55 protein-coding genes and 1 pseudogene (2 of these 56 running past the window's edge) are annotated in these 55,533 nt (G+C 60.3%); 32 read left to right on the forward strand and 24 right to left on the reverse strand.

Annotated elements, in window-relative coordinates; translation table 11 throughout:
* Nucleotides 1-1,083, reverse strand: partial view of an SrfA family protein gene (locus AC1RS8_RS04060; protein WP_489339445.1) — the 5' portion only. Its footprint begins 306 nt before the window's first position; the window shows 1,083 of its 1,389 coding nt (coding positions 1-1,083); its start codon is at nt 1,081-1,083; its stop codon lies off the left edge, out of view.
* A gap of 267 nt (nt 1,084-1,350) precedes the next feature.
* On the opposite strand from AC1RS8_RS04060, the gene AC1RS8_RS04065 reads away from it, so the two are divergent.
* Complete coding sequence (locus AC1RS8_RS04065) at nt 1,351-2,562, forward strand: aldose 1-epimerase family protein (protein ID WP_489339444.1); 1,212 nt, start codon at nt 1,351-1,353, stop codon at nt 2,560-2,562.
* Between the two features lie 6 nt (nt 2,563-2,568).
* Here AC1RS8_RS04065 and AC1RS8_RS04070 read toward each other — a convergent pair whose 3' ends face one another.
* The 4 genes from AC1RS8_RS04070 to AC1RS8_RS04085 form a co-directional block, all read right to left on the reverse strand.
* Nucleotides 2,569-4,062: a YifB family Mg chelatase-like AAA ATPase gene (locus AC1RS8_RS04070; RefSeq protein WP_057712774.1), complete on the reverse strand. Its 1,494-nt coding sequence runs from the start codon at nt 4,060-4,062 to the stop codon at nt 2,569-2,571.
* A gap of 220 nt (nt 4,063-4,282) precedes the next feature.
* Nucleotides 4,283-5,083, reverse strand: coding sequence for a hypothetical protein (locus AC1RS8_RS04075; RefSeq protein ID WP_489339443.1), 801 nt, complete (start codon nt 5,081-5,083; stop codon nt 4,283-4,285).
* Between the two features lie 100 nt (nt 5,084-5,183).
* Entirely contained in the window at nt 5,184-5,630 is a 447-nt protein-coding gene (locus tag AC1RS8_RS04080; RefSeq protein ID WP_489339442.1) for a hypothetical protein, read from the reverse strand.
* Between the two features lie 461 nt (nt 5,631-6,091).
* Complete coding sequence (locus AC1RS8_RS04085) at nt 6,092-6,352, reverse strand: accessory factor UbiK family protein (protein WP_046038993.1); 261 nt, start codon at nt 6,350-6,352, stop codon at nt 6,092-6,094.
* 421 nt (nt 6,353-6,773) lie between these two features.
* Between AC1RS8_RS04085 and glnK the strand changes: the two genes are divergently transcribed.
* The 4 genes from glnK (at nt 6,774) to sutA (ending at nt 9,549) form a co-directional block, all read left to right on the forward strand.
* Nucleotides 6,774-7,112: a P-II family nitrogen regulator gene (glnK, locus tag AC1RS8_RS04090; RefSeq protein ID WP_002555808.1), complete on the forward strand. Its 339-nt coding sequence runs from the start codon at nt 6,774-6,776 to the stop codon at nt 7,110-7,112.
* Nucleotides 7,113-7,147: 35 nt separating this feature from the next.
* Entirely contained in the window at nt 7,148-8,485 is a 1,338-nt protein-coding gene (locus tag AC1RS8_RS04095; RefSeq protein ID WP_057712776.1) for an ammonium transporter, read from the forward strand.
* A 213-nt stretch (nt 8,486-8,698) separates the two neighbouring features.
* The gene (locus AC1RS8_RS04100; protein WP_057712777.1) at nt 8,699-9,124 is read left to right on the forward strand and encodes a secondary thiamine-phosphate synthase enzyme YjbQ; all 426 of its coding nucleotides are present in this window, start codon (nt 8,699-8,701) and stop codon (nt 9,122-9,124) included.
* A gap of 101 nt (nt 9,125-9,225) precedes the next feature.
* Nucleotides 9,226-9,549: a dormancy-specific transcriptional regulator SutA gene (gene sutA / locus AC1RS8_RS04105; RefSeq protein ID WP_008050867.1), complete on the forward strand. Its 324-nt coding sequence runs from the start codon at nt 9,226-9,228 to the stop codon at nt 9,547-9,549.
* A 186-nt stretch (nt 9,550-9,735) separates the two neighbouring features.
* Here the strand turns inward: sutA and AC1RS8_RS04110 are convergent, their stop codons facing one another.
* The 6 genes from AC1RS8_RS04110 to lptM are packed head-to-tail and all read right to left on the reverse strand — an operon-like array spanning nt 9,736 to nt 14,352.
* Entirely contained in the window at nt 9,736-10,443 is a 708-nt protein-coding gene (locus tag AC1RS8_RS04110; RefSeq protein ID WP_090452118.1) for an HAD family hydrolase, read from the reverse strand.
* Nucleotides 10,440-11,339, reverse strand: coding sequence for a tyrosine recombinase XerC (gene xerC / locus AC1RS8_RS04115; protein WP_489339441.1), 900 nt, complete (start codon nt 11,337-11,339; stop codon nt 10,440-10,442). The genes AC1RS8_RS04110 and xerC overlap by 4 nt, the downstream gene beginning before the upstream one ends.
* 2 nt (nt 11,340-11,341) lie before the next feature.
* Entirely contained in the window at nt 11,342-12,067 is a 726-nt protein-coding gene (locus AC1RS8_RS04120) for a DUF484 family protein (protein WP_489339440.1), read from the reverse strand.
* 13 nt (nt 12,068-12,080) lie between these two features.
* Complete coding sequence (gene dapF / locus AC1RS8_RS04125; RefSeq protein WP_057712780.1) at nt 12,081-12,911, reverse strand: diaminopimelate epimerase; 831 nt, start codon at nt 12,909-12,911, stop codon at nt 12,081-12,083.
* Between the two features lie 4 nt (nt 12,912-12,915).
* Nucleotides 12,916-14,163 carry a diaminopimelate decarboxylase gene (lysA, locus tag AC1RS8_RS04130; protein WP_057712781.1) on the reverse strand — a complete coding sequence of 416 codons (1,248 nt, stop codon included), beginning with the start codon at nt 14,161-14,163 and terminating at the stop codon, nt 12,916-12,918.
* A gap of 12 nt (nt 14,164-14,175) precedes the next feature.
* Nucleotides 14,176-14,352, reverse strand: coding sequence for an LPS translocon maturation chaperone LptM (gene lptM / locus AC1RS8_RS04135; protein WP_007980804.1), 177 nt, complete (start codon nt 14,350-14,352; stop codon nt 14,176-14,178).
* A gap of 209 nt (nt 14,353-14,561) precedes the next feature.
* On the opposite strand from lptM, the gene cyaY reads away from it, so the two are divergent.
* From cyaY to rnk, 3 genes are all read left to right on the forward strand, one after another.
* Nucleotides 14,562-14,894, forward strand: coding sequence for an iron donor protein CyaY (cyaY, locus tag AC1RS8_RS04140; RefSeq protein ID WP_057712782.1), 333 nt, complete (start codon nt 14,562-14,564; stop codon nt 14,892-14,894).
* Nucleotides 14,895-14,898: 4 nt separating this feature from the next.
* Entirely contained in the window at nt 14,899-15,117 is a 219-nt protein-coding gene (locus AC1RS8_RS04145; RefSeq protein ID WP_079246817.1) for a DUF1289 domain-containing protein, read from the forward strand.
* A gap of 267 nt (nt 15,118-15,384) precedes the next feature.
* On the forward strand, nt 15,385-15,795 hold the full coding sequence (gene rnk / locus AC1RS8_RS04150; RefSeq protein ID WP_057712783.1) for a nucleoside diphosphate kinase regulator: 411 nt from the start codon (nt 15,385-15,387) through the stop codon (nt 15,793-15,795).
* Nucleotides 15,796-15,802: 7 nt separating this feature from the next.
* Here rnk and AC1RS8_RS04155 read toward each other — a convergent pair whose 3' ends face one another.
* The 3 genes from AC1RS8_RS04155 to AC1RS8_RS04165 form a co-directional block, all read right to left on the reverse strand.
* On the reverse strand, nt 15,803-18,646 hold the full coding sequence (locus AC1RS8_RS04155; protein ID WP_489339439.1) for a class I adenylate cyclase: 2,844 nt from the start codon (nt 18,644-18,646) through the stop codon (nt 15,803-15,805).
* Nucleotides 18,647-18,841: 195 nt separating this feature from the next.
* The gene (locus AC1RS8_RS04160) at nt 18,842-19,087 is read right to left on the reverse strand and encodes a TIGR02647 family protein (protein ID WP_090452110.1); all 246 of its coding nucleotides are present in this window, start codon (nt 19,085-19,087) and stop codon (nt 18,842-18,844) included.
* Between the two features lie 209 nt (nt 19,088-19,296).
* Complete coding sequence (locus AC1RS8_RS04165) at nt 19,297-19,581, reverse strand: hypothetical protein (RefSeq protein ID WP_057712786.1); 285 nt, start codon at nt 19,579-19,581, stop codon at nt 19,297-19,299.
* Between the two features lie 124 nt (nt 19,582-19,705).
* Between AC1RS8_RS04165 and AC1RS8_RS04170 the strand changes: the two genes are divergently transcribed.
* Nucleotides 19,706-20,365, forward strand: a complete 660-nt coding sequence (locus AC1RS8_RS04170) for a glutathione S-transferase family protein (RefSeq protein ID WP_150814549.1) — start codon at nt 19,706-19,708, stop codon at nt 20,363-20,365.
* Nucleotides 20,366-20,484: 119 nt separating this feature from the next.
* On the opposite strand, the gene argH is transcribed toward AC1RS8_RS04170, so the two are convergent.
* Complete coding sequence (gene argH, locus AC1RS8_RS04175; RefSeq protein WP_489339438.1) at nt 20,485-21,879, reverse strand: argininosuccinate lyase; 1,395 nt, start codon at nt 21,877-21,879, stop codon at nt 20,485-20,487.
* A 342-nt stretch (nt 21,880-22,221) separates the two neighbouring features.
* Here argH and AC1RS8_RS04180 point away from each other — a divergent pair.
* The 8 genes and pseudogenes from AC1RS8_RS04180 to rsd form a co-directional block, all read left to right on the forward strand.
* Nucleotides 22,222-22,344: pseudogene (locus AC1RS8_RS04180) on the forward strand (sensor histidine kinase); the annotation flags it as partial.
* The gene (locus AC1RS8_RS04185; RefSeq protein WP_057712788.1) at nt 22,341-23,087 is read left to right on the forward strand and encodes a LytR/AlgR family response regulator transcription factor; all 747 of its coding nucleotides are present in this window, start codon (nt 22,341-22,343) and stop codon (nt 23,085-23,087) included. The pseudogene AC1RS8_RS04180 and the gene AC1RS8_RS04185, both read left to right, overlap by 4 nt.
* 138 nt (nt 23,088-23,225) lie before the next feature.
* Complete coding sequence (hemC, locus tag AC1RS8_RS04190; protein WP_057712789.1) at nt 23,226-24,167, forward strand: hydroxymethylbilane synthase; 942 nt, start codon at nt 23,226-23,228, stop codon at nt 24,165-24,167.
* Nucleotides 24,164-24,931, forward strand: a complete 768-nt coding sequence (locus tag AC1RS8_RS04195) for a uroporphyrinogen-III synthase (RefSeq protein ID WP_489339437.1) — start codon at nt 24,164-24,166, stop codon at nt 24,929-24,931. Before hemC ends, AC1RS8_RS04195 begins: the two co-directional genes overlap by 4 nt.
* 16 nt (nt 24,932-24,947) lie before the next feature.
* Nucleotides 24,948-26,111, forward strand: coding sequence for a uroporphyrinogen-III C-methyltransferase (locus tag AC1RS8_RS04200; RefSeq protein WP_489339436.1), 1,164 nt, complete (start codon nt 24,948-24,950; stop codon nt 26,109-26,111).
* A complete protein-coding gene (locus tag AC1RS8_RS04205; RefSeq protein ID WP_090452105.1) occupies nt 26,108-27,346 on the forward strand; it encodes a heme biosynthesis protein HemY in 1,239 nt (412 codons plus the stop codon). The genes AC1RS8_RS04200 and AC1RS8_RS04205 overlap by 4 nt, the downstream gene beginning before the upstream one ends.
* Before the next feature lie 263 nt (nt 27,347-27,609).
* Nucleotides 27,610-28,161, forward strand: coding sequence for a disulfide bond formation protein B (locus tag AC1RS8_RS04210; protein WP_057712793.1), 552 nt, complete (start codon nt 27,610-27,612; stop codon nt 28,159-28,161).
* 177 nt (nt 28,162-28,338) lie between these two features.
* Nucleotides 28,339-28,797 carry a sigma D regulator gene (gene rsd, locus AC1RS8_RS04215; protein WP_489339435.1) on the forward strand — a complete coding sequence of 153 codons (459 nt, stop codon included), beginning with the start codon at nt 28,339-28,341 and terminating at the stop codon, nt 28,795-28,797.
* A 61-nt stretch (nt 28,798-28,858) separates the two neighbouring features.
* Here rsd and AC1RS8_RS04220 read toward each other — a convergent pair whose 3' ends face one another.
* Nucleotides 28,859-29,524: an FKBP-type peptidyl-prolyl cis-trans isomerase gene (locus AC1RS8_RS04220; RefSeq protein ID WP_102669349.1), complete on the reverse strand. Its 666-nt coding sequence runs from the start codon at nt 29,522-29,524 to the stop codon at nt 28,859-28,861.
* A gap of 192 nt (nt 29,525-29,716) precedes the next feature.
* Here AC1RS8_RS04220 and AC1RS8_RS04225 point away from each other — a divergent pair, with 192 nt between their 5' ends.
* A complete protein-coding gene (locus AC1RS8_RS04225) occupies nt 29,717-30,889 on the forward strand; it encodes an AlgP family protein (protein WP_489339434.1) in 1,173 nt (390 codons plus the stop codon).
* Here the strand turns inward: AC1RS8_RS04225 and AC1RS8_RS04230 are convergent.
* Nucleotides 30,886-31,350 (reverse strand): TIGR02444 family protein, encoded by a 465-nt coding sequence (locus tag AC1RS8_RS04230; RefSeq protein ID WP_150814553.1) that lies wholly within the window; start codon nt 31,348-31,350, stop codon nt 30,886-30,888. The genes AC1RS8_RS04225 and AC1RS8_RS04230 overlap by 4 nt on opposite strands.
* Nucleotides 31,351-31,400: 50 nt before the next feature.
* Here AC1RS8_RS04230 and AC1RS8_RS04235 point away from each other — a divergent pair, with 50 nt between their 5' ends.
* From AC1RS8_RS04235 to AC1RS8_RS04255, 5 genes are all read left to right on the forward strand, one after another.
* Nucleotides 31,401-33,311: an ATP-binding cassette domain-containing protein gene (locus AC1RS8_RS04235; protein ID WP_340312826.1), complete on the forward strand. Its 1,911-nt coding sequence runs from the start codon at nt 31,401-31,403 to the stop codon at nt 33,309-33,311.
* Complete coding sequence (locus AC1RS8_RS04240) at nt 33,311-33,892, forward strand: mechanosensitive ion channel family protein (RefSeq protein ID WP_223500601.1); 582 nt, start codon at nt 33,311-33,313, stop codon at nt 33,890-33,892. Before AC1RS8_RS04235 ends, AC1RS8_RS04240 begins: the two co-directional genes overlap by 1 nt.
* Nucleotides 33,893-34,130: 238 nt before the next feature.
* Nucleotides 34,131-34,763 carry a homoserine/homoserine lactone efflux protein gene (rhtB, locus tag AC1RS8_RS04245; RefSeq protein WP_057712801.1) on the forward strand — a complete coding sequence of 211 codons (633 nt, stop codon included), beginning with the start codon at nt 34,131-34,133 and terminating at the stop codon, nt 34,761-34,763.
* Nucleotides 34,764-34,924: 161 nt separating this feature from the next.
* Nucleotides 34,925-36,823, forward strand: a complete 1,899-nt coding sequence (locus tag AC1RS8_RS04250; protein ID WP_489339433.1) for an FTR1 family protein — start codon at nt 34,925-34,927, stop codon at nt 36,821-36,823.
* Between the two features lie 109 nt (nt 36,824-36,932).
* Nucleotides 36,933-37,388: a YaiI/YqxD family protein gene (locus AC1RS8_RS04255; RefSeq protein WP_057712803.1), complete on the forward strand. Its 456-nt coding sequence runs from the start codon at nt 36,933-36,935 to the stop codon at nt 37,386-37,388.
* Nucleotides 37,389-37,507: 119 nt separating this feature from the next.
* Here the strand turns inward: AC1RS8_RS04255 and elbB are convergent, their stop codons facing one another.
* Nucleotides 37,508-38,176, reverse strand: coding sequence for an isoprenoid biosynthesis glyoxalase ElbB (gene elbB, locus AC1RS8_RS04260; protein WP_057712804.1), 669 nt, complete (start codon nt 38,174-38,176; stop codon nt 37,508-37,510).
* 115 nt (nt 38,177-38,291) lie between these two features.
* On the opposite strand from elbB, the gene AC1RS8_RS04265 reads away from it, so the two are divergent.
* Complete coding sequence (locus AC1RS8_RS04265) at nt 38,292-39,524, forward strand: sterol desaturase family protein (protein WP_489339432.1); 1,233 nt, start codon at nt 38,292-38,294, stop codon at nt 39,522-39,524.
* Here the strand turns inward: AC1RS8_RS04265 and AC1RS8_RS04270 are convergent.
* Nucleotides 39,508-40,140 (reverse strand): DedA family protein, encoded by a 633-nt coding sequence (locus AC1RS8_RS04270; protein WP_057712806.1) that lies wholly within the window; start codon nt 40,138-40,140, stop codon nt 39,508-39,510. The genes AC1RS8_RS04265 and AC1RS8_RS04270 overlap by 17 nt on opposite strands.
* A gap of 206 nt (nt 40,141-40,346) precedes the next feature.
* On the opposite strand from AC1RS8_RS04270, the gene hemB reads away from it, so the two are divergent.
* Together hemB and ppk1 are read left to right on the forward strand one after the other, a co-directional pair.
* Entirely contained in the window at nt 40,347-41,360 is a 1,014-nt protein-coding gene (gene hemB / locus AC1RS8_RS04275; protein ID WP_102669342.1) for a porphobilinogen synthase, read from the forward strand.
* A gap of 18 nt (nt 41,361-41,378) precedes the next feature.
* Complete coding sequence (ppk1, locus tag AC1RS8_RS04280; protein WP_057712808.1) at nt 41,379-43,607, forward strand: polyphosphate kinase 1; 2,229 nt, start codon at nt 41,379-41,381, stop codon at nt 43,605-43,607.
* Nucleotides 43,608-43,773: 166 nt separating this feature from the next.
* Here ppk1 and ppx read toward each other — a convergent pair whose 3' ends face one another.
* The 5 genes from ppx to AC1RS8_RS04305 all read right to left on the reverse strand — a co-directional run bounded on the left by ppx (nt 43,774) and on the right by AC1RS8_RS04305 (nt 48,358).
* Entirely contained in the window at nt 43,774-45,276 is a 1,503-nt protein-coding gene (gene ppx / locus AC1RS8_RS04285) for an exopolyphosphatase (RefSeq protein WP_489339431.1), read from the reverse strand.
* A gap of 234 nt (nt 45,277-45,510) precedes the next feature.
* On the reverse strand, nt 45,511-46,248 hold the full coding sequence (locus AC1RS8_RS04290; protein ID WP_090452085.1) for an amino acid ABC transporter ATP-binding protein: 738 nt from the start codon (nt 46,246-46,248) through the stop codon (nt 45,511-45,513).
* Complete coding sequence (locus AC1RS8_RS04295; RefSeq protein ID WP_057712811.1) at nt 46,235-46,885, reverse strand: amino acid ABC transporter permease; 651 nt, start codon at nt 46,883-46,885, stop codon at nt 46,235-46,237. The genes AC1RS8_RS04290 and AC1RS8_RS04295 overlap by 14 nt, the downstream gene beginning before the upstream one ends.
* On the reverse strand, nt 46,882-47,550 hold the full coding sequence (locus tag AC1RS8_RS04300) for an amino acid ABC transporter permease (protein WP_057712812.1): 669 nt from the start codon (nt 47,548-47,550) through the stop codon (nt 46,882-46,884). Before AC1RS8_RS04300 ends, AC1RS8_RS04295 begins: the two co-directional genes overlap by 4 nt.
* Before the next feature lie 22 nt (nt 47,551-47,572).
* Nucleotides 47,573-48,358: a transporter substrate-binding domain-containing protein gene (locus AC1RS8_RS04305; RefSeq protein ID WP_057712813.1), complete on the reverse strand. Its 786-nt coding sequence runs from the start codon at nt 48,356-48,358 to the stop codon at nt 47,573-47,575.
* A 255-nt stretch (nt 48,359-48,613) separates the two neighbouring features.
* Here AC1RS8_RS04305 and AC1RS8_RS04310 point away from each other — a divergent pair, with 255 nt between their 5' ends.
* The 6 genes from AC1RS8_RS04310 to AC1RS8_RS04335 form a co-directional block, all read left to right on the forward strand.
* Entirely contained in the window at nt 48,614-49,321 is a 708-nt protein-coding gene (locus tag AC1RS8_RS04310; RefSeq protein ID WP_154909838.1) for a FadR/GntR family transcriptional regulator, read from the forward strand.
* 120 nt (nt 49,322-49,441) lie between these two features.
* Nucleotides 49,442-49,771, forward strand: coding sequence for a thioredoxin TrxA (gene trxA / locus AC1RS8_RS04315; protein ID WP_003206727.1), 330 nt, complete (start codon nt 49,442-49,444; stop codon nt 49,769-49,771).
* Between the two features lie 248 nt (nt 49,772-50,019).
* Entirely contained in the window at nt 50,020-51,279 is a 1,260-nt protein-coding gene (gene rho / locus AC1RS8_RS04320) for a transcription termination factor Rho (RefSeq protein ID WP_057712815.1), read from the forward strand.
* A 182-nt stretch (nt 51,280-51,461) separates the two neighbouring features.
* Nucleotides 51,462-53,459 (forward strand): acyltransferase family protein, encoded by a 1,998-nt coding sequence (locus AC1RS8_RS04325; RefSeq protein ID WP_489339430.1) that lies wholly within the window; start codon nt 51,462-51,464, stop codon nt 53,457-53,459.
* A 69-nt stretch (nt 53,460-53,528) separates the two neighbouring features.
* Nucleotides 53,529-54,995, forward strand: a complete 1,467-nt coding sequence (ubiD, locus tag AC1RS8_RS04330) for a 4-hydroxy-3-polyprenylbenzoate decarboxylase (RefSeq protein ID WP_008048693.1) — start codon at nt 53,529-53,531, stop codon at nt 54,993-54,995.
* Nucleotides 54,995-55,533, forward strand: the 5' portion of a protein-coding gene (locus tag AC1RS8_RS04335; RefSeq protein WP_090452076.1) for a CDP-6-deoxy-delta-3,4-glucoseen reductase. It continues 430 nt past the right edge of the window; only the first 539 of its 969 coding nucleotides appear in the window; it begins with the start codon at nt 54,995-54,997; its stop codon lies off the right edge, out of view. The genes ubiD and AC1RS8_RS04335 overlap by 1 nt, the downstream gene beginning before the upstream one ends.

Raw genomic sequence — 55,533 nt, forward strand, 5'->3', positions numbered from 1 at the left:
GCTGTACTGTCCATCGAGAAACTTGGCGGCACCGTCGGCGGCGTCTGGCGGGATGCTCAGGGGCGGGCCGGGTTTGGCAGCGGCGGGTTTTTCTGCCTCGGGCGATGTGACATCCGGCGGCGCGGTTTTGTTTTCTGGTGGCTCAGTTTTGTTTTCGGGTGGCGCAGTTTTGTTTTCAGCTGCCGGGTCTATGGCCGGGTCTTTGGTCAAGTCGGCGGGTGCCATGTCAGCCTCGTTACCCTCGACGGCCGGCGTTTCCACACCATGCGTTCCAGTCACGGCGGTGCCGGTTCCAGTGGTCGAGCCTATAACGGTGCCTGTCACCGGAACGTTGTTGAGTGTCGTGACATTTCCGGTCAGTGGCGGCTCTTCCAGTTGTTTTTCTACTGGCACAACGCCGTCAGGCAGCAAATCTACCGCCACCAACGGAATCGGTACGCACCCTCGCAGGCCGAGCAACAGCCACAAAAGCAGCAGCAGGAGCGGCAGCAGCAACAGCCACCACCAACGACGCCACCACGGACGAGCAACCACCGGCACAACGGGCGGAACAACAGGCGCTTCGACCTCGGGTGGCAGCGTGAACGCGGGTGGTGCCTGATAGAGGCAGTGCAGGGGATCGCCATTGCCGGTGCCGGCATGCTCGAAACCCCAGAAAGTCAGCACCGGTTTGCCTTGCACCAGGTAGACGAAGTTTTCGTCCGGGAAATGAATCACGCGCTTGAGCAGCTTACCGAACACGGCTTTGTCGCCTTGCGGCTGTTCGGCGGAGTCCGTACCCAGGAAACGCTGGCTCAATTCTTCGAGCGCGGTCTTCAGCGCTTCAAGCTGGCGGCGGGCAGGGGCACGTTCTTCTTCGGTCGCGCTGCTCCACGGAATCACATCGCCGTCGAGAGCGCTGTACCAATCGATCTGGTTCCCGAGTTCATCGCTTTGAGGGATGGCCAGATGATCGACCAACTCGGGGTTCTTGCGGCGAATGGCTTCGCGCAATTGCAGGGCTGCTCGGTAGACCGGTTGACCTGTTTCGCCGAGGGCAGTGAATGACCCGCTCTTACCGCTGCGTAATAGTGCCCCGCGCATTCAAACTCCATACGATCCGTTGCGCAAAAATGACAGACAAATGTGTCTGTACTTGCTCCTGCATTTAGCGGGCGACATTAGTGTCATAATGATATCGCCGTCAATCTGCCGGAGGTTCAAACCTTATGAGACTAACGTAAGCGTGCGGAGGTTGCATAAGGTCAAATTTAATTAGCTTGGGAAGGCTCGGGCGTAAGCTTTTTTATGCTTGCTGAATCGTTTCATCAGCGCTATAAAAAATGCACAACTCCAAGAAAGGCTTTCCCCATGTCCCCGCTCAAACTCCTCGTTGTCCTTGGCGCGCTGTCCGCCTCCCACGCCATGGCCTGGGATTACGTCCTGCTCGACAGCGACAAGGCCGCGCAAAACTGGCAGATCACCAGCCAGCAACTCGGGGTGAAAACCGACAAACCCTTCTCCGTGACCCTGCGCACCTTGCACGGCGGTCGGCAGGAGGGCGTCAGCATCGTCGACATCGATAACGGCACGATGAAACTCTCGGTGGTGCCGACTCGCGGCATGAACGTCTTGCAGGCCTCGGTCGGCAATGTGCGCATGGGCTGGGATTCGCCGGTCAAGGAAGTGGTCAACCCGTCCTTCATCGAACTCAATGGTCGCGGTGGCTTGGGCTGGCTGGAAGGTTTCAATGAGCTGGTCACCCGCTGCGGCTACGAATGGGTCGGCCATCCCGGCATGGACAACGGTGAACTGCTGACCCTGCACGGCCGCGCCGCCAACATTCCGGCCAACAAAGTCACCCTGCACATCGATGAAAAACCGCCATACGCCATCAGCCTGCGTGGCGAGCTGAAAGAGCAGGCGTTCAAGAAAGTCGACTTCTCCGTGGCGACCGAATTGGTCACCGAACCCGGCAGCGTAACGTTCGCCCTCAACGACACCCTGACCAACAACGGTGACTATCCGAAGGAATACCAGGCGCTGTATCACAGCAACTTCAGCACGCCGTTCCTGGAACAGGGCGCCCGCTTCGCCGCGCCGGTGAAACAGGTCTCACCGTTCAACGACAAAGCCAAAGGCGATCTGCCCGACTGGCAAACCTACCGCGCACCGACCAAGGACTACGACGAGACGGTTTATAACGTGGTGCCGTATGCCGATGCCAAGGGCGATACGTTGACCGTGTTACATAACAAGGCCGGCAGCCTGGGGGTTTCGGTCGGCTTCAATACTCAAACACTGCCTGTGTTCTCCCTGTGGAAAAACACCGATACCCAGGGGCAGGGCTATGTCACGGGGCTGGAACCGGGGACGAGTTTTTCCTACAACCGCCGGTATCAGCGCCCATTGAACCTGGTGCCGACGATTGGGCCGAAGGAACACAAGCAGTTCCGCATCAGCTACAGCTTGTTGGCGGATAAGGCGGCTGTGGATAAGGCATTGAAACAGGTGAGCGAGATTCAGGGTGGGCGGGAGACTGAGGTGCGGCAGACGCCGTTGGTTGACCTCAACAAGGGGTGATGCTGACTAGAGTGTTGTCGGCCGATATTGCAGCGCCTCGGCCAAGTGTTCACGGGTGATGCCATCGACTTGCTCAAGGTCCGCCAAGGTGCGAGCAACCTTGAGCAGTCGATGGGCCGCTCGCAGCGACAAGGTCAGCCGTTCACACGCCGTTTCCAGCCAGGTTTCGTCAACTGTGGATAACTTGCAGTGTCTGCGCAGGCCCGGCAAATCGAGGAATGCATTGGCACAGCCTTGGCGCTTTTGTTGCCGTTCTCGTGCATCGGCAACCAACTCGGCGGCGGTGGCAGTATCGTCGCCGGGTTTCAACGCAGGATTCAGCGCCGTGGCTTCGCGAGCAACCGTAAGGTGCAGATCGATACGATCCAGCAGCGGCCCCGACAATTTGTTGCGATAGCGCTGAACCATGTCCGGCGTACAGGAGCAACGGCCGCTCGGCTCGCCAAGATATCCACAGGGGCAGGGATTCATCGCTGCGACCAGTTGAAAGCGCGCCGGGAAGCGTACGCGGTCCTTGGCACGGGAGATCACGATGTGGCCGGATTCCAGTGGCTCCCGGAGCACCTCCAAAACCTTGCGATCAAACTCCGGTAGTTCGTCCAGAAACAGGACGCCGTGGTGGGCGAGGGTGATTTCACCGGGCTGCGGTTTCGAGCCGCCCCCCACCAGCGCGGGGCCGGACGCCGAGTGATGCGGTTGGCGAAACGGCCGCTGCGGCCAATGGCTCAACGGCGAGCAACTGACGACCGACTGAATCGCCGCCACTTCCAACGCTTCATTTTCGGCCAGGGGCGGCAGCAATCCCGGCAAGCGGCTCGCCAACAGGGTTTTTCCCGTTCCCGGCGGACCGCTGAACAGCAGGTTGTGAGCACCAGCGGCAGCGATCAGTAGCGCACGCTTGGCCGCGAGTTGCCCCTGCACTTCATTCAAGTCGGGGTAGGGTTTGCTGGCGTAGAGCAGGCCATTGGAGACATAAGGCTCAATCGGTGTATGCCCATTGAAATGCGCAACGGCCTCAAGCAGATGATCCACCGCAATTACTTTCAGTCCCGAGGCCAGGCACGCTTCCTCGGCGTTCGCTCGCGGCACCATCAACCAGCGCCCGGCCTTGCGCGCTGCCAGCGCCGCTGGCAAGACCCCACGAACCGCCCGCACGGCACCTGATAACGCCAACTCCCCAAGGCATTCCGCATCATCGAGCGTCAACGTAGGCACCTGCACACTGGCCGAGAGAATCCCCAGGGCAATCGCCAGATCGAACCGCCCTCCATCCTTGGGTAAATCCGCCGGCGCCAGATTCAACGTGATCCGCCGCGCCGGAAACTGCAGCCCCGAATTGATGATCGCGCTACGCACCCGGTCCTTGCTTTCCTTAACCGCCGCCTCGGGCAGACCGACCATGGTCAGCGACGGCAAACCATTGGCCAGGTGGACTTCAACGGTGACAGCGGGCGCATCCACGCCAATCTGGGCGCGGCTGTGGACGATGGAGAGGGACATGGTCGTTCCTTGAGATGACGGGAGCCGCTTCCTGCGGGTTTTTGAAGGGTAGTCGTGGAGTCCGGTCGGAGAGGAGGGAAACTTTCGCAGAATGTTGCTGAAGCCACGCTCTGTAACAGCAGCCAAACGCTGAGTTTGGCTGCACAGCTGTCGTAAAACCTGCTGACAAAGCCAGCCTGACACGCCCCTGCGCATTTATTTCGCGTGTAAATCAAGCAACTTATGTTGAGGCAGCTTGTTTGGAAGAAGTTGTGTCGTCAAACAAGCTATTATCGCCGTTCAGGATTTTGCCGGCGAAGCTCTCGGCATCCATCTTCTTTTTACCTTCTGCGACATTCGTAAAATAGTTGAAGTCTAAATCTATCCAGTGCTTAAGTTTGGCTTCGTAGTTGTTTGGATACTGTGCTTGCTGAACTGGGGGCAAGCCCTTGTAATGGTCAAGGACACTTTTGGAGAAGTTTGTGAGTTTTCCAGTGTTGTTGTATTCAAACTCTGCTTCGGCCACCACTTTCTGTCGCCATGCAAATTCTTGTTTGGCTGACTCTTCCAGTGCTGCCCGTCTTTCATTGATGGTAAAGGTGCCGCTGTCATCGTAAGTAATTAAGGCAAGCTGATCCATGGGCATCCCCGAAAACGGATTTTTGCCGAGTCCGTTTGTATACTGTGTCGCACTTTTGGCGCGCGCTAGTAATGTGGCATTATCTGTGTCAGGAACTTCAGAGTCGTATGTTGATTTATTGGCAGTATAATTAGCACTCACTAACTCGTTGAATGTGTTATTAGCCATCGAGCTCAGTTCCGTTCTAGTTAGGCGTGCATCCCGGGCCTGTGCGCGTACTGAGGCTTCGCTCAATTGGCTCGCTAGTGTGGAAACGGTACTGCTATCTCGTGCGTTGCCAAATGGGACTTGGGGTGTGCTTTGGTTGACGCCTGGGTTTTTGCCGGGAGTCGCTGTCAATTTTTTTGTTTCAGCCAGCGCTTGGCCGCTGTTAGCTGCAAAATTGTTTAGTGAGTTAACCATTTTTTGCCACTCCCTGTTCGATGACTAAAATATAATATGTTGCCTAATAAATGTTGATGTTTTGGCAAGATCTTATAAGCCGACTAAGGCGCTACATGCTTTATTTCATGGTGATTACTATTGACCAGACATAGGTGGACGGATTTGCTTTGGTTACCTTGATGGTGCAGGTGGCCCCACCACTAGGCGTGGCCGTATTATTCCATTTTGGAGTTTTACTCGCACCAAAGCCAGGAGTCGTCACAAATGTAGCTAAATAAATACATTTCTTGTTGCCAATTTGATATCGCAAATTAGCATGATTGTAATCAGGTGATATCTGGCTTTGTATGACGTACGTATCTGAGCCATTTGCAATCACGGACGCTTGTGGAGTAGGTGATGCGTTTGCTTTCGTTATAGCTTCGTTGTTTGTTATGGGGGTATACGTAGCAGTCTGTGTTCCAAGGTTCTTGAATGTGACTGTAACAGACGGCCCAGCGACCGCTGAACTTATGTGAAATGCAGTCAATGCGAAAGCGGCAATTAAAGACTTGGATATTTTCATGGATGTTGCTCCTTGTGGTGTTGCTAACAGTATTCCATTTAAAAAGTTGTGCTCATCACAAACTATTATCTAAGCCATGTAACATGGGCTTAAACTTTTTCGAGCGAATTGGCGAACCGAAGCCTGCGGAAATACTGGCAGGCCCGAAGGTCTTCCATGCACGGCCGTAATTCGAGAAAGGAATAAATCTCTGGTTCGAACGTGGTCACGGTGCGTCGGGTGCTGTTCGAGTCGCTAAACCCATTGCTGGCTAATCAGTTGGGAGTGAGCTTAGGAACCGGAGCTTTGCTGCGCAATCGGAAGGGGAGTGAGATCTTCGTAGGAAGTTGCCGGGATTCTTGCGGCCTTGAAGAGCGCAGGTTGCGGCAATTCCTACAGGTGAGTCTGAAGGTCGTGGCGACCATTTCGCGAGCAGGCTCGCTCCCACAGTGGATTGGGTTCCACAGTGAGCATTTGCGGTGTTATTCGGTTGGTGGGTTCAGTTTCGCTTCCAGCTCGGCGACTTTCGCTTCGAGGCTTTCGAGGCGGGCGCGGGTGCGTGCCAGTACGACCATCTGGCTATCGAACTCTTCCCGACTCACCAGATCCAGTTTACTGAAGCCGCTCTGCAGCAACATTTTGAACTGGCTTTCGATTTCAGCTTTCGGCAGTGGCGTGTCACCGCTGAAAAGGCGGGAGGCGGTGCCGGTGAGGGCGTCGAGGAAGTCTTTTGGCGCGAGCATGGGCAATGTCCTGGAAACAATGACGGGCAGTGTATCACGCAGTGTCTATAGTCATTTGCGCGGGCAAGGGATGCACGCTTTTCGCGCATTGGGACAGGCGGCGTTGCACCGTTGTTGTGCGTAACGTGCGGGGTCTTGTCGCGAAGTATCCACCATCCACCTGTAATTGCTTGAAAACAGTCGGTTTTGTGGAGATGGCAAGCTTTCTGCTTAGATGCTGGTGACCCATGCACTGATGCAGTCGCTGTGACGAATGCAGTGCGCCAAACGGAACGCGGGGGAGTGTTTCGTGAGGAGCGGTTAGCTGGCGTCGGACGGGCAGGTAAGGCCGACGATGCGTTACAAAGCCAGGCACTGCGCTTAGACTTGAGACGGGTTTGTTTTCCTGGGGCAAGTCCACCAAATTCGGGAGAGAGTTTTCATGAAGCTAGTCACTGCCATCATCAAGCCGTTCAAGCTGGACGACGTACGCGAGTCGCTGTCCGAGATCGGCGTGCAGGGCATTACCGTCACCGAAGTCAAAGGCTTTGGTCGGCAGAAGGGTCACACCGAGCTGTATCGCGGCGCGGAATACGTGGTCGATTTCCTGCCCAAGGTGAAGATCGACGTCGCCATCGACGACAAGGATCTGGACCGGGTAATCGAGGCCATCACCAAGGCTGCCAACACCGGCAAGATCGGTGACGGCAAGATCTTCGTGGTCAATCTGGAACAGGCGATTCGCATCCGTACCGGCGAAACCGATACCGACGCTATCTAAGCCGCCACAAACCCAACGCCCCAGGAGAAAACAATATGACTCTGCGTAAATTCGCAGGGCTAGGAGCCCTGTTGTCCATCGTAATGCCCAGCCTTGCTCTGGCGGCAGACGAAGTGGCGGCCCCAGTCCTCAACTCCGGCGACACCGCCTGGATGTTGACCTCGACAGCTCTCGTGCTGTTCATGACCATTCCCGGCCTCGCGCTGTTCTACGGCGGCATGGTTCGGTCGAAAAACATTCTTTCCGTGATGATGCAGTGCTTCGCCATTACCGGTCTGATCAGCGTCCTGTGGGTCATTTATGGCTACAGCATCGCGTTCGACACCACGGGCATGGAGCAGGGCGTCGTCAACTTCAACTCGTTCTTCGGCGGCATGGGCAAGGCGTTCCTTGCGGGTGTCACGCCAGCGAGTCTGACCGGCCCGGCAGCGCTGTTCCCCGAGGCGGTGTTCATCACCTTCCAGATGACCTTCGCGATCATCACCCCGGCGCTGATCGTCGGTGCGTTCGCCGAGCGGATGAAGTTCTCCGCGATGCTGATTTTCATGGGTATCTGGTTCACCCTGGTGTATGCGCCGATTGCGCACATGGTCTGGTCCGGCAACGGTGGCCTGATGTGGGACTGGGGCGTGCTCGATTTCGCTGGCGGCACCGTGGTGCACATCAACGCCGGTGTAGCAGGCCTGGTTGCTTGCCTGGTGCTGGGCAAGCGCAAGGGTTTCCCGACCACGCCGATGGCGCCGCACAACCTCGGTTACACCCTGATGGGCGCGGCCATGCTGTGGGTTGGCTGGTTCGGTTTCAACGCCGGTTCCGCCGCTGCGGCCAACGGCACCGCCGGCATGGCGATGCTGGTGACGCAAATCGCTACCGCTGCTGCTGCACTGGGCTGGATGTTTGCCGAGTGGCTCACCCACGGCAAGCCTAGCGCACTGGGCATCGCTTCGGGCGTGGTTGCCGGTCTGGTGGCAATCACCCCGGCTGCCGGCACCGTTGGCCCGATGGGCGCGTTGGTAATCGGTCTGGCGGCTGGCGTGGTGTGCTTCTTCTGCGCTACCACCCTCAAGCGCAAGCTCGGCTATGACGATTCCCTGGACGCCTTCGGCGTGCACGGTATTGGCGGTATCCTCGGCGCAATCCTGACCGGTGTGTTCGCTGCTCCGTCCCTGGGTGGCTTCGGCACCGTGACCGACATCGCCGCACAAGTGTGGATTCAGTGCAAAGGCGTGGGCTTCACGGTGATCTACACCGCGATCGCTACATACATCATCCTCAAGGTGCTGGATGCGGTCATGGGCCTGCGTATCAACGAAGAAGAAGAAGCGGTCGGCATCGATCTGGCGCTTCACAACGAACGCGGCTACAACTTGTAAGCAGGCGCGTAAAAAACTGCCCGGCTTGCCGGGCATTTTTTTGTCTGGAATTTGTCGTTGAAGGCCGAGCTGAAAGGTTTTTTCCTACAGGTTTTATGATGTTTACGTCGGGTGTTTTTGTGCAGCCAAAGGCTTACAGGATTGAAGGAATATTAGGGCCTTTGTTTTTTCACAGAGCGCGCTAGAATGCGCCCCGAACGTGCGGAGAACTGTATGTGGCAACAGACTCTGATTACCTTGCGGGCGAGGCCCCGGGGCTTTCATCTGGTAACGGACGAGTTACTCGCCGGCCTGCCTGAACTCAAGGCGTGTCGGGTCGGTCTGTTGCACTTGTGGCTGCAGCATACCTCGGCGTCGTTGACCATCAACGAGAACGCCGATCCGGCGGTACGTCGCGACTTCGAACGATTTTTCAATCGTCTGATCCCACAAGGAACAGACGGCTATGAGCATAACGACGAAGGCCTGGACGACCTCCCGGCGCACTTCAAGGCCAGCGTGCTTGGCTGTCAGCTCAGTTTGCCGATTGCGGCAGGCCGGTTGGCGTTGGGGACCTGGCAAGGCGTTTATCTGGGCGAGCACCGTGATCATGGCGGTGCCCGTAAAGTCCTCGCCACCGTGCACGGTGAAGGGGCATAACCGCTGGTCAGCAGCGGTTGTTGATTTTTTTCCGGCAGCCTTCGACAGAGGGCAAAGCTGGGCTATAACTAATCTGCTTTTCGCAAGTCATGAGGTAGAACATGAGCGACGATGATCTGGAAAACGACGACCTCGAAGTAGGCGACGACGACGAAACCGAAGAAGGTCTGGAAGCAGCGGCGGAAGACGTCGCTGAAGACGACGGTGGTGATGCGCCGGTTCCGACCGCCAAAGGCAAGGCCAAGGCAGCGGTATCGGTCGATGAGCTGCCGAGTGTCGAAGCCAAGAACAAGGAACGCGATGCTCTCGCGCGGGCCATGGAGGAGTTTTTGGCCAAGGGTGGCAAGGTGCAGGAAGTGGAGGCCAATGTGGTCGCCGATCCGCCCAAGAAGCCGGACAACAAGTACGGCAGCCGGCCTATCTGAGCCTGCTACCCGCTTACTGAAAAAGCCCGCCGTCGCTGCGGGCTTTTTCATGCCTGAAACAAAAAACATGAAACCTGTGGTGATCCCTGTGGGAGCGAGCTTGCTCGCGATGGCGGAGTGTCAGGCAACATTTATTTTGAATGTTAAGCCCTCATCGCGAGCAAGCTCGCTCCCACGGGTTTTTTGTCAGTTCGATACCGAATTCCACCGCGCCAGCAATGCCGGCAAATCGCTCAGGCTGCGAATCTCCGCATCCGGCAACCGTTCGGCTTCCCAGACCTTGCCCGCCGGGTTGAACCAGATCGCCCGCATTCCCGCCTGCTGCGCACCGGCAATGTCATCACCTGGATGATCGCCAATGTGCACCGCCGATTCAGCGGTCACGCCACCGCGTTGCAAGGCCTCCTGGAACAATCGCGCATCGGGTTTGGCAATGCCGATGTCTTCGGCGCAAAGCGCAAACTTGAAGTAATCCGCCAGGCCCAGCCGACGCACATCGGCGTTGCCATTGGTGACCACGCCGAGGGCGTAATGATTGGCGAGGATTTCCAGGGTCGGTTCGACCTCCGGAAACACTTCGATCTGATGCCGGGCATGCAGGAATACTTCAAAACTCTTGTCCGCCAGGTCCGAGGCTTCGTCGTGCCCATAACCGGACTCTTCCAGTGCATGGAACAGTACCCGCCGACGCAGGGCGCTGATGCGGTGCTTGAGGCTGGGCTCGTTGCTCAATACGCGCTCACGAATGGCCCACAAATGTTCCACCGGCACTGCTCCCAGGTTGGGCGCGTGCTCGGTCAGCCATTCACGCAAAACGGCTTCGGCGCTGACGATCACCGGGGCGGTGTCCCACAGGGTGTCGTCGAGGTCGAAGGTGATCAACTGAATACTCATGAATCGTCGCCTTTCATGCGTTTGGCCCGTGGGTGGGCGCTGTCGTAGACGGCTGCCAGATGCTGGAAGTCCAGGTGGGTGTAGATCTGTGTGGTCTTGATGTCCGAGTGTCCGAGCAGTTCCTGCACCGCGCGCAGGTCCTGGGACGATTCCAGCAAATGGCTGGCGAAGGAGTGTCGCAACATGTGCGGATGCAGGTTCTGCCCCAGTTCGCGCTCGCCGGCAGCCTTGACCCGCACCTGGATCGCCCGGGGGCCGAGGCGGCGGCCTTGCTGGCTGATGAACACCGCATCGTCCGCCGGGTTGGCCATGGTTCGCAATGGCAGCCACTGCTCCAGCGCTTCGCGGGCCTTTTTTCCTACCGGCAGCAGGCGGGTCTTGCTGCCTTTGCCGAGCACCTGGACCATGCCGTCAGCCAGATCGAGCTGATCGAGATTAAGCCCCGTCAGCTCCGAAAGCCGCAAGCCGGAGGAATAGAACAGCTCGAGAATCGCTTGGTCCCGACGTGCCAGAAAGTCATCCTCGACCCCGCCTTCCAGCAGCTGCAGGGCGCGGTCGGTGTCGAGGGTTTTCGGCAGGCGGCGTTCGCCTTTGGGCGGTGCGAGGCCATTGGCCGGATCGTGGTCGCACAGGCCTTCGCGGTTCAGGTAGTGATAGAGCCCGCGAACGGCTGACAGTAATCGCGCCAGGCTGCGGGACGATTGGCCTTGGGCGTGCAGACGGGCAACCAGGCTACGCAGGCGCTGGATGTCCAGCGCCGTCCAGCTGCCGATATTCTGTTTGACGCACCAGCCCAGCACTTTATCGAGGTCGCGGCGGTAAGCCGACAGTGTGTGCGGCGACACCTGCCGCTCACTGCGCAGGTGTTCGCAGTAAGCGTCCAGTTGTCGTTCCATGTTCAGCGTACCGAGCGCAGGGAATTGTTGACCCGTGGCAGCACGCGACCCATGACTTCAGCGATGTAGCTCAGGAACAAGGTGTCCACCGAGCTTTTGTAGTGCTGCGGATCACGGCTGGCGATGGCCAGGATGCCGTGGATACCCTGGTGGCTGATGGCGACAACCGCGGTGGAGCCGATCTGCTTGCGCTGTTCTTCGCCGAACAGGAAGTCCAGTTCATGCTCGCGCAGGCTGCCGCTGACGCTTTTGTCTTCCGAGAGCAAACCGCCGATGGCCACTTGAGCTTCGGCGTGGGTGACCCAGCGGCCCACCGGCATGGCGTTGTCGCCGAGCAGGATGAGGCTGACGAAGGGCACCTGGAATTCCTGGCGCAGGCTGTCTTCGACGCACATCACCACGTCTTCCAGGCTGGCAGCATCCATCAATGCCAGGATCAGGCGACGGGTCTTTTCGAACAGGCGGTCGTTGTCCCGGGCCACGTCCATCAAATGCGACAGGCGATGACGCAGTTCAATGTTGCGGTCGCGCAGGATGGTCATCTGACGCTCGACCAGCGACACGGTATCGCCGCGCCGATGGGGGATACGCAGGGACGGGAGCAGTTCTTCGTGCTCGACGAAGAAGTCCGGATGAGCCTCCAGGTACGCGGCTACAGCCGCCGCCTCGAGGCTTTCGGACGGTGATTCGTCAGCTTGTCGTGCGGGTACCTGAGGCTTGTCGGTCATGGATTTCGCTCACTCAAAGACGCACTTGTCCTTCATATACGCGCACTGCCGGGCCGGTCATCATCACCGGTTGGCCAGGGCCTGCCCATTCGATGGACAAGCGCCCGCCAGGCAGGTCGATCAATAGCGGCGAATCCATCCACCCCTGGCTGATCGCGGCCACTGCGGCGGCACAGGCGCCGGTTCCGCAAGCCTGGGTTTCCCCGGCTCCACGTTCCCAGACGCGCAATTGCGCGCGGCTCCGGTCGATGACCTGGAGAAAACCGACATTGACCCGTGCCGGGAAGCGCGGGTGATGTTCTATTTTCGGGCCCAGCTCATGCACCGGCGCGTTGTTGATATCGCTGACCCGCAGCACGGCATGGGGGTTGCCCATGGACACGGCGGCCAGATCGACCGGGGTGCCGTCGACGTCGACCTGATAACTCTTGGCCTGCTCCGGTGCCTGGAACGGAATATCCGCCGGTACCAGGCGCGGGGCGCCCATGTTGACGCTGATCTGGCCGTCGTTACGCACGTCGAGCTCGATGACGCCGCTTTTGGTCTCGACGCGAATCACACGTTTTGCAGTCAGGCGCTTGTCGAGCACGAAACGGGCGAAGCAGCGCGCACCGTTGCCGCACTGTTCCACTTCGGAACCGTCGGAGTTGAAGATCCGATAGCGGAAATCCACGTCCGGGTTGCTCGGCGCTTCAACGATCAGCAACTGGTCGAAACCGATGCCGGTGTGCCGGTCACCCCATTGCTTGGCATGCTTGGGCAGAATGTGCGCGTGCTGGCTGACCAGGTCGAGGACCATGAAATCATTGCCCAGGCCGTGCATCTTGGTAAAACGCAGCAGCATGGTTTTACTCCGGCAGCAGGCTTTCGCCAGCATACAACTCGGCTACCGTTTCACGGCGACGCACTTCAAATGCCTGATCACCGTCCACCAACACTTCTGCGGCACGGCCGCGGGTGTTGTAGTTGGAACTCATGACAAACCCGTAGGCACCGGCCGAATGCACGGCCAGCAGGTCGCCTTCCTCCAGCGCCAGCTGACGATCCTTGGCCAGGAAGTCGCCGGTCTCGCAGATCGGGCCGACGATGTCGTAGGCGCGGGCAGCGGAGGTGCGCGGGCTCACGGCAGTGACGTCCATCCAGGCCTGATACAGCGCTGGGCGGATCAGGTCGTTCATGGCGGCGTCGACGATGGCGAAGTCTTTGTGTTCGGTGTGCTTGAGGTACTCGACCTGAGTCAGCAGCACGCCGGCGTTGGCGACGATGAAGCGGCCCGGCTCGAACACCAGCGCCAGGTCACGACCGTCGAGACGTTCGCGCACGGCCTTGATGTAGTCGGCAGCCAGTGGCGGCTCCTCGTCCTTGTATCGCACGCCCAGGCCACCACCGAGATCGATGTGGCGCAGGTAGATACCGCAATCGCCAAGGCGATCGACCAGGCCCAGCAGGCGGTCGAGAGCGTCGATGAACGGCGGCAGGGTGGTCAGTTGCGAGCCGATGTGGCAATCGACGCCGACCACTTCCAGGTTCGGCAGCTGCGCGGCACGCACGTACACGTCTTCGGCGTCGGCGATGGCGATGCCGAACTTGTTCTCTTTGAGACCGGTGGAAATGTACGGGTGGGTGCCGGCATCGACGTCCGGGTTCACGCGCAGCGAAATCGGCGCGCGAACGCCCAGTTCGGCGGCGACCACCTGCAGGCGTTCCAGCTCGTCGGTGGATTCGACGTTGAAGCAGTGCACGCCGACTTCCAGGGCGCGACGCATGTCGTCACGGGTCTTGCCGACGCCGGAGAACACAATCTTGTCGGCGCTGCCGCCAGCGGCCAGTACGCGTTCCAGCTCGCCACGGGAGACGATGTCGAAACCGGCGCCAAGACGCGCCAGGACATTCAGGACGCCCAGGTTGGAGTTGGCCTTGACCGCGTAGCACACCAGGTGCGGTGTGCCGACCAGCGCATCGGCGTAAGCCAGGTATTGGGCTTCGATGTGCGCGCGCGAGTAAACGTAGGTGGGTGTACCAAAGCGCTCGGCGATGGCAGACAGGGCAACACCTTCCGCGAACAGTTCACCGTCACGGTAGTTAAAAGCGTCCATGAGGTTCCCTTATTATTGGTAGACGTCGTGCTTGTGTGCTTTGGAGGCAGGCTGCTGCTGCGACGACTTGGCTTGCTCCACAGGGTCCTGGTCTTCATCGGGCAGGTACAGCGGGCCTTTTTGACCGCAGGCCGACACAAGGCAGGCAACCGCGAGGAGCGCAGCAAGGGAAGAGATCAGGCGCTTCATGGCGAAATCCTTGAAAATGCATTAATTGCGCCGGAGTATACCGGCCACCCGGCAGCTTGCCTATGCAACGGACCGCCCGTCCGGCGGGGCTCGGCCCGATGCCGGTCGGTATCATGCAATCCCACAGGTCGTTATCCTTTGCAATCGACGGAGCTCGGTCGTATCTTGCGGCGCTTGAGCCTGATCAGACACTTTTTGAGGTTGCCGTAATGAGTTTGTCCGAAGCGCGTTTCCATGACCTGGTCGATGCCACCCAGCAATCCCTGGAGGACATCTTTGACGAGAGCGACCTGGATATCGACCTCGAAAGCTCGGCCGGTGTGCTGACGGTCAAGTTCGAGAACGGCAGCCAGTTGATCTTCAGTCGCCAGGAGCCGCTGCGCCAGCTGTGGCTGGCAGCGGTATCCGGTGGTTTCCACTTCGACTACGACGAAGAAAGCGAGCGCTGGATGTGCGACAAGAGCGAAGAGCAGTTGGGTGAAATGCTTGAGCGTATCGTCCAGCAGCAGGCCGGTGTCGAACTCGATTTCGAAGGCCTGTGAGATCGTGACCCAGCCTGCGCCTGTCCGTGCGCCCAAACCGCTCTACAGCAATGTCAGCCCGGCGGTACCGTCGCCCTGCAGCGGTGTGTGCCGGCTGGACGAGCAGAAAGTGTGTCTGGGCTGCTTCCGCCATGTCGAAGATATTCGTGAGTGGCGCTCGGCTGATGACGAGCGTAGGCGGGTGATTTGTGCGCAGGCTGCCCACCGCAAAGCTTCAGTCTAGTGAGTCATTGTGGCGAGGGGGCTTGCCCCCGTTGGGTCGCGTAGCGGCCCCAAGTTTTTACGGCTGCTGCGCAGCCGAACGGGGGCAAGCCCCCTCGCCACAGGAGTTCTCTACAAGTCCATAGCGTCGGTTTGGCCATGACTTGTATATTTTTTGAGCTGTGATAGTGTCCAGAAACGCCTCAACCCATCGAGGCTTGTGAAAACCCCGCCTTTTTCTGGCGGGGTTTTGCTTTTTTCGTGCAGAAGAAAGGAGTCTGCCCAGATCATGACCTCACCTTCCATCACCCTTACCCGTCTGGACGTCCAGCGTCTGGAGCGTCTGATCGACAGCCTGGACGACACGCTGCCGGGCGTTATTGCGCTGCAAACCGAACTGGATCGCGCCGATACCGTGGTCGGCCACGATGAAGTGCCGGCGGATGTCGTGACCATGAATTCCCGAGTGCATTGCCGCGAAGAAGGCAGTGGCAAGGACTACCACCTGACCCTGGTGTACCCCAAGGATGCGAATGCCGACGAAGGCAAGGTCTCGATCCTGGCGCCGGTGGGCAGTGCGCTGCTCGGCCTGAAGGTTGGCCAGCACATCGATTGGCCGGCTCCGGGCGGCAAGACCCTGAAGCTGACACTGCTGGAAGTCGAATCGCAGCCGGCCAATGGCGGCGCGTTCCCGGAGTGACTCCCCCTCAGACCTGATCGAGCGCCTCGTTCAATGCGTGCTCCAGGTCGGCTTTGTAGCGCAGGTACAGATGGGTGGAACTCTGACCTTCGCCGAGCAGGCCTGACAGGTCGAGGTCGGTGATGTAGCAGCGGTAGCGTTCGGTTTCCCGGCGCTGCCCGACGATTTCCCGGGCGACCACGCGGAACAACTGGTCGCCATGTTCCAGCTCGGAAAACTCCCGTTGATTGCAATACAGCGTCACCTGCACCTGACCCGGTGCGGCTTTGCCGACAATCGCCTGCACGTCGTAGAACGGCTTGTTCACTGGCGTCTGCGGCACCGGCCGGGCTTCGATGCGGCGTGCCCGGCCGGGGCCTGACGGCAGCAACTGGCAATACAGGGTGTCGAGGTTCAAGGGGTGGGCTGCGTCCATTGGCAGCAAGGCATCGCGACGGTACTGGATCGATTGCAGGAAACGCTGCAGCGGCACCAGCAGGCTTTGCTCATCGTGCCAGGGCAGGCGTTGCTGCCACAGGGCGTTGAACTCATCGAGCACGTACAGATCAGCCTGATCTTCGTTGACCCTATAGAACACTTGAATGCAGTCCGGTTGGCCCGTTGGCAGGAACAGCGCGAGGTCGTGGTCTTCCAGTGCCTTCGGATCGAGGTGCAACGGGCTGTAGCTCGCCATTTCTTCGCCCAGGTAATCGATCAGTGCCGGCAGAGTGGCCAGCGCGATGTGCTGGACCTGGCCCGGCACCAACTCCAGCACGTGGTAGTGCTGCTGGACCTGGATCAGGTAACGATGATTGAGCCGGCTCAGCAGCAGGTTCTGTGCGGTATCGAGGATTTCCTCGACCCGTTGGGCAATGAACTGCGCGCGGTTATGGCAGAAGCAACGCACTCGCAGCTTCGGCTGTTGCGGCCCGGCCGGCAGGTTGTTGAGGTAGTCGCGGATGCAGTCGAGCAGGGCGTGGGGGCCGTCGTAACGGCCAACCAGCACTTCGTTCCAGCTATTGAGCGTGACCTGGTCCAGAGTCAGCACCAGATTTTCCCGGACACCCGCGTAACTCAGGGAGTCGGTGCGTTCGGTGGTCATGAGGATGTTCAGGTCGCGATGGTGCTTGAGCGGATCGATGCCGACATTCACCAGGATCAGCACTTCACTCGGCACGCTGGCGCGCAACAGAGGTTCCTCGGCGACGGTGGGCAAGGGCAGGGCGATGGTCTGTTGCAGGCTGCCGAGCAGGTTGAACAGTTCGAATTCGCTCAAGTCGCTGGTGCCGGGGTGCAAGGCCAGGCGGGTACTGCTGTCGATCACGCCATTGCGGTGGCACCAGGTCAGCAGTTCGAGCAAGTGACGGCTGCGTTTGATCGGCGCGAAATGCTCCCACTCCAGTGCCGTCAGGCTGCCGTTGTACAAGCCCCACTGGCTTTGCCCCGGCTCTTTCCTGTTCGGTGCGTGCACCAGCGTCAGGGTGTCTTCAGCCAGGTCCGGGGCGATGCCGGGATTGATGAATTCGACTTTACCGGCCTTGCGCTCGAAAGCGGCGTACAGGCGGCGGCCGAGGACACTCAGGTCGCGCTTGTTGATGCGGCTGACCGTTTGTTCGTGACGGGCAAACTGCTTGAGGAAGCGGTAGCTGTAGTTCAGCTCGTTGACCAGTGCCCGCCGCTCGGAGCTGACCTGGCGGACTTTCCACTGGCTGCGGCTGTCGAGCAGGGTCAGTTGACGCTGGTCCCAGTGCCATTCATGGGCCAGGCGTTCGAGCAAGGAGCGCTGCCAGCTCTGGGTGCGGCTGTTGCCGGTGAGTTTGCGATTGACCTTCAGGTACAACGCGCGCCGCACCAGTTCCAGCCGTTCCGGTTCGTTGCGGGCGATCAGGTATTCCTCGATGCGCCGATACACCACGACATACGGATCCAGTTCGTCGAGGTCGAGGCGGTTGGCGAACACCGCTTGCTTGAAGCGCAGGCTCAGGCAATGGACCCTGGGGTGTTCACTGGCGTAAACCTCCGTCAGCAGCAGCTTGAGTACCGACTTGTAGGGCGACTCAATGCCCTTGAACAACTGCCAGAGCCCGGCACCGATAAATTCGCCGGGCGGGATGTAGGCCAGGTTGCCGAGGTCGAGGGTTTCATCGGCACGGATGAAGCGTTTGGAGATCAAGGCATGGGTGTAGCGGTCGTAGCTCGACTCTTCGTAGACCGGCACCAGCCACCAGATCGGTGTGCGCCCGGCGAGCCAGATCGCGGTGCGGTAAAACTCGTCCAGCAACAGGTAGTGCTGGGTGGTGCCGCAATCTTCCGAACTCAGCTGGGTATCGCGCTCACCGCGGACGAAACGGCTCGGGTCGATCAGAAAAAAATGCGCTTCGGCGCCCTGGCTGGCGGCCCAGGCTTCCAGCAACTGGCATTTCTTGCGCAGCTCGGCGAGTTCGTTTTCGATCAGGTCCGGTCCATGGCAGACCCACACATCCATGTCGCTCTGGTCGGCCTGGGCCAGGGTGCCGAGGCTGCCCATCAGGAACAGTCCGTGAATCGGCCTTGGCGGGTTGCTGCCGTGGCGCGGCTTGTAGGAAAACGAGCGGGTCAGGCGCTGGGCTTCAGCGAGGACATTGGCATCCGGCTCGAAATTCGACAGCCCGGCCGGCGTACTGCCGGAAACGTAACCGGGCAACAGCGGATGGTTAACGTGGAAAAACAGCGGCAGCAAGGTCAGGACCCCTTGCTGGCGGGTCGACAACCCTTCCATGGCGCGAGCCATGCGTCCTTCGTTGAGTTTCAGAAAACGTGCGCGCAGCTGGCTGAGAACCTTGCGGTCGATTCCCTCGTCCAGATCGGGGCGGATTTCGTGGGTGCGCGTCATGTCAGCTCAAACCGGCTCGCAGGGCTCGGACGTGGGGCTCTTCGGATGAGGGGCAGTTTAGCGCCTTGAGGCGAGGACTTTTAAGCTGATTTTGTTTTTCTGGCGTCAGATTTCTATCGGCTGCAGACAGGAATCAGGGGGAATGTGCCCGCGGAAATCCCTGGATCGGGGTCTCCGTGGGCGATGCGGCAGAATTCAGGCTGTTACTTCGGCGTTAAGAATGGTCAGCACGGTTTGCACATTTTGCGCGGCGTCACGACCCAGGCTGGTCAGGTAACCGCCATCAGGCTGGTCGGTCAGTTCTTTTTCAAAGAGGCGTTTGGCGGCGGCAACGTGTTTCGGGGCAGCGGTCTGATGAATTTTCAGACCTTCCTGGGAACTGTCCAGGTTGAAGAGTGCGAGGACTTCCAGTTCGGCAACCAACTCAGGGGTAAGCGACATAAGGACTCCAGACTTTCTAGGAATTGGACGACAGCGCCCCTAAGGTGAACCCGCTTGTCCGGCATGTCCAGTGCTCGCGACAGGGTTTTTTTCCTCTGTAGGAGCGAGCTTGCTCGCGAAGGTCGTCAACGATGATGCGTAAAACCAGATGCCCCGTGGCGCTCTCGGGTTTTTCGCGAGCAAGCTCGCTCCTACAGGGATGTGTGGGCTTACTGCTTTTCCGGCGGCAACTCGGGCAAGGCGCGCAGGGCAGCTTCGTACCATTCGGTGTTGAACGCGCGGTCTTCTTCGAGGATCGCGTCGATTTCTACCGCCAAAACGTGGGCCATCAAGTTGAGGATTTCTTCCCGCTCGTAACCCACCAGCGTCAGCTTGTTGAACGTCGCCTTGGCAGCCGGTGGGTTGTCGCTTTCGATCTGGTTTTCGATGGCCTGGATCAGGGTGGTTTCGGCGAACTCTTCTTCGTCGTTGTCGATATCGGTTGGCTCGCTCATGGCAGGCTCCTCAGGGAAAGGCGGCCAGTTTACCCGCATTCAGCGGCGTGATGCTGCTGGCAAGAATCCCGGCAGCGTTCTATAAACAGGCACTGCCCACCCCGCATGGCCTGGAGGCTTTGTGATGATCAAGCTTTATGGATTCTCCGTCAGTAACTACTACAACATGGTCAAACTGGCGCTGCTGGAAAAAGGCCTGCCCTTCGAAGAAGTACCGTTTTACGCTGGCACCAGCCCCGAGGCACTGGCCATCAGCCCTCGCGGAAAGGTCCCGGTGCTGCAGGTAGAGCAGGGCTTCATCAATGAAACCAGCGTGATCCTCGAATACATCGAGCAAAGCCAGAAAGGCACGCCGCTGCTGCCGAGCGATCCGTTCGAGCGCGCGCAGGTGCTGGCACTGGCCAGGGAAATCGAGCTGTACATCGAATTGCCAGGCCGGGCCTGCTATCCCGAAGCCTTTTTCGGCATGACCCTGCCGGATGCGATCAAGGAAAAAACCAAAGCCGAATTGTTGCTGGGGATGGCTGCGCTGGGCCGGCATGCCAAATTCAGCCCTTACGTGGCTGGCGACAGCTTGAGCGTGGCGGATCTGTATTTCCTGTTCAGCGTGCCGCTGGCGTGTGGGGTCGCCAAGAAGTTGTTTGGCATCGATCTGTTGGCCGAGATGCCGAAGGCCAAGGCGCTGCTGGAGTTTTTGGGGGGGAATCCGAATGTGCAGCGTGTGGCGGCGGACCGGGAGGCCGCGATGCCGGCGTTCATGGCGATGATTGCTGCCAAAAAGTAGTTCTGTGGCGTTCTGAAGTCAGTCATCGCGGGCAAGCCCGCTCCCACAGGTTTCTTTGTTTGCCATGGATTTTTGGCAAGTACTGGATCCTTGTGGGAGCGGGCTTGCCCGCGAAGCTTTTAGCGGCTGGCGAGGAGCGCCTGACCGCGAGCCACTGCAGCCTTCACCTGCGCCGGCGCGGTGCCGCCGATGTGGTTACGGGCATTGACCGAGCCTTCCAGGGTCAGCACGGCGAACACGTCCTGGTCGATCTGGTCGCTGAACTTGCGCAGTTCTTCCAGGCTCATTTCTGCCAGATCCTTGCCGCTGTCCACGCCGTACTTCACGGCATGGCCGACGATTTCGTGGCAGTCACGGAATGGCAGGCCGCGACGCACCAGGTAGTCGGCCAGGTCGGTGGCGGTGGAGAAGCCGCGCAGGGCCGCTTCGCGCATCATCGCGTGCTTGGGCTTGATCGCCGGGACCATGTCGGCAAAGGCCCGCAGCGAGTCGCGCAGGGTGTCGGCGGCGTCGAACAGCGGTTCCTTGTCTTCCTGGTTGTCCTTGTTGTAGGCCAGGGGCTGGCCTTTCATCAGGGTCAGCAGGCCCATCAGCGCGCCGAACACGCGACCGGTCTTGCCACGCACGAGCTCAGGCACGTCCGGGTTTTTCTTTTGCGGCATGATCGAGCTGCCGGTGCAGAAACGGTCGGGCAGATCGATGAACTGGAACTGCGCGCTGGTCCACAGCACCAGCTCTTCGGAGAAGCGCGAGAGGTGCATCATCGCGATGCTGGCCGCAGAGCAGAATTCGATGGCGAAATCACGATCGGAGACGTTGTCCAGCGAATTGCCGCCAACCGCGTCGAAACCCAGGAGTTGGGCGGTGTATTCGCGATCGATCGGGTAGGTGGTGCCGGCCAGCGCCGCGCTGCCCAGTGGCATGCGGTTGGTGCGCTTGCGGCAGTCGACCAGGCGCTCGTAGTCGCGGCTGAGCATTTCGAACCAGGCCAGCATGTGGTGCCCGAACGTCACCGGTTGTGCGGTCTGCAGGTGGGTGAACCCCGGCATGATGCTGGCGGCTTCGCGCTCGGCCTGCTCCAGCAGGCCTTTTTGCAGGCGGGTGATTTCAGCCAGGATCAGGTCGATCTCGTCACGCAGCCACAGACGGATGTCGGTGGCGACCTGATCGTTACGGCTGCGGCCGGTGTGCAGTTTTTTACCGGTCACGCCGATGCGGTCGGTCAGGCGCGCCTCGATGTTCATGTGGACGTCTTCGAGGTCGATGCGCCAGTCGAACTGACTGGCCTCGATTTCACCCTGGATGGTGTTCAGGCCATCGATGATGCTGTCGCGCTCGGCATCGGTCAGCACGCCGACCTTGGCCAGCATGGTGGCGTGGGCGATCGAGCCCATGATGTCGTGGCGATACAGGCGCTGGTCGAAGGTGACGGAGGCGGTGAAGCGGGCGACGAAGGCGTCGACGGGTTCACTGAAGCGGCCGCCCCAGGACTGATTGGTCTTGTCAGTGCTCATGAATTCGCTCGTATCGGCTTGAAGTAAGAAGGCGTGGAACGCTGGCGCGGATAATAACAGGGTTGCCAATCCTGTCGCTGACACTGGTCGATACGTTTTTTTTGGGGAGAGAAGGACCGGGCCGGGGCAAGAGCCACGCATTTTTGCCGAACGATATTTTCCAATTGAGCAATATCGTCCCGGCAACCGTCTACAGTTGGACAGTAGGATCAGCGCATTTTCTCGGTGCAGCCGCTGACTATAAAGAGTGGGGTGTTCATATTGCGTATCAGCAAACCCTGTGGCGATGCATCGCCAACGCGGGCCTGGGCCGCCAATCGCCCGGTAGATGAAAATTTAGCCGCCGGACCAGCGGCACTTTTTGACGCTCGCGCTAGTCTTAGCGTGGATCGCGGTGACGGACGTCACTTCACCTGTCTACGCTATCCTTGTGCGAGACTCACGCAGGAATCCAGCGCAATATGAATGTCCTGATCGTTGATGACGAACCCTTGGCCCGCGAGCGCCTGAGCCGAATGGTTGGCGAACTCGAGGGGTACAGTGTCCTGGAGCCTAGTGCCACGAATGGCGAAGAGGCGTTGGCACTGATCGACAGCCACAAGCCGGATATCGTGCTGCTCGATATCCGCATGCCCGGCCTGGATGGCCTGCAAGTGGCTGCTCGGTTGTGTGAACGCGAAACTCCCCCCGCCGTGGTGTTCTGCGCCGGGCCCGATGAATTTGCCGTGGAAGCCTTACAGGCCAGCGCCGTAGGCTATCTGGTGAAACCTGTGAGAACTGAACAATTACATGACGCATTAAAGAGAGCCGAGCGCCCCAATCGTGCCCAGCTCTCCGCCCTGACCCGCCCTGCTGCCGAAAGCGGCAACGGCCCGCGCAGCCATATCAGCGCCCGAACCCGTAAAGGGATCGAGCTGATTCCGCTGGATCAGGTGGTGTATTTCATTGCCGACCACAAATACGTGACCTTGCGCCACGAAAGCGGCGAAGTGTTGCTCGATGAGCCGCTCAAGGCCCTCGAAGATGAATTCGGTGACCGTTTCGTGCGTATCCATCGCAATGCACTGGTTGCCCGCGAGCGTATCGAGCGATTGCAACGCACACCCCTGGGGCATTTTCAGCTGTTCCTCAAAGGCCTCAACGGTGATGCGCTGATCGTCAGCCGTCGTCATGTGGCTGGGGTACGCAAAATGATGCAACAGCTTTAAAAAGCTGTTCGCAGGCCAATTTCACACCCGATTGCCGGACATCCGGGGCCAGGGAGGCCGAGTAGTATCTGATACAAGTCAAAGTGGATTTGGCTGAGCTGTTATTATCCGTCATATCTATTCAGTACGGATTGATCCATGTCCTCTCGCCAGATCCGCATCGCCACCCGCAAAAGCGCTCTCGCCCTGTGGCAGGCCGAATACGTCAAGGCCCGTCTTGAAGCAGCCCATCCGGGCCTGCTGGTGACCCTCGTCCCCATGGTCAGCCGTGGTGACAAGCTGCTTGACTCTCCGCTGTCGAAAATCGGCGGCAAGGGCCTGTTCGTCAAGGAACTCGAAACCGCGCTGCTGGAAAATGAAGCCGACATCGCCGTGCACTCCATGAAGGACGTGCCGATGGACTTCCCCGAAGGCCTCGGTCTGTTCTGTATCTGCGAGCGGGAAGACCCGCGCGATGCCTTCGTTTCCAACACTTACACCAACCTGGATGAGTTGCCACAGGGCAGCATCGTCGGTACCTCCAGCCTGCGCCGCCAGGCTCAATTGCTGACCCGTCGCCCGGATCTGGAAATCCGCTTCCTGCGCGGCAACGTCAACACCCGCCTGGCCAAGCTCGATGCCGGCGAATACGACGCCATCATCCTCGCCGCTGCCGGCCTGATCCGCCTGGGATTCGAAGACCGCATCACCTCGGCCATCAGCGTCGACGACAGCCTTCCGGCCGGTGGCCAGGGCGCGGTGGGTATCGAATGCCGCAGCGCCGACAGTGAAATCCATGCGTTGCTGACACCCCTGCATCACCAGGACACCGCCACCCGCGTGACCGCCGAACGAGCCCTCAACAAGCACCTCAATGGCGGCTGCCAGGTGCCGATTGCCTGCTACGCCGTGCTGGAGGGTGACCAGGTCTGGTTGCGCGGGCTGGTGGGCGATCCAGGCGGTGGCCTGCTGCTCAGCGCACAAGCCCGCGCCCCTCGCGGCGATGCCGAGGCATTGGGTGTACGAGTCGCTGAAGACCTGCTCAGCCAGGGTGCCGACGCCATCCTCAAAGCGGTCTATGGCGAGGCTGGTCACGAGTGATCGGCTGGCGCCTGCTGCTGACGCGTCCCGCCGAAGAAGCGGCGGCGCTGAGCAGTTTTTTGGCCGAGCAGGGGATATTCAGTAACAGTCTGCCGCTTTTGGACATCATACCCATTGAGGCCACTGACACAATGCGCCAGGTGATTCTGGCGCTGGATCAGTTCTGCGCCGTCATCGTGGTCAGCAAGCCGGCCGCCCGGATCGGCGTCGAACTGCTCGAGCGGTATTGGCCAACACCGCCCGGTGTGAAGTGGTTCAGCGTCGGCGCGGCGACCGCGCAGATCCTCGGGGATCACGGGCTGGACGTGAGCTTCCCGGCAGAAGGCGATGACAGTGAAGCCTTGCTCGAACTTTCCCGACTGCGCGAGGCTATCGCACAACCCGATGCACGAGTGCTGATCCTGCGCGGGGAGGGCGGGCGCGAGTTGCTGGCTGAGCGTTTGCGTGAGCTTGGTGCTAGTGTCGAGTATCTGGAACTGTACCGCCGGGGATTGCCGATTTACCCGCCGACACTGCTGCCGCAACGGATCCAGGCGGAACGCCTGAACGGGCTGGTGGTCAGCAGTGGACAAGGTTTTGAGCACCTGCATCAACTGGCCGGCGATGCCTGGCCGCAGTTGGCGCGGTTGCCGTTGTTTGTACCGAGCCCCAGGGTTGCCGAGATGGCACGTGCCGCCGGGGCCAAAACAGTTGTGGATTGTCGTGGCGCCAGTGCCGCGGCCTTGCTGACGGCGTTACGGGAGCATCCCGTACCCGTTTTCTAATGCAAAGGATGGATACGTGAGCGAAACAGCCTTGCCTAAAGATGACTCGCGACCGGTGCTTGATGCACCTGTTGATGCACCTGTTGATGAAATGCCGCCGCCGCCACCTGCTGCCGGGCAGCGTCGAGGCAATGGTCTGGCAATCATCGCGCTGCTGTTGGGCGCGGCCGGTGTAGCGGTGGGCGGTTGGGGTGTCTGGCAGGTGCGTCACCTGCAGGCCAATAATCAGCAGCAACTGAGCCAGGTGCAGGCGCTGAATGACCAGGCGCAAAACCTCAAGCTCAATGAGGAGCGCCTGAGCGCACGCCTGGCGCAATTGCCTCCCGCCGATGAACTGGAAGCACGCAGTCGTCTGGTGATTCAGCTGCAAGGTGATCAGCAGCGGTTGAACCAACGGCTGGAAACCGTTCTCGGTGCCAGCCGCAAAGACTGGCGTCTGGCCGAGGCCGAGCACCTGCTGCGTCTGGCCAGCCTGCGACTGTCCGCCTTGCAGGACATCAGCAGTGCCCAGGCACTGGTCCAGGGTGCCGACGAGATACTGCGTGAGCAAAACGATCCGGGCTCCTTTGCCGCTCGCGAGCAGGTGGCCAAGACCCTGATCGCCTTGCGCAGCACCGAACAACCGGATCGCACCGGGCTGTTTCTGCGTCTGGGTGCGCTGCGCGATCAAGTGGCCAGCCTCACCGAGCTGGCACCGGAGTACAAGGACCGTGGCGATTCGCTTCTGGGCCTGACTGCCGATGGCGACGGTGCCAGTCGCTGGGCGCAATGGTGGGATCAGATTTCGCGCTACATCCGCATCGACTTCAATGCCGACAAGAACGTTCGCCCATTGCTGGCCGGCCAGAGCCTGAGCCAGGTACGCCTGGCCCTGAGCCTGGCGCTGGAGCAGGCACAGTGGGCCGCACTCAATGGCCAGCCGGCGGTTTACTCCCAAGTGCTGGACGAGGCGCGGGACATCCTCAAGGGCAACTTCAATCCGGACAACGCACAAAGCAAAGTCATGCTTGAACAGGTGGCCGAGTTGAGCGTGCAACCTGTCACCGTCGTCACGCCGGATATGACCGGCACCCTGAGCGCGGTGCAGGGGTACCTGGAGCGGCGCAACGTCAACGCCGAGGATTCGGTCAAGCCACTGGCCAGGCCTGCCGCGAGCGCCGCGCCGGAGGCCACGCCATGAGACGCCTCTATGTGATCGTGTTCCTCGTGATCGCCGCTGCCGCTGCGCTGGGGCTGGCGATTGCCGAGCATTCCGGCTACGTGCTGATTGCCTACAAGACCTTCCGTTATGAGTCGAGCCTGTGGGCTACTTTGGCGCTGGTGGCTGTGCTCTGGCTGGTGATCTGGGGCATCAGGTCGCTGGTCGAACTGGTGATGGCTTCCAGTGGCGTGGTCAATCCGTGGTCACGGCGTAACCGCAGCCGTCGAGTGCAGGTGGCGATCGAGCACGGTCAGCTGGACCTGGCCGAGGGTCGCTGGGCCAGCGCGCAACGTCACTTGCATCGGGCTGCCGAAGCCGAGCGTCAGCCGCTGCTTTACTACCTCGGCGCTGCCCGTGCCGCGAACGAACTCGGCAATCACGAAGAAAGCGACAACTTGCTGGAGCGCGCCCTCGAACGTCAGCCCCAGGCCGAGTTGGCGATCGCCTTGAGCCACGCCCAGTTACAGACCGATCGCGGTGATACCGCAGGCGCCCTGGCCACCCTGCAAGCCATGCGTGAACGCCATCCTCATAACGCACAGACCCTGCGTCAATTGCAGCGCCTGCTTCAGCAGCGTGGTGACTGGTCGGCAGTGATTCGCCTGCTGCCGGAGCTGCGCAAGGACAAAATCCTGCCGGCGGCGGAGCTCGCCGAGCTGGAGCGTCGGGCCTGGGGGGCGAACCTGTCCCTGGCGGCGCAACGGGAAGAAGACGGAACAGTGGGGAAGCAATCGCTGGAGCGTGCCTGGCAGCAACTGACTTCGGCACAGCGTCAGGAGCCGCAACTGGTGCTGGCGTATGCCGAGCAGTTGCGGCAACTGGGGGCTCAGGTCGAGGCCGAAGAAGTGCTGCGCACCGCGCTCAAGCGCAGCTACGACAGTCATCTGGCACGTCTCTACGGACTGGTTCGCGGCAATGATCCTGCCCGCCAGCTGCAGGCCGCCGAAGGCTGGCTCAAGGACCATCCGGCCGATCCGGGCCTGCTGCTGACACTGGGTCGTCTATGCCTGCAAAACAGTTTGTGGGGCAAGGCCCGGGACTATCTGGAAAGCAGCCTGCGTGTACAGCGCAATCCGGAAGCCTGTGCCGAGCTGGCACGCTTGCTGGCGCAAATGGGCGATGCCGAGCGCAGCAACCAGCTGTTTCAGGAAGGCCTGGGGTTGTTGGATGAGCGCTTGCTCGCGGCCCCTCTGCCAACGCCAGTCGGCGCTTGACCCACTCGCAGGCACCGGGCTCCGGCGCCTGCGCGATGACCTGCGACGAGGGGGCAATCACCCTCGCCGCAGTGCGATGATTAGTTGAAATTCAGTCGCGAAATTTCATCGCAGACAAAGTCCTACAGAGAACTACATTTTATCCTCTCGCCTGCGTCGGGATTTCCCTACACCTGCGCTGAAGTCTCTGTGGGCACTTGCCTTGAAAGGCTGTCGCGCTTTCCTCTACCGTAATGGTCTGTCACTACTTTTACGGAAAAGCCATGTCTTTGGCCTGCTCACGCTCCTTGTTTTTCATGGCTTTCATTGCGGGTGCCCTGGCGATGGGTGTTTCCTACTACCTGGAATATGCAGTCGGCCTGCGGCCTTGTGGCTTGTGTCTTGTGCAGCGGTTTTGCCTGGCGCTCCTTACCGGCGTCTGCCTGATGGCTTCGGTCCATGGCCCCGGTCGCATCGGAAACGTTCTCTATTGGCTGTTCAGTCTTTGTTGCAGCCTGGCCGGCACTGTCACTGCATGGCGACAGGTCCTGCTGCAAAGCCTTCCTGCGGAACAGGTAGCGGCGTGCTCGACTCATCTGGCGGACCTGTTGGCCAACTCTCCGTGGCTTTCGGTCGTACAGCAAATGTTCAAGGGCGCTGCCGATTGTGTGGAAATTTCCTGGACGCTGTTCGATCTGAGTCTCACCGAGTGGAGCCTGCTGCTCTTCGTCGCAATGATGATTCTGGCCGTTTACCAGTCGCTGCGACTGGTCTGGACCGGCTATCAGCGACCACTCAGCGGCGAGTCGTCGCACCGGGCCTTTGCGGGTGATTAAACACTTGTATGAACTTTATCGCCTGCGTACCTTGAAGCCAGTGTCGTGCGGGCATAATCTGGCCCGCACGTGTCATTGGAATTATGTTGCTCGATGACGCTCTGCCTGACCGCCCACCGACGTTACAAGAGGCGAGCGGGCATAGAGCAGCTGACCCACAAGGGAAGAGAGATCACCATGCTCGAAAGTTGTCAGAATGCTCAGGAACGCTGGGGCGGAGTGCACCTGCTGATCGATCGCTGGTTGCAGGAACGACACGAACTGATCGGGGCCTATGACGCTCTCGGCGCAAAGCCTGAGGCGCTGGGTGAGCACCGCAAGCCCTTGCAGGAATTCTGCGGCGTGCTGGTCGATTATGTATCGGCCGGGCACTTCGAGATCTACGAGCAGCTGACGGGGGAGGCCAAGGCTTTCAACGACACGCGTGGCCTGGAGCTCGCCGAGACCATCTACCCGCGTATCGACGTCATCACTGAAAAGCTGCTCGCCTTCAATGACCTGTGTGACGCAGGTAAGTGTGTCGCCGAAGAGTTCAAGACACTCGGCGGACTGTTGCATGAGCGCTTTGAACTGGAAGACTGCCTGATCGAAGTGCTGCACACCGCCCACAAGGAAGCCGACTCGGTTCAGGCCTGAAGCACTTCCCTGCAAGATCCCGAAACGGCGTGCCAAGGCACGCCGTTTTTCGTTTGCATCGTCAGCTGGTGGCACCGCGCAGTTCGACTTCGAACACCAGTGGTGTGAATGGTGCGATCACGTCACCGGCACCGTCGGCGCCATAGGCCTGAGCCGATGGAATCACCAGTCGCCATTTCGCCCCGACCGGCATGTTTTGCAGCGCACTGCGCCATCCGGCGATCACGCTGTCGAGACTGAACCACTGTGGCTGACTGTTCTGATCGAACACAGTGCCGTCGGGCAATCGACCGATGTACAGCACCTGCACCTTGCCGTTCGGTCCGGCCTTGGCGCCAGTACCTGGCGTCAACTCGGTCAGCAACACGCCATCAGCCAGTTCGCGCACGCCGGGCCTGGCTTTTTCTGTGGCGAGAAAACGCTGTTCTTTTTCCAGTGCCATTTCGCTTTGCGGCTCATCGGACTGCATGGCGATCCGGGCTTCATGCTCGGTCAGTATCTGTTGGATCTGCTCGTCCTTCAGCGCCAGTGGTTTGCCCTGATAGGCCTGCTGCAATCCTTCGACCAATGCCTGGAGTTGCAGGTCGGGAACCTCCTGGCGCAAGCGTTCGCCAAGGCTTGCACCCAGGCTGTATGCGAGATCGTGGGCTTCATTTTCCTGCGTTGTTTCGCCGGCCTGGGCCACCGAAAAAAACACGCACAGCGATAAAAAAAGGTAGCGCGACATGAGCACTCTCCGACCTGAATTGCGGGCGATTATGCCAGTGAGAATGCGCGCAACGGTGAACTGCTTTTGCGCCGAGACAGAAGTTTTTCAATCCTTTGCAACACAGCGCTTTCGATAGTGTCAACATGCCCTAGCGGCGGTTGCAGCAGAGGTCTAGTATGAGCCGCACTCACTTCAGCCAGGAGGTAAACCATGTCGGCCACCAAGAAGCCAGTAAACACTCCGTTGCACTTGCTCCAACAACTCTCGAGCAGCTTGCTCGAGCATCTGGAAACCGCTTGTTCCGAAGCCTTGGCTGATGCTGAAAAACTGCTCGCCAAGCTGGAAAAGCAGCGCGGAAAAGCGCAAGAAAAACTGCACAAATCCCGCACCAAATTGCAGGACGCTGCGGCGGCCGGAAAAGCCAAGGCACAAGCCAAGGCCAAGGGCGCAGTGGCCGATCTTGAGGAACTGCTCGATGCCCTCAAGGATCGTCAATCGGAAACCCGCGGCTACATTCTGCAACTCAAGCGCGATGCTCAGGAAAGCCTGAAACTGGCCCAGGGCGTCGGTCGTGTACAAGAGGCTGTCGGCAAGGTGTTGTCCTTGCGTGCGGCCAAGCCTGCTGCGGCACCTGCGAAGAAAGCCGCTGCCAAACCGGCTGCTGCAAAAGCACCGGCCAAACCTGCCGCAAAACCTGCAGCTGCCAAGCCAGCAGCTAAAACTGCCGCAGCCAAACCTGCTGCCAAACCGGCTGCGAGAAAACCGGCTGCTGCCAGCGCTGCGAAACCTGCGGCTAAAACCACGGCTGCCAAACCAGCCGCCGCACGACCTACCGCTGCAAGAGCCGCTGCTGCCAAGCCAGCCGTGGCTAAAACCGCCGCCGCTAAACCGGCTGCAAAACCAGCCGCTAAACCCGCAGTAAAACCAGCAGCCAAAACTGCAGCAGCGAAACCTGCTGCGAAGCCGGCCGCCAAATCTGTCGCGGCTAAAACCGCTGCAAAACCAGCTGCGAAAACTGCGGCCAAACCCGCTGTAAAAGCAGCGGCCAAGCCGGCCGCTAAACCAGCCGCTAAACCGGCAGCCAAACCTGCTGCGGCTAAACCTGCTGCGGCTAAACCAGCCGCTGCTGCCAAACCGGCCACCGCTAAGCCCGCTGCCAAGCCAGCGGCGGCGAAGCCAGCTGCAAAACCAGCTGCAAAACCAGCTGCAAAACCAGCAGTGAAACCTGTTGCCGCCAAGCCGGCCGCCGCGCCAGTTGCCAAGCCAGCCAATCCGGCTCCGGGTGCACCGTCTGCTTTAGCAGCAGCCACCTCGACAGGCACGCCAGCGCCAACGCCGGCCGCCGCATCGATCGCAGCAACCACCCCAACCAGCGCTTCCTAAGTGCCGGTTACCGCGACGCGCAGCTGATGCAGCGCGTCGCGGTCCAGGTGGGCGGCGCCTGCCGCCACACCATTGAGCCAGGCCGATAGATCGGTCGCCTCACCTTGCGGCCAACTCAACGCCGTTCGTTCCAGTCGTACCAACAGATGTCGCTCGGCTTCCAGTTCGAGTGCCTTCACTTGCTCGCGCAAAGCATTCAGTTCGCCGTCGTCGGCGGCAACGACCTTCCAATTCACCCGCAAGGCTCGCAGCGGTCGCACCACGTCTGCGTCCCATGGCTCGGCCACGCTACGCAGTTGCTGCAATCGGTGTTCGTTAAAGGCGACGCCACGTTCTCCCAGCCACAGTCCGCAGAGTAGCAAGCACACATTGATGCCCGCCGACTGCAATTGCAGGCATGCGGGTTCAACGCCGGGCTGGGCATAAGTACTTAGGGAAAAGCTCCACAGGTCAGAGGACATAGTGCTACTCGCGCCAGTTGCGAGCGAAGCTGGTAGACTCCGCCGCCATTATGATTCGACTTCAGAACCTGACTTTACAGCGTGGCCCGCAACGTCTGCTAGAAGACGCCGAGCTGACCCTGCACGCCGGCCAGAAAGCCGGCCTCATCGGTGCCAACGGCGCCGGCAAATCGAGCCTGTTCGCCTTGCTTCGGGGTGAGCTGCACCCGGACTCGGGTGATTGCTTCCTGCCGGCCGACTGGCGTATCGCCCACATGCGCCAGGAGGTCGACACCCTCGAACGCCTGGCGGTCGACTACGTGCTCGATGGCGACCTGCGCCTGCGCCAGGTGCAACGCGACCTGGCGGCAGCCGAAGCGGCCCATGACGGTGCCGCTCAGGCCCGACTGCACTCGGAACTCGACAGCGCCGACGGTTACACCGCCGATGCCCGGGCGCGCAAGCTGCTGGCCGGACTTGGATTCACCAATGAGCAGATGGATCGCCAGGTCGGGGATTTCTCCGGTGGCTGGCGGATGCGCCTGAACCTGGCGCAGGCCTTGATGTGCCCATCGGACCTGCTGCTGCTCGACGAACCGACCAACCACCTGGACCTCGACGCCATCATCTGGCTCGAAGAGTGGCTCAAGAGTTATCCCGGCACCTTGATGCTGATTTCCCACGACCGGGACTTCCTCGATGCCGTGGTCGACCACGTGGCCCACGTCGATCAGCGCAAGATCACCCTGTACCGCGGTGGCTACAGCGCCTTCGAGCGTGCCCGTGCCGAACGCCTGGCCCAGCAACAGCAGGCGTACGAGAAGCAGCAGGTGCAACGTGCGCACATGGAAAGCTACATCGCCCGCTTCAAGGCCCAGGCTACCAAGGCCCGCCAGGCCCAGAGCCGGATCAAGGCACTGGAGCGGATGGAAGAGCTGACCGCCGCCCACGTCGATTCGCCGTTCGACTTTGTCTTCCGTGAATCGCAGAAAATTTCCAGCCCGCTGATCGACCTGTCCGATGCCCGCCTGGGCTACGGCGAGAAAGCCGTGCTGGAGAAGGTCAAGCTGCAACTGACCCCCGGTGCGCGAATCGGTCTGCTCGGCCCGAATGGCGCCGGTAAATCGACCCTGATCAAGAACCTTGCCGGTGAGCTCTCGCCATTGGCCGGCCGCTTGACCCGTGGCGAGAACACCGTTGTCGGTTACTTCGCCCAGCATCAGCTGGATTCGCTGGACTCCAAGGCCAGCCCGTTGCTGCACCTGCAACGCCTGGCACCGACCGAGCGTGAGCAGACCCTGCGCGATTTCCTCGGCGGGTTCGACTTCCGTGGTGCGCGAATCGACGAGCCAGTACTGAATTTCTCCGGTGGCGAAAAGGCGCGCCTGGCGTTGGCCTTGATCGCCTGGGACCGACCGAACCTGTTGCTGCTCGACGAACCGACCAACCACCTGGACCTGGAAATGCGTCTGGCGCTGACCATGGCCCTGCAGGAATTCAGCGGTGCGGTATTGGTGGTCTCTCACGATCGCCACTTGCTCAAAAGCACCACCGACAATTTCTATCTGGTGGCGGACGGCAAGGTCGAGGAATTCGACGGCGACCTGGAGGACTACACCCGCTGGCTGGTGGAGTATCGCCAGCGCAACGCACCGGTCAGCAACACGCCGGTCAACCCGGACAAGACCGACAAGAAAGCCCAGCGTCAGGCCGCTGCTGCGTTGCGTCAGCAACTGGCGCCGCACAAGCGCGAAGCTGACAAGCTTGAAGCCGAACTCGGCAAGCTCCACGAAAAGCTGGCGAAGATCGATGCCAGCCTCGGCGACAGCGACATCTACGAGCCGGCGCGCAAGAACGAATTGCGGGATCTGCTGGCCGAACAGGCCAAGCTGAAGGTGCGTGAGGCGGAGCTGGAAGAAGCCTGGATGGAAGCCCTGGAGTTGCTGGAAAACATGCAGGCGGAGCTGGAGGAGCTGTCCTGATGGACGCCTTCAAGCTGCCGCTGCCGGCGGTGTGGGTCGAGCCGATCTGGCTCGGCGTACAAATCCTGCTGATCCTGCTGGCCGGATACATCGCCCAGCGTTTCGTCGCCAAATGCCTGACCCGTCTCGGCGAGCGCTACCCGTTTCCGCCGCAGTTGCTGATGCCGCTGCGCGGTGGTCTGCGCTGGCTCATCATGGGCAGTGCATTGATTTTCGTGCTGGAGCGCCTCGGTGTTTCGGCCACGGTGCTCTGGACCGCGTTGTCCGGTTTCGTCGCAGTCGCGGCGGTGGCGTTTTTCGCCATGTGGAGCGTGCTCTCGAACCTGCTGTGCGCGATCCTGATCTTTACCGTCGGCCCGTTTCGCATAGGTGACGTAGTCGAGTTGGTGGACACCACCGACAAGCCCGGCGTCAAAGGCCGGGTAGTGGCGATCAATCTTCTTTACACCACGCTGGTCGAGGCCGAAGAACTCGGCACTGGCAGCGCCATGGTGCAGGTGCCCAACAGTTTGTTCTTCCAGCGTTCGGTACGACGCTGGCGCGGGACGGATGTGTTTCCTTCCAGCGGGTTTGAAAAGTAAGCCTTCTGCTGTCTGATAGATTGCCTTCGCGAGCAAGCCCGCTCCCACATTTGCTCTTCGGTGGACACAAAACTTTGTGAGCAGCGTAGATCCAGTGTGGGAGCGGGCTTGCTCGCGAAGGGGTCATAACGCCGAGCACGCTGGTCGGCAGTCGTCATGCCCTGCAAAAAATCGGTAGTCATCCAATCAAAGCCGCATTAGCTTAGACATCTGTCACGAGTCTGAGTCGAGGTGTGCAATGGAGCTTCAAACATGGCTGGCGTTTTTTGCCGCCTGCTGGGTGATCAGCCTGTCCCCCGGTGCCGGCGCCATTGCGTCGATGTCCAGCGGCTTGCAATACGGTTTCTGGCGCGGCTACTGGAACGCCCTGGGCCTGCAACTGGGCCTGGCTTTGCAGATCGCCATCGTCGGCGCCGGTGTCGGCGCCATTCTCACGGCGTCGGCCACGGCCTTCTACGCCATCAAATGGTTTGGCGTGGCGTATCTGGTTTACCTCGCGATCAAGCAATGGCGTGCGCTGCCCAGCGATATGAGCGATGACGCGGCGCTGCGCCAGATCGGCAAGCCGATGGCCCTGGTGTTCCGTGGTTTTCTGGTGAACATCAGCAACCCCAAGGCGCTGGTGTTCATGCTGGCGGTGTTGCCGCAGTTCATCGACCCCCATGCGCCACTGCTGATTCAGTATCTGATAATCGGTGTGACCATGGTTTGCGTCGACCTGATCGTCATGGCCGGCTACACCGGTCTGGCGTCCAAAGTGCTGCGTCTGTTGCGCACACCGAAACAGCAAAAGCGCATGAACCGGACCTTTGCCGGGCTGTTCATTGGGGCGGCGGCGTTCATGGCGACGTTGCGCAAAGCTGCTGTGTAAATCGGCGATATACAAAAAAGGCGACCCTGGAGGTCGCCTTTTTTGTTTGGAGGAGCCGCTCTCGAAACTGATGCAATTACGAAGAGATATCAACAAAGCTTGAGCGAAACCCGTCTGGCGTTAACAATATGTAACTTCGTATTTCCAATTGAGATTCATTCATGATTGCCCCCTCCCGTTTCCTGGCCTGGCTGTTGCTGCCGCTGTTGGCTGCGTGCAGTTTTCAGCTACTGGCCGCTCCCGCCGAAGGTGCGCCGCAGGCGCTGCACTTGCTCGATTACATCGGCGCGGATTACCCGGACACGGTGCAGGCGGGCAGCATCACGGACCAGGCCGGATTTCGCGCGCAGCAAGACTCGGTCAAGACGCTGGGAAATCTGATTGCAGCCATGCCGGCCAAGCCGGAAAAAGCCGCTCTGGAGCAAAGCCTGGCCGCGCTGGGAAATTCCATTGACGCCCATCAGGACGGTGCCGACGTCGCGCGCCAGGCCCGGCAACTGGGTGCGAAGCTGGCCGTGGCCTATGAAGTCAGCCAGGCCCCGGTCATTACGCCGGACCCGGTGCGTGGTGCGCCGCTGTACGCTCAGCATTGCTCGGTCTGCCATGGCGATACAGGGGCCGGCGACGGCCCGGCAGGTGTCGGCATGACGCCGCCGCCATCCAATCTGCGTGATACCACACGACTGGATCGACTGAGCCTCTACGCGGTCTACAGCACCCTGGGCCTGGGGGTCGAAGGGACTGACATGCCGGCCTTTGCCGATCAACTGGATGATCGTCAGCGTTGGGACCTGGCCACCTATATCGCCAGCTTCAGTGTCGACCCGGCGACGGCCAAGGCTGAAAAGACCTACAACATCGCCGACCTCGCTCGTCAGACCCCGGCCGAAGTACAGGCTGTCGAAGGCCTGCAAGCCGCCGCGACCTTCCGTGCCCAGCGAGCGCAACCGCCGCAGGTCAAGCGTGGTCCGGCGCAACTGCTCGACTACACCGCGGCCACTTTGGACAAGAGCATCGCGGCGTATCGTGCCGGTGAGCATGATCAGGCTTATGACTTATCGGTAGCGGCGTATCTGGAAGGCTTCGAGCTGGTTGAGAGCTCGCTGGATAACATTGACGCCAACGTGCGTAAAGACACTGAAAAATCCCTGATGGCCTACCGTCAGTCGTTGCAGGACGGCTTGCCGGTGAGCGAGGTCGAGCAGCGCCTGGACGTGGCCAAGGACAAGTTGAAGGCATCGGCCGGCCTGTTGGGCAACGAGGGTTTGAGCTGGTCGCTGAGTTACATTTCCGGCCTGCTGATTCTGCTGCGCGAAGGTCTGGAAGCGATTCTGGTGCTGGCGGCGATCCTTGCTTTCCTGCGTAACACGGATCAACAGGCGGCGGTGCGCAGCGTTAACGTCGGCTGGGGCCTGGCGTTTGTGGCGGGGCTGGGCACCTGGGCGCTGGCAGCCTATGTGATTGATGTCAGCGGTTCCCAACGCGAATTGCTGGAAGGTGCGACGGCGTTGTTTGCCAGCGTCATGGTGCTGTGGCTGGGCGTGTGGATGCATGACCGTCGTCACGCCGCGGCCTGGCAGGATTACATCAAGACCAGCCTGGTGGGCGGTGGCGGGCGTTTCGGTTTTGCGACCCTGGCGTTCTTCTCGGTGTATCGCGAACTGTTCGAAGTGATCCTGTTCTACGAAACCCTGTGGTTGCAGGCAGGTCCCGCGGGGCACAACGCGGTGCTGGCCGGTGGTGCCACGGCGGTGGTGCTGCTGGTCGGCCTGGCCTGGGTGATTTTGCGCGGTTCGGCGAAGTTGCCGCTGGCGTTGTTCTTCAGCATCAACGCCGGTCTTTTGTGCGCCTTGTCGGTGGTGTTTGCCGGGCATGGCGTGAAAGCGCTGCAGGAAGCCGGGATCTTCGGTACGCGGCCGGTGCCGTTCTTTGACTTTGAATGGCTGGGGATCCATGCCGATGCCTATTCGTTGAGCGCCCAGGCTGTGGCGATCATTTCGATTGTCGTGTTGTACGGTCGTAGCCGGGTGGTTGAGAGGCAGCGGGTGCAGGTTTCTTAAACGGCATTCGCTTCGCTCACTTTCGCGGGCAAGCCACGCTCCCACAGGTTTCGCGTTAACCTGTGGGAGCGTGGCTTGCCCGCGATGCTTTTCAACAGAGGAAAATTCAATGCGTGTGTGGATCGATGCCGACGCCTGTCCTCGGGCAGCCAAGGATCTGGTGGTGAAGTTCGCTCTCAAGCGCCAGTTCGAAGTGGTGCTGGTGGCCGGGCAGCCGCAGACCAAACCAGGGCTGGCACTGGTCAAGCTGATCGTGGTGCCGAGCGGCCCGGATGCGGCCGATGACTACCTGGTGGAACACGCGGTACCTGGTGAACTGGTGATCTGCAGCGATGTGCCACTGGCCGATCGTCTGGTGAAGAAGGGCGTGGCAGCGCTCGACCCACGGGGCAAGGAGTTTGATGCGCAGAACATGGGCGAGCGGCTGGCGGTTCGCAACCTGTTCACCGATTTGCGCGAACAGGGGCAAATGGGCGGAGGGCCAGCGCCGTTTGGCGACCGTGAGAAGCAGGCGTTTGCCAATGCGTTGGACCGGATTCTCACTCGTCTGACGCGCAGTTCTTAAGATCAGTGGCGAACCCTGTGGGAGCGAGCTTGCTCGCGATAGCGGACTTACAGACAACATCGATGTTGAATGTGCTGGCCCCATCGCGAGCAAGCTCGCTCCCACAGTTTTGGAGGGTGTCAGGCGTCGTTTTCGTGGGTCAGTTCCAGTACCCGGTCTACCAGCTTGTTGATGCCTGAAGCCGCTTCACTGATCGATTGCGCCAGCATGTAAGCCGGTGTGCTCACCAGTTTGCGCGCCTTGTCTTCGACGATGTCACTGACCGCGCAATCGGTATGGGTCGCGCCCATCTTGTTCATCGCAGCTGCCGTGTCGGTGTCGTTGCCTATGGTGCAGGTGACGCCAGGGCCGTAGATCTTTGCCGCCAGGGCAGGGGAGATGCACATCAACCCCACCGGTTTGCCGGCCTCGGCAAAGGCTTCGGTCAGTGCCAGGACATCCGGTTGAACGGTGCAGGCGGCGCCTTCGATGGCGAAGCTGGACAGGTTTTTGGCCGAGCCGAAGCCGCCGGGCACGATCAGCGCATCGAACTCATCGACGTTCGCGTCTCGGATATCCTTGATGTTGCCTCGGGCAATCCGCGCCGACTCCACCAGCACGTTGCGCGATTCGGGCATTTCTTCGCCGGTCAGGTGGTTGATCACATGCAACTGCGCGATGTCAGGTGCGAAACACTGCACCTGCGCCCCGCGCTGGTCCAGGCGCAGCAGGGTGATGACGCTCTCGTGGAGCTCGGCGCCGTCGTACACGCCACAACCGGAAAGGATCACTGCAACTTTTTTGCTCATGGGCTTTTCTCCAGATTCATGGCGTTAAATGTCCACTAATTTGTCCCGCGTTGCCATAGGGTTAATTCACGGCTGCACATAGCATCTGTCCTCAAGATTCCGATCAGGGCGCGTCATGGACTTCATTCTGTATGCGGTGCCGTTTTTCTTTGTGCTGATCGCCGCCGAGCTGCTGGCCGACCGTTGGCGCGGGGTGAGCAATTATCGGGTGGCAGACGCGATCAACAGCATCAGCACCGGCGTGCTGTCGACCACCACGGGTCTGTTGACCAAGGGGGTGGGGCTGGTGACCTACGCCTTTGCCCTCAAGCACTTGGCGTTGTTCGAGTTGTCGGCCGACAGCATCTGGACCTGGGTGTTTGCCTTTGTCTTCTACGATTTCTGCTACTACTGGCTGCATCGCATGGGTCACGAGCGCAACATCCTCTGGGCCGCCCATTCGGTGCATCATCAGAGCGAGGACTACAACCTGTCCACGGCCTTGCGCCAGTCCAGTACCGGCTTCCTGCTGGGCTGGATCTTCTATCTGCCGATGGCAGTGTCCGGCGTGCCGCTGCTGGTGTTCGTCAGCGTCGCGGCGCTGAACCTGCTGTACCAGTTCTGGGTGCACACGCGGCACATTCCCAAGCTTGGCTGGTCCGAATGGTTCTTTGTCACGCCGTCCAATCATCGGGCTCACCATGCACAGAACGCTCTCTACATGGATCGCAACTACGGCGGCGTGTTCATTATTTGGGACCGTCTGTTCGGCTCGTTCCAGGAAGAAGACGACAACGAGCCGGTGATCTTCGGCGTGACCACGCCACTGGCGAGCTGGAACCCCGTGTGGGCGAACGTGCAGTTCTACGCGCAGTTGTGGGCAGATGCGCGTCGTGCCGAAAGCACCTGGGACAAGCTGCGGATCTGGTTCATGCGCACCGGCTGGCGCCCGGCGGAGGTGGCTGCCAGATACCCGATGAACAAGCCGGACCTGAGCCAGTTTCGCAAATTCGAGGTGGCGCTGGACGGGCGTCAGCAGCTCTACGTCCTCATGCAGTTCTGCGTCTATATCGCGCTGGGCAGTTACTTGATGAATCTTGAGCCGAAGCTGTCCGTCGTCGCCCTGGCGTTGGGCTGGGGAGCGGTGGCGTTCGGTCTGTTTGTGCTGGGCGTGGCTCTGGAGAATCGCCCGTGGGCGTTGAAGCTGGAGCTGGTGCGGCTGGCGTCGAATCTGCCATTGGTATGGCTGGCCCCGATGGTGGGGCTGTGGCCGGCCAGCGCCGTGGGCTGGGTCGGCCTGTTCAGTTACAGTCTGTTGAGCGGCATCGGTCTCTACTGTTGCAGAAACCGCATCACTCGGCTGGCGTAGTAGGGCCTTCGGCTTTGGTTCGTTCGGCCTTCAGGGCTTGTTCGTCGGCGTAGACCTGCTTGGCCAGGCGGGCATTCTTGAAGCGCCGACGCAGCCACAGCACGAAGCCCAGGACCAGCAGCGCACCGAGCACCCAGAGTTCATACTTCTTCACACTGCCGAGCATGCCTTCGAGCACCGCGCCGAAATGGTACGCGGCCGCCGCCAGGGCAGTGGCCCAGATCGCTGCGCCAATGCCGTTGAGCAGCAGGTAACGGCCCGGCGGATAGCCCGACAGCCCGATGGCCACCGGCATGACCGTGCGCAAACCGTAGACGAAGCGGAAGCTCAATACCCAGATGTCCGGATGCTTGCGAATGTGTTCCAGCGCCCGGTCACCCATCATCTGCCAGCGGGGTTTGCGCGCCAGGAGCTTGCGGCCGTGTTTGCGTCCCAGGAAATACCACAGTTGGTCGCCGGCATAGCTGCCGAAGAAGGCCACGACCACCACCAGGTTGATGTCCATGTATCCACGGAACGCGAGGAAGCCCGCGAGTACCAGGATGGTTTCGCCTTCGAAGAACGTGCCTAGAAAAAGGGCAAAGTAGCCGAAGTCATGCAGAAATTGTTGGAGCATTGTCTGGGTGCTGGCGAAATGAACGCGCAGCCTAACCCTTCGGACACATTCAGGAAAGTGTCCAAATGTGTCTCGACGTGAACATTTCCTACAACGACAATGGAATGCGGCTACCTGTCACAGGGGTGCACACAACTGTAATACGTTCGTCATAATGGCCGCTTATAACTGTCACGCTCGCACGCCTGCGGGCTCAGGAGTCTGCCGTGAGCTTTACCCCCGCCAACCGTTTGTTCCCAGCAACCCGCCTGCGCCGCAATCGTCGTGACGACTTCTCGCGTCGTCTGGTCCGTGAAAACGTCCTGACCGTCGATGACCTGATCCTGCCGGTGTTCGTACTGGACGGTGAAAACCGTCGCGAAGCGGTGGCTTCGATGCCGGGTGTCGAACGCCTGACCATCGATTTGTTGCTGGAAGAGGCGGCCAAGTGGGTCGAACTGGGGATACCGGCGCTGGCACTGTTCCCGGTGACGCCAGCGGAACTCAAGTCCCTGGACGCCGCCGAAGCGTGGAACCCGCAAGGCATCGCCCAGCGCGCGACCCGTGCGCTGCGTGCGCAATTCCCGGAGCTGGGCGTGATCACCGACGTTGCCCTGGACCCATTCACTACCCATGGTCAGGACGGCATTCTTGATGAAGAAGGCTACGTGCAGAACGACATCACCGTCGACGCACTGGTCAGGCAAGCCCTGTCCCACGCTGAGGCCGGCGCTCAGGTCGTGGCCCCATCGGACATGATGGACGGTCGCATCCAGGCGATCCGCGAAGCTCTCGAAGTGGCCGGTCACGTCAACGTGCGGATCATGGCCTACTCGGCCAAGTACGCCAGTGCCTATTACGGCCCGTTCCGTGATGCGGTCGGTTCGGCGCTGAATCTGGGCAAGGCCAACAAGGCCTCCTATCAGATGGACCCGGCCAACAGCAACGAAGCCCTGCACGAAGTGGCGGCGGACTTGTCAGAAGGTGCAGACATGGTCATGGTCAAGCCAGGCATGCCGTACCTGGACATCCTGTGCCGGGTAAAAGAAGAATTCAAAGTGCCGACTTTTGTTTATCAAGTCAGCGGCGAATACGCCATGCACATGGCGGCGATCCAAAATGGCTGGTTGGGCGAAGGGGTTATCCTCGAGTCCCTGACCGCTTTCAAACGTGCAGGGGCTGATGGCATCCTGACGTATTTCGCCGTTCGTGCCGCTCAATTGTTACGAGAGCAAAAATAGCCCTCCCAGGAACATTCGATGAATACCGAAGTGCTCACTGAAGTTGCCGTAAAAGACGCTCAACCTGTGGTGGAGCAAGTCGACGAGACCCCGCCGGAGCTGGAGCCAGCTCCGCCCGCGGCGGTCGTCGAAACCGCCGTGACAGCGCCGGCGCCAGTGCTGGCCATTCCCGGCCTGGATGACAGCAGCCTGTACATCCACCGCGAGCTCTCGCAACTGCAGTTCAACATCCGCGTGCTGGAGCAGGCGCTGGACGAGTCCTATCCATTGCTGGAGCGGCTGAAGTTTCTGTTGATCTTCTCCAGCAACCTGGACGAGTTCTTCGAAATTCGTGTCGCCGGCCTGAAGAAGCAGATCACCTTCGCCCGTGAACAGGCCGGCGCCGATGGTCTGCAACCGCATCAGGCCCTGGCCCGCATCAGCGAACTGGTCCATGGTCACGTCGATCGCCAGTACGCGATCCTCAACGACATCCTGTTGCCGGAACTGGAAAAGCATCAGGTCCGCTTCATCCGTCGCCGTAACTGGACGGCCAAGCTCAAGACCTGGGTCCGTCGCTATTTCCGTGACGAGATCGCGCCGATCATCACCCCGATCGGCCTCGACCCGACGCACCCGTTCCCGTTGCTGGTGAACAAGAGCCTGAACTTCATCGTCGAGCTCGAAGGCATCGACGCCTTTGGCCGCGATTCCGGTCTGGCGATCATCCCGGCGCCACGCCTGTTGCCGCGCATCATCAAGGTGCCGGAAGAAGTCGGCGGCGCCGGCGACAACTATGTCTTCCTGTCGTCGATGATCCACGCCCACGCCGATGACCTGTTCCAGGGGATGAAGGTCAAGGGCTGCTACCAGTTCCGCCTGACCCGTAACGCCGACCTGGCGCTGGACTCCGAAGACGTCGAAGACCTGGCCCGTGCCTTGCGCGGCGAACTGTTCTCCCGTCGCTATGGCGATGCGGTGCGTCTGGAAGTGGCCGACACCTGCCCGAAACACCTGTCCGACTACCTGCTCAAGCAATTCAACCTGAGCGAGACGGAGTTGTATCAGGTCAACGGTCCGGTGAACCTGACGCGGCTGTTCAGCATTACCGGCCTGGACAGCCAGCGCGAGCTGCAATACCTGCCGTTCACCCCGCAGATTCCAAAACTGCTGCAGAACAGCGAGAACATTTTCAGCGTGATCAGCAAGCAGGACATCCTGTTGCTGCACCCGTTCGAGTCGTTCACTCCGGTGGTCGACCTGCTGCGCCAGGCCGCCAAGGACCCGCACGTGCTGGCGGTGCGCCAGACCCTGTACCGCTCCGGCGCGAACTCGGAAATCGTCGATGCGCTGGTGGATGCGGCGCGTAACGGCAAAGAGGTCACCGCGGTGATCGAACTGCGCGCACGGTTCGACGAAGAGTCCAACCTGCAACTGGCCAGCCGTCTGCAAGCGGCCGGTGCGGTGGTGATCTATGGTGTGGTCGGCTTCAAGACCCACGCCAAGATGATGCTGATTTTGCGGCGCGAAGCGGGTGAAATCGTGCGTTATGCGCACCTCGGTACGGGTAACTACCACGCCGGCAACGCCCGCCTGTATACCGACTACAGCCTGCTGACCTCCGACGACGCCTTGTGCGAAGACGTCGGCAAACTGTTCAGCCAGTTGATCGGCATGGGTAAGACGCTGCGCATGAAGAAACTGCTGCACGCGCCGTTTACCCTGAAAAAGGGCATGCTCGACATGATTGCCCGCGAAACCCAGTTCGCCCTCGACGGCAAGCCGGCGCACATCATTGCCAAGTTCAACTCGCTGACCGATCCGAAGATCATCCGCGCACTGTACAAGGCCAGCCAGTCGGGCGTGCGCATCGATCTGGTGGTGCGTGGCATGTGCTGCCTGCGACCGGGCATCGCCGGGGTTTCCCACAACATCCACGTGCGTTCGATCATCGGTCGCTTCCTGGAACACACCCGGGTCTTCTATTTCCTCAACGGTGGCGACGAGCAGATGTTCCTGTCCAGTGCCGACTGGATGGAACGCAACCTCGACAAGCGCGTCGAGACTTGCTTCCCGGTGGAGGGCAAGAAGCTGATCATGCGGGTCAAGAAAGAGCTGGAGTTGTATCTGACCGATAACACCCACAGTTGGAGCCTGCAGTCGGACGGCCGTTACATCCGTAACACTCCGACCGGCAACCAGAACCCGCGCAGCGCCCAGGCGACATTGCTGGAGCGTTTGGGCAGTCCGATCCTGGCCGTCCGGTAACGACTGCAACCTGTGGGAGCGAGCTTGCTCGCGATGACGGTGTGTCAGGCAACGATGTGTTGATTGACCATCCGCCATCGCGAGCAAGCTCGCTCCCACAGGGGATAGTGGCGTTTGCAGAATCGCAGACAAAAAAAGGCCTTCCGAAGAAGGCCTTTTTTCAATTTCAGCGAGCGCTCAACACGATGTCGACCCGGGTCAGCCATTGCGCTTCGATTTCGAAGTCGGCCTGGGTCAGCTGGTTTTCGTCCAGCCAGTTCTCCGGGAATACCACTTCCAGGCTATTGCCATTGGCGTTCAGTTCCACCTGGGGCATTTGCTGGGTGCCACGGATGTGGTGGAACAGGATCGCAAAGCGCAGCAGTACGCACAGGCGAATCAGCTTGATGCCGTCATCGCCGAAATCGGCGAACTTGTCCTTGGGAATGTTGCGTCGGTGGCCGCGTACCAACAGCGCGAGCATCAACTGGTCTTCGCGGGAGAACCCGGCGAGGTCCGAGTGCTCGATCAGGTAGGCGCCGTGCTTGTGGTACTGGTAGTGAGCGATGTCCAGGCCCACCTCATGGACCTTGGCCGCCCAGCCGAGCAATTCGCGCCAGACGCCGTCTTCCAGATCCCAGTCCTCGGCCACCTGATCGAACGCATGCAGCGCCTTGCGCTCGACCCGTACCGCCTGTTCCTGGTCGACGTGGTAGCGCTCCATCAGCGAAGTGAGGGTGCGTTCGCGCACGTCTTCGTGATGATGGCGGCCCAGCAGGTCATAGAGCACGCCTTCGCGAAGGGCGCCTTCGCAGTGATCCATGCGTTGCAGTTCCAGGGAGTCGAAGATCGCTTCGAGGATCGCCAGGCCGGCCGGGAAAATCGCCCGGCGATCCGGCTTGATACCTTCGAAATCGATTTTTTCGACGTCGCCCAGCTTGATCAGTTTGCGCTTGAGCCAGGCCAGGCCCTCGGCGTTGACCTCGCCGGTGCTGTGGCCGCCGGCCTTCAGTGCCAGGCCGATGGCGCGGATGGTGCCCGAGGAGCCAATGGCTTCATCCCAGGTCAGGCGGTGCAGGGCGTGCTCGATGCTCATGATCTCCAGCCGCGCCGCGGTGTACGCCTGGGCGTAACGGGCCGGGGTGATCTTACCGTCCTTGAAATAGCGTTGGGTGTAGCTGACGCAACCCATCTGCAGGCTTTCGCGCAGCAGCGGTTCGAAGCGCTGGCCAATGATGAACTCGGTACTGCCGCCACCGATGTCGGCCACCAGGCGCTTGCCCGGGGTGTCGGCGAGGGTGTGGGACACTCCGAGATAGATCAGGCGTGCTTCTTCACGGCCGGAAATGACTTCCACCGGGTGGCCGAGAATTTCTTCGGCGCGATGGATGAATTCGGCGCGGTTGCGGGCTTCACGCAAGGCGTTGGTGCCCACGATTCGCACGGCGCCGGTGGGCATACCGCTGATCAGTTGGGCGAAACGCTTGAGACAATCGAGCCCGCGTTGCATCGATTCTTCATTGAGGTGGCGCTCTTCGTCGATGCCGGCGGCCAGCTGAACCTTCTCCCCGAGACGCTCGAGAATACGGATCTCGCCGTTCTGGGCCTTGGCCACGACCATGTGAAAACTGTTGGAGCCCAGGTCGATTGCGGCGATCAGGGACAGATTCTTGGCTTTGGATTGCGGCATGGTCAGGGGTCTCGGTCGATAACCTCGACATCGTGCCACGATCAAAGGCTGGCGCCAACGCGCAGTGTTCAAAGCCTTGATCCAGTGCATGAAAACCGGTGACCGCTTCGCGGTCAATCGCGAGCAAGCTCGCTCCCACAGGGTTCCAGGGTGTCTCTAATCCCGCGACCGACGCAGGCCCTCTGTGGGAGCGAGCTTGCTCGCGATGACGGTCTCGCTGGTGCTGAAGCTCTGTCAGCCCACAGCCTCAACCGTCCCGATGAAATTCGCCAGCTCCGCCGTCTGCGGATTCGCGAACAGAATCTTCGGATCCCCAACCTCATGCACCTTGCCCTGGTGCATGAACACCAACTTATCCCCAACCTCCCGGGCGAAGCGCATTTCGTGGGTGACCATGATCAGCGTCATGCCTTCCCTGGCCAGTTGCCGGACCACGCTCAACACTTCGTTGACCAGTTCCGGGTCCAGTGCCGAGGTGATTTCGTCACATAGCAAAACCTTCGGCGACATCGCCAGTGCCCGGGCAATCGCTACCCGCTGTTGCTGCCCGCCCGACAGCCGATCAGGGAAGGCATCGAACTTTTCCCCCAGTCCGACCCTTTCGAGCATCTGCCGCGCCAGTTCGGCGGCCTTGGCTTTCGGCACTTTTTGCACCACTTGCGGCGCGAGCATGACGTTTTCGCCCACGGTCAGGTGCGGGAACAGATTGAACTGTTGGAACACCATGCCGACTTTCTGCCGCAGGCTGCGCAGGTCGGCGCGGGCGGCGTCGAGGTACTCGCCGTCGACTTCGATCACACCGTCATTGATTGACTCCAGGCCGTTGAGGGTGCGCAGCAAGGTGGACTTGCCCGAGCCACTACGGCCGATGATCGCCACCACCTGGCCTTCCTCGATGCTCAGGTCGATGCCTTTGAGCACATGGTGATCGCCATAGTATTTATGCAGGGCGGAAATTCTAAGCAGAGGCATGCAGTCTCCTTTCCAGGTATCGCGCACTGAGCGACAAGGGGTAGCAGAGCAGGAAGTAGCCGAGGGCGACGAGGCCGTAGACCATGAACGGTTCGAAGGTGGCGTTGGCGAGCATGCCGCCGGTCTTGGTCAGCTCGGTGAAGCCGATGATCGAGGTGACGGCGGTGCCTTTGACCACTTGCACCGAAAACCCCACTGTCGGCGCCACGGCGATGCGCAGGGCCTGGGGCAGGATCACATGGCGCAATTGTTCCAGCGGGTTCAGCGCCAGGCTCGATGAGGCTTCCCACTGACCGTTGGGAATCGAATCGACGCAACCGCGCCAGATCTCCGCCAGATAAGCACTGGTGAACAACGTCAGTGCAATCGCCGCGGCCATCCACGGCGAAATCTCGATCCCGGCCAACGCCACGCCGAAAAACACCAGGAACAGCTGCATCAATAGCGGTGTGCCCTGAAACAGTTCGATGTAAGTGCGGGCGAAACTGCGGGGCAAGGATTTTTTCGAGATGCGCATGACCATGATCAGTAAGCCGATCAGTCCGCCGCCAATGAACGCCACCAGCGACAGCGCCAGCGTCCATTGCAGGCCCGTGAGCAGGTTGCGCACGATGTCCCAGAAAGTGAAGTCGCTCATCGGCTGCTCCTTGCGATGAAGCGGTGGCCAAGCCAGTTCAGCAACTGGCGGATCAGCAGCGCCATGCACAGGTACAGCAGTGTGGTCAGGGCGTAGGTTTCAAAGGCGCGGAAGTTGCGCGACTGAATGAAGTTGGCGGCGAAGCTCAGCTCCTCCGTCGCGATTTGCGAACACACCGCCGAGCCGAGCATCACGATGATGATCTGGCTGCTCAGGGCCGGCCAGACTTTGCCCAGTGCCGGCAGCAGCACCACATGACGGAACGCTTCGAAGCGAGTCATCGCCAGTGCCGCTGCGGCTTCCAGCTGACCCCGAGGGATCGCCTGGATGCCGGCGCGGATGATCTCGGTGGAATAGGCGCCGAGGTTGATGACCATCGCCAGCACCGCCGCCTGCCATTCGGAAATCTGTACGCCCAGGGACGGCAAGCCGAAGAAGATGAAAAACAACTGCACCAGAAATGGCGTGTTGCGGATCAACTCGACGTAGACCGCGAAAATCCCCGCGAAAGGCCGGATGTTCCACGCCCGCACCAGCGCCCCGACGATGCCCAGCCCCACGCCGAGCACAGCGCCGATGGCGGTCAGCTCAAGGGTGAACAAAGCACCGCGCAGCAACAGATCGGTGTTGTTCACCACCGGCAGGAAATCGAACTGATAAGCCATAAAACGTCTCCAGCGCGCCGAATCAGAGATCGGCCGGCAGCGGTTCTTTCAGCCAGGTCAGGGCGTTCTTTTCCAGCGCGCCGTCGCTCTTGGCGGTCACCAGAATCTGGTTGACCTTGTCCAGCAGCGCCGACTCGTTCTTGTTCACGCCGACGTAGACCGGTGAGTCCTTGAGCTTCACTTTCAGCGCCGGCACGCGTTTCGGGCTCTTCTCGCTGATGGCGACCATCACCACGTTGCCGCTGGCGATCAGGTCGACTTGCCCGGCCAGGTACGCGGCAATGGTCGAGTTGTTGTCTTCGAAACGCTTGATGGTCACGCCTTCGGGGGCGACCTTGGTCAGCTCGATATCTTCGATGGCACCACGGGTGACGCTGATGGTCTTGCCCTTGAGATCGTCCAAGCCCTTGATGTCGGCGTCTGGCGGACCGAACACGGCGAGGTAGAACGGCGCATAGGCGCGGGAGAAGTCGATGACTTTTTCGCGCTCCGGGTTCTTGCCGAGGCTGGAGATCACCAGGTCGACCTTGCCGGTGGTGAGGAACGGGATGCGGTTGGTGCTGTTGACCGGCGTCAGTTCGAGTTTGACCTTGAGCTGGTCGGCCAGCAGTTTCGCGGTGTCGATATCGAGGCCGCGGGGTTTCATGTCCGGGCCGACCGAGCCGAATGGCGGGAAGTCCTGGGGCACGGCTACCTTGAGGACGCCGCGCTTGACCACATCCTCCAGACCATCGGCGTGGGCGGGTGCCTGGCTCAGCATCAGGCTGGCGAACAAGGCTGCGAGGAGGGCGCTGTAACGCTGGGTCATGGCAAATCTCCGGATCGGCAAGAAGTGATTTCTGCGGATCGACAGAGCATGGGCCATGCCAACATGGGGTTTTGAGGGCGCCAGGGCACGGTTTTACTGGCGTCGCACGGTCTTACTGGTCTGAACAGTCAGGTTGCTTTTCGCACCCCGATGGCGCAGCCGTGAAAATCTCCGAACCCCCATGGGGCACGACTTGCCGGACGTCGCGAATAGCTTTACAACTGAGCGCACATTGGCTGGTTCGTCTGGAAAACCATGAACTCGATCTCCCGCGCCGTACCTGAAGTGGCGCTGCAAGCCATCCGCAAACTGATTACCGAACAGGGCTTCGGGCCGGGGGATGCCTTGCCCTCGCAACGGGACCTGGCGGTGCAATTGGGGGTCAGTCGGGCGTCGTTGCGCGAGGCGTTGTCATCGCTGAGTGCGCTGGGGGTCATCAGTATCCAGCCGGGCAAAGGCGTATTCGTGCAATCGCCCGTGGAGCTACCGCGGGGCGATGCGGCGCCGGGCTGGCCGTTCGCGGCGCAGGCTTCGCCGTTGGACATCTTTCAGTTGCGCTATGCGCTGGAGGGTTTTGCTGCGGGGTTGGCGGCCGTAACCTTGAGCACCGACGAACTCGATGCGCTGGAAGACAATGTCGCCGCCATGCGCAATGAGCTGAAGTCCGGCGACTTCGAAGCCGCTGCCCGCCTGGATTTCGAATTCCACCGCCGCATCCTGCTGGCCAGCGGCAATCAGGCGATGCTGAGCATCCTGACCGCCAGCGCCGACATCTTCCTGGAAAGCCAGAAGCTACCGTTCATCCGGGTCGAGCGGGCCATGGAAACCTGGCAGGAACACCGCAAAATCCTTCGTGCGCTGGCTCGCCGAGCGTCTGGCGCCGCGCAAAAGGCCATGCAAGAGCACGTACGTAACGCCGCGTTGCGCACCGGAATCGCGTTCATCGCTCCCGCCACTTCATGACCTGAGCTATACCCAAACTCATGGATCACCATAGCGAGACTCAATCATCTGCACCTTCCTGAACGAGGGAAGGACCGCTATGATGGGCCACGTTTTTTTGCTTACAACCTGGAGAATTCCATGAGCAGCGATCTTATCAAACACGTTAGCGACGCTAGCTTCGAGGCCGACGTACTCAAGGCCGAAGGCGCTGTACTGGTCGATTACTGGGCTGAATGGTGCGGCCCTTGCAAAATGATCGCTCCTGTTCTGGACGAGATTGCCGAGACTTACAAAGGCAAGCTGACCGTTGCCAAGCTGAACATCGACGAAAACCAGGAAACCCCGGCCAAGCACGGCGTGCGCGGTATCCCGACCCTGATGCTGTTCAAGAACGGCAATGTTGAAGCGACCAAGGTCGGCGCACTGTCGAAGTCGCAACTGGCTGCCTTCCTCGACGCCAACATCTAAGCGTCGTTGCAAAGTGTCCTGAAAAAGCCCCGCAAATAGCGGGGCTTTTTGCGTATTCAGGGCTAGACGCTCCTAAACTCAGGTGGTACATTCGGCCCCGCACTGGTTTCTCCATTGCCCCCTGCTAGCCGTCGCCGACGCACTCCTTTTCGAATAAGTACGCGATCCTGTCGCCTTCTCCGCGGCGCGGCCTCATTAAGCCAAAAGCTTAATTTCCCCCCCTCCATAAATGATTACGTCATTCCTATATGAATCTGACTGAACTCAAGCAAAAGCCGATTACCGAACTGCTCGAATTGGCCGAACAGATGGGCATAGAAAATATGGCCCGTTCGCGCAAGCAGGACGTGATTTTCTCCCTGCTCAAGAAGCACGCGAAAAGCGGTGAGGAAATCTCCGGTGATGGCGTGCTGGAGATTCTCCAGGACGGCTTCGGCTTCCTGCGCTCCGCTGACGCTTCCTATCTCGCAGGTCCAGACGATATCTACGTCTCGCCGAGCCAGATCCGCCGTTTCAACTTGCGCACCGGTGACACCATCGTTGGCAAGATCCGCCCTCCAAAGGAAGGCGAGCGTTATTTCGCGCTGCTCAAGGTCGACACGATCAACTTCGACCGTCCGGAAAACGCGAAGAACAAGATTCTCTTCGAGAACCTGACCCCGCTGTTCCCGACCGTGCGCATGAAGATGGAAGCCGGTAACGGTTCCACCGAAGACTTGACCGGTCGTGTCATCGACCTGTGCGCCCCGATCGGTAAAGGCCAGCGCGGTCTGATCGTTGCACCGCCGAAAGCCGGCAAGACGATCATGCTGCAGAACATTGCCGCGAACATCGCGCGTAACAACCCTGAAGTTCACCTGATCGTGCTGCTGATCGACGAACGTCCGGAAGAAGTAACCGAAATGCAGCGCACCGTGCGCGGTGAAGTGGTTGCCTCGACGTTCGACGAGCCGCCAACCCGTCACGTGCAGGTTGCCGAAATGGTGATCGAGAAGGCCAAGCGCCTGGTCGAGCACAAGAAAGACGTGGTGATCCTGCTTGACTCCATCACTCGTCTGGCTCGCGCCTACAACACCGTGATCCCGAGCTCCGGCAAGGTACTGACCGGTGGTGTCGATGCCCACGCCCTGGAGAAACCGAAGCGTTTCTTCGGCGCCGCGCGGAACATCGAAGAAGGCGGCTCGCTGACCATCATCGCCACCGCGCTGGTTGAAACCGGCTCGAAGATGGACGAAGTGATCTACGAGGAATTCAAAGGCACCGGCAACATGGAGCTGCCTCTGGATCGCCGCATCGCTGAAAAACGCGTGTTCCCGGCCATCAACATCAACCGTTCCGGCACCCGCCGCGAAGAGTTGCTGACCGCCGACGACGAGCTGCAGCGCATGTGGATTCTGCGCAAACTGCTGCACCCGATGGATGAAATTGCTGCCATCGAGTTCCTGGTCGACAAGCTGAAAACGACCAAGACCAACGACGAATTCTTCCTGTCGATGAAGCGCAAGTAACATCGCCCGTTGAGTTCAAGAGAATGGCGCCCCAGTGGGGCGCCTTTTTTTTACCTGGGCCATGGGAGGTTTTTGATTGGCCAAGGTCAGTTGGTTAGCACTTCAACCAGCCGCGTTTGCAGTCATCTCCGGGGGCGATGCTCAAGCGCGCTGAAAATAACGATCTGACTGGTTTAATGCTTATGAGCTCACTGGCTTATCGAAGGGATATCGACGGCTTGCGCGCAGTGGCGGTGATCGCCGTCGTGCTGTTTCACTTTGGCGTTCCTGGGTTTACCGGCGGCTTTGTCGGCGTGGACGTGTTTTTCGTGATTTCCGGTTACCTGATCACGTCGATCATCTGGAGTCAGCGCCAGGCCGGGCAATTCAGCTTCGTCGATTTCTGGGCCCGGCGTGCGCGGCGGATTTTGCCGGCGTTGTTCGCGATGATCATTGCGGTGCTGGCGGTCGGCTGGTTTTTGCTGGCACCGAAGGATTACGAAGAGCTGGGGCGATCGGTGCGTTACCAGGTGATGTTCGTCTCCAACATCCTGTTCATGCGCCAGGACGGCTATTTCGATGTCGCCTCCGATCTCAAGCCTCTGCTGCACACCTGGTCGCTGGCGGTGGAGGAGCAGTTTTACATCGTCTTCCCGTTGCTGCTGACACTGCTGTCGAGCCGTCTCAAGCATTGGCGACTGGCACTGTTCAGCGTATTGCTGCTGTCCTTTGGTTTGAGCGTGTGGGCTGTCGCCCATCATCCGGAAAAAGCTTTCTTCCTGTTGCCTATGCGTGCGTGGGAGCTATTGGTCGGTGCGATGCTGGCGGTAGCGCCCAAGTCTGCATGGCGTCTCAAGCCGATGGCGGCGCAGTGGCTGAGTCTGCTCGGTATGTTGCTGATCCTGTTGGCGGTGTTCGGTTATGACAAGGCCACGCCATTCCCGGGTGTCGCGGCGTTGCTGCCGGTGCCGGGTGTGGTGCTGCTGATTCTGGCCAACGGTCATCGTGAAACCTGGGTTGGTCAGTTTTTGAGCAGTCGGATAATGGTCGGCCTCGGTCTGATTTCATATTCCTGGTACCTGTGGCACTGGCCGGTGTTCGTATTCTCCAGCTATGCCAGCGTCGGTGAAACGAGTGTTTTCGACAGTGCCGGGTTGATTTTACTGACGCCGTTGCTGGGTTATCTGTCCTGGAAATTCGTCGAGACCCCGTTTCGTGAGCGTCGCCTGCTCGCCGGGCGCCGGCAGATTCTGCTCGCTGGTGCCTGCGGCGTCCTGGTGCTCGGCCTGGCCGGACAAACCTTGCGATGGACCGACGGCTTGCCATGGCGTCTGTCTGACCAGGCCCTGCAATACGCCAAGGGTCGCGAATGGCGGCCAGAGCTGATGGCCTGCCTGGCCGATGACAAGACGCCGGATGACAAGTTGTTCTGCCGTTATGGCGCGCAAAACCGCCTGCCCCCAGCGCTTGTCTGGGGCGATAGCCATGCCACGGCGTTGATTCCGGTTTTCGACGAGGGTGCCAAGGCCCATGGCGTCAATGTGATGCTCGCCAGTTCTGCCGGCTGTTTGCCTGTCGCAGGCCTGGAGCACGATGCGCGTTGTGCGCGGTTCAATCGACGTGTTGAACAAGCCCTGAAGCCGCAAGCTGTCAGCGATGTGGTGCTGGTTGCGCACTGGAGCCTATACCTCTACGGCGATGCCAAAGGTGATCTGGGCCACGTTCTGAAAAACCCTGACGGGCATTACGATCGCGCAATTGCCGAACAACGTCTGGCCGATGGCTTGCGTACCCGAGTCGCGCAATTGCGTGCCGGCGGGCATCGGGTCTGGCTGGTAAAAGAGGCGCCGTTGCAGGCCTTCAGCCCACCGTATCGCCTCACCCGTCTGGCAATGCTGGCCCGTCCGGTCGACGATGTCGGGCTGGCGCTCGCAGAGCATCACAAGCGCCAGGCATTCATCAGTCAATTGTTCGCACAACTGGCGCAGGACCCGGCGGTACAGGTGGTGGACCCGGCGCCAAGACTGTGTGATGCCAGCGGTCTGTGCCGCGCCGAACGCGGCGGCTACTCGTTGTACACCGATGACAATCACCTCTCGGAAGTCGGTGCGCGGTTCGTGGCGCCGATCCTCGAACCGCTGTTTGTCAGTCTGCAAGCCAGGGCAAACCCGGGGAAACCGCAGGTGAATGCATCCAGATAAGCAGCGATAAGCTGCCAGCGGCCGGCAGAGCAGGTAGGATGTACGCCTATTTTTCGGGTGCCATCATCAATGAAATTCAAGGATCTTCGGGATTTCGTGCAGCAGCTTGAGCAGCGCGGAGAGTTGAAACGCATCCAGATCCCCGTCTCTCCAGTGCTGGAGATGACCGAGGTGTGTGATCGCACGCTGCGTGCCAAAGGCCCGGCGCTGTTGTTTGAAAAGCCGACAGGCTATGACATCCCGGTACTCGGCAACCTGTTCGGTACCCCCGAGCGGGTCGCCATGGGCATGGGTGCCGAGTCGGTCAGCGAGCTGCGCGAGATCGGCAAGCTGCTGGCGTTCCTAAAGGAACCCGAGCCGCCCAAAGGCCTGAAGGATGCCTGGTCCAAGCTGCCGATCTTCCGCAAGATCATTTCGATGGCGCCGAAAGTCGTCAAGGACGCGGTGTGCCAGGAAGTGGTCATCGAAGGCGACGACGTCGACCTGGCCATGCTGCCGGTGCAGACCTGCTGGCCGGGCGACGTCGGTCCGCTGATCACCTGGGGCCTGACCGTCACCAAAGGCCCGAACAAGGATCGCCAGAACCTCGGTATCTACCGTCAGCAAGTGATCGGCCGCAACAAGGTCATCATGCGCTGGCTGAGCCACCGTGGCGGCGCGCTGGATTACCGCGAGTGGTGCGAAAAGCATCCGGGCCAGCCGTTCCCGGTTTCCGTGGCCCTGGGCGCTGACCCGGCGACTATCCTCGGTGCCGTGACCCCGGTGCCCGACAGCCTTTCCGAATACGCCTTCGCAGGCCTCTTGCGCGGTAACCGCACTGAGTTGGTGAAGTGCCGCGGCAACGATCTGCAAGTGCCGGCCACCGCCGAAATCATCCTCGAAGGCGTGATCCATCCGGGCGAGATGGCCGATGAAGGCCCATACGGCGACCACACCGGTTACTACAACGAAGTCGACAGCTTCCCGGTGTTCACCGTCGAGCGCATTACCCATCGGATCAAGCCGATCTACCACAGTACCTACACCGGCCGTCCGCCGGATGAGCCGGCGATCCTCGGCGTGGCATTGAACGAAGTGTTCGTGCCGATCCTGCAGAAGCAGTTCCCGGAGATCACCGATTTCTACCTGCCGCCCGAAGGTTGCTCGTACCGCATGGCCATCGTGACCATGAAAAAGTCGTATCCGGGCCACGCCAAGCGGGTAATGCTGGGTGTCTGGTCGTTTTTGCGACAGTTCATGTACACCAAGTTCGTTATCGTCACCGACGACGATATCAACGCCCGGGACTGGAACGACGTGATCTGGGCCATCACCACGCGCATGGACCCCAAGCGCGACACCGTGATGATCGACAACACGCCGATCGACTACCTCGACTTCGCCTCGCCGGTTTCCGGCCTGGGGTCGAAAATGGGCCTCGATGCCACGCATAAATGGCCGGGCGAAACTACTCGCGAATGGGGCCGGGTCATCGTCAAGGATGATGCCGTGACCCAGCGGATCGATGCCATCTGGAATCAGTTAGGAATAGATTGATGCGTGTAACCTTGCAGCCCTCCGGAGCAGTACTTGAGATATTGCCCGGCGAGCGGATTCTCGATGGCGCACGACGTCTGGGCTACGAATGCCCGCAAAGCTGCCGCAACGGCAATTGCCACGTGTGCGCGGCGCTGCTGGTGGAAGGCCGGGTCGAGCAGGCTGGCAATGTGCGTGACCATGGCGAGTTCTACACTTGCATAGCGGAGCCGCTGGAAGACTGCATCGTGCTGTGGGATGGCGTGCTCGCGCTGGGAGAACTGCCGGTGCGCAGCGTGTCGTGTCAGGTCATTGAGTGCAAGGAGGTGGGCGGCGACACCTGGCGCGTGCGTCTGCGGGCTCCGGCTGGCAAACCGCCGCGCTACCACGCTGGCCAGTACCTGATGATCGAACGGGAGAACGGCGAAAAGTCCGCATTCTCCCTCGCCTCGGCACCGCATGCGGGACGCGACCTGGAAATCCACGTACTGGCGCGCGAATCCAGTGCGCTGAGCCTGATCGAACAGCTCCAGCGCAACAGCATGGTGCGGGTCGAATT

The sequence above is a fragment of the Pseudomonas sp. GW821-FHT12A04 genome (assembly GCF_058807755.1).

Excerpts from the sequence above, each read along its gene's own strand:
- AC1RS8_RS04065 (WP_489339444.1), top strand. The coding sequence starts at position 1,351 with ATGTCCCCGCTCAAACTCCTCGTTGTCCTTGGCGCGCTGTCCGCCTCC.
- AC1RS8_RS04070 (WP_057712774.1), bottom strand. The coding sequence starts at position 4,062 with ATGTCCCTCTCCATCGTCCACAGCCGCGCCCAGATTGGCGTGGATGCG.
- AC1RS8_RS04075 (WP_489339443.1), bottom strand. The coding sequence starts at position 5,083 with ATGGTTAACTCACTAAACAATTTTGCAGCTAACAGCGGCCAAGCGCTG.
- AC1RS8_RS04080 (WP_489339442.1), bottom strand. The coding sequence starts at position 5,630 with ATGAAAATATCCAAGTCTTTAATTGCCGCTTTCGCATTGACTGCATTT.
- AC1RS8_RS04085 (WP_046038993.1), bottom strand. The coding sequence starts at position 6,352 with ATGCTCGCGCCAAAAGACTTCCTCGACGCCCTCACCGGCACCGCCTCC.
- glnK (WP_002555808.1), top strand. The coding sequence starts at position 6,774 with ATGAAGCTAGTCACTGCCATCATCAAGCCGTTCAAGCTGGACGACGTA.
- AC1RS8_RS04095 (WP_057712776.1), top strand. The coding sequence starts at position 7,148 with ATGACTCTGCGTAAATTCGCAGGGCTAGGAGCCCTGTTGTCCATCGTA.
- AC1RS8_RS04100 (WP_057712777.1), top strand. The coding sequence starts at position 8,699 with ATGTGGCAACAGACTCTGATTACCTTGCGGGCGAGGCCCCGGGGCTTT.
- sutA (WP_008050867.1), top strand. The coding sequence starts at position 9,226 with ATGAGCGACGATGATCTGGAAAACGACGACCTCGAAGTAGGCGACGAC.
- AC1RS8_RS04110 (WP_090452118.1), bottom strand. The coding sequence starts at position 10,443 with ATGAGTATTCAGTTGATCACCTTCGACCTCGACGACACCCTGTGGGAC.
- xerC (WP_489339441.1), bottom strand. The coding sequence starts at position 11,339 with ATGGAACGACAACTGGACGCTTACTGCGAACACCTGCGCAGTGAGCGG.
- AC1RS8_RS04120 (WP_489339440.1), bottom strand. The coding sequence starts at position 12,067 with ATGACCGACAAGCCTCAGGTACCCGCACGACAAGCTGACGAATCACCG.
- dapF (WP_057712780.1), bottom strand. The coding sequence starts at position 12,911 with ATGCTGCTGCGTTTTACCAAGATGCACGGCCTGGGCAATGATTTCATG.
- lysA (WP_057712781.1), bottom strand. The coding sequence starts at position 14,163 with ATGGACGCTTTTAACTACCGTGACGGTGAACTGTTCGCGGAAGGTGTT.
- lptM (WP_007980804.1), bottom strand. The coding sequence starts at position 14,352 with ATGAAGCGCCTGATCTCTTCCCTTGCTGCGCTCCTCGCGGTTGCCTGC.
- cyaY (WP_057712782.1), top strand. The coding sequence starts at position 14,562 with ATGAGTTTGTCCGAAGCGCGTTTCCATGACCTGGTCGATGCCACCCAG.
- rnk (WP_057712783.1), top strand. The coding sequence starts at position 15,385 with ATGACCTCACCTTCCATCACCCTTACCCGTCTGGACGTCCAGCGTCTG.
- AC1RS8_RS04155 (WP_489339439.1), bottom strand. The coding sequence starts at position 18,646 with ATGACGCGCACCCACGAAATCCGCCCCGATCTGGACGAGGGAATCGAC.
- AC1RS8_RS04160 (WP_090452110.1), bottom strand. The coding sequence starts at position 19,087 with ATGTCGCTTACCCCTGAGTTGGTTGCCGAACTGGAAGTCCTCGCACTC.
- AC1RS8_RS04165 (WP_057712786.1), bottom strand. The coding sequence starts at position 19,581 with ATGAGCGAGCCAACCGATATCGACAACGACGAAGAAGAGTTCGCCGAA.
- AC1RS8_RS04170 (WP_150814549.1), top strand. The coding sequence starts at position 19,706 with ATGATCAAGCTTTATGGATTCTCCGTCAGTAACTACTACAACATGGTC.
- argH (WP_489339438.1), bottom strand. The coding sequence starts at position 21,879 with ATGAGCACTGACAAGACCAATCAGTCCTGGGGCGGCCGCTTCAGTGAA.
- AC1RS8_RS04185 (WP_057712788.1), top strand. The coding sequence starts at position 22,341 with ATGAATGTCCTGATCGTTGATGACGAACCCTTGGCCCGCGAGCGCCTG.
- hemC (WP_057712789.1), top strand. The coding sequence starts at position 23,226 with ATGTCCTCTCGCCAGATCCGCATCGCCACCCGCAAAAGCGCTCTCGCC.
- AC1RS8_RS04205 (WP_090452105.1), top strand. The coding sequence starts at position 26,108 with ATGAGACGCCTCTATGTGATCGTGTTCCTCGTGATCGCCGCTGCCGCT.
- AC1RS8_RS04210 (WP_057712793.1), top strand. The coding sequence starts at position 27,610 with ATGTCTTTGGCCTGCTCACGCTCCTTGTTTTTCATGGCTTTCATTGCG.
- rsd (WP_489339435.1), top strand. The coding sequence starts at position 28,339 with ATGCTCGAAAGTTGTCAGAATGCTCAGGAACGCTGGGGCGGAGTGCAC.
- AC1RS8_RS04220 (WP_102669349.1), bottom strand. The coding sequence starts at position 29,524 with ATGTCGCGCTACCTTTTTTTATCGCTGTGCGTGTTTTTTTCGGTGGCC.
- AC1RS8_RS04225 (WP_489339434.1), top strand. The coding sequence starts at position 29,717 with ATGTCGGCCACCAAGAAGCCAGTAAACACTCCGTTGCACTTGCTCCAA.
- AC1RS8_RS04230 (WP_150814553.1), bottom strand. The coding sequence starts at position 31,350 with ATGTCCTCTGACCTGTGGAGCTTTTCCCTAAGTACTTATGCCCAGCCC.
- AC1RS8_RS04235 (WP_340312826.1), top strand. The coding sequence starts at position 31,401 with ATGATTCGACTTCAGAACCTGACTTTACAGCGTGGCCCGCAACGTCTG.
- AC1RS8_RS04240 (WP_223500601.1), top strand. The coding sequence starts at position 33,311 with ATGGACGCCTTCAAGCTGCCGCTGCCGGCGGTGTGGGTCGAGCCGATC.
- rhtB (WP_057712801.1), top strand. The coding sequence starts at position 34,131 with ATGGAGCTTCAAACATGGCTGGCGTTTTTTGCCGCCTGCTGGGTGATC.
- AC1RS8_RS04250 (WP_489339433.1), top strand. The coding sequence starts at position 34,925 with ATGATTGCCCCCTCCCGTTTCCTGGCCTGGCTGTTGCTGCCGCTGTTG.
- AC1RS8_RS04255 (WP_057712803.1), top strand. The coding sequence starts at position 36,933 with ATGCGTGTGTGGATCGATGCCGACGCCTGTCCTCGGGCAGCCAAGGAT.
- elbB (WP_057712804.1), bottom strand. The coding sequence starts at position 38,176 with ATGAGCAAAAAAGTTGCAGTGATCCTTTCCGGTTGTGGCGTGTACGAC.
- AC1RS8_RS04265 (WP_489339432.1), top strand. The coding sequence starts at position 38,292 with ATGGACTTCATTCTGTATGCGGTGCCGTTTTTCTTTGTGCTGATCGCC.
- AC1RS8_RS04270 (WP_057712806.1), bottom strand. The coding sequence starts at position 40,140 with ATGCTCCAACAATTTCTGCATGACTTCGGCTACTTTGCCCTTTTTCTA.
- ppk1 (WP_057712808.1), top strand. The coding sequence starts at position 41,379 with ATGAATACCGAAGTGCTCACTGAAGTTGCCGTAAAAGACGCTCAACCT.
- ppx (WP_489339431.1), bottom strand. The coding sequence starts at position 45,276 with ATGCCGCAATCCAAAGCCAAGAATCTGTCCCTGATCGCCGCAATCGAC.
- AC1RS8_RS04290 (WP_090452085.1), bottom strand. The coding sequence starts at position 46,248 with ATGCCTCTGCTTAGAATTTCCGCCCTGCATAAATACTATGGCGATCAC.
- AC1RS8_RS04295 (WP_057712811.1), bottom strand. The coding sequence starts at position 46,885 with ATGAGCGACTTCACTTTCTGGGACATCGTGCGCAACCTGCTCACGGGC.
- AC1RS8_RS04300 (WP_057712812.1), bottom strand. The coding sequence starts at position 47,550 with ATGGCTTATCAGTTCGATTTCCTGCCGGTGGTGAACAACACCGATCTG.
- AC1RS8_RS04305 (WP_057712813.1), bottom strand. The coding sequence starts at position 48,358 with ATGACCCAGCGTTACAGCGCCCTCCTCGCAGCCTTGTTCGCCAGCCTG.
- AC1RS8_RS04310 (WP_154909838.1), top strand. The coding sequence starts at position 48,614 with ATGAACTCGATCTCCCGCGCCGTACCTGAAGTGGCGCTGCAAGCCATC.
- trxA (WP_003206727.1), top strand. The coding sequence starts at position 49,442 with ATGAGCAGCGATCTTATCAAACACGTTAGCGACGCTAGCTTCGAGGCC.
- rho (WP_057712815.1), top strand. The coding sequence starts at position 50,020 with ATGAATCTGACTGAACTCAAGCAAAAGCCGATTACCGAACTGCTCGAA.
- AC1RS8_RS04325 (WP_489339430.1), top strand. The coding sequence starts at position 51,462 with ATGAGCTCACTGGCTTATCGAAGGGATATCGACGGCTTGCGCGCAGTG.
- ubiD (WP_008048693.1), top strand. The coding sequence starts at position 53,529 with ATGAAATTCAAGGATCTTCGGGATTTCGTGCAGCAGCTTGAGCAGCGC.